General features: G+C 53.5%; 54 protein-coding genes and 1 pseudogene (1 of these 55 running past the window's edge). 25 read left to right on the forward strand and 30 right to left on the reverse strand.

The window, feature by feature from the left end:
- The coding region (locus tag FDW98_RS14690; protein ID WP_170975218.1) for a YadA-like family protein at nt 1–825 on the forward strand (825 nt) is incomplete at its 5' end.
- A 551-nt stretch (nt 826–1,376) separates the two neighbouring features.
- Here the strand turns inward: FDW98_RS14690 and mpl are convergent.
- Nucleotides 1,377–2,747, reverse strand: coding sequence for a UDP-N-acetylmuramate:L-alanyl-gamma-D-glutamyl-meso-diaminopimelate ligase (mpl, locus tag FDW98_RS14695; protein WP_096758529.1), 1,371 nt, complete (start codon nt 2,745–2,747; stop codon nt 1,377–1,379).
- 175 nt (nt 2,748–2,922) lie between these two features.
- Here mpl and fbp point away from each other — a divergent pair, with 175 nt between their 5' ends.
- The gene (gene fbp, locus FDW98_RS14700; protein ID WP_096758530.1) at nt 2,923–3,921 is read left to right on the forward strand and encodes a class 1 fructose-bisphosphatase; all 999 of its coding nucleotides are present in this window, start codon (nt 2,923–2,925) and stop codon (nt 3,919–3,921) included.
- Between the two features lie 38 nt (nt 3,922–3,959).
- Here the strand turns inward: fbp and FDW98_RS14705 are convergent, their stop codons facing one another.
- The 5 genes from FDW98_RS14705 to ytfQ all read right to left on the reverse strand — a co-directional run bounded on the left by FDW98_RS14705 (nt 3,960) and on the right by ytfQ (nt 9,137).
- Nucleotides 3,960–4,472 (reverse strand): DUF2569 domain-containing protein, encoded by a 513-nt coding sequence (locus tag FDW98_RS14705; protein ID WP_096758531.1) that lies wholly within the window; start codon nt 4,470–4,472, stop codon nt 3,960–3,962.
- A gap of 78 nt (nt 4,473–4,550) precedes the next feature.
- Nucleotides 4,551–5,552, reverse strand: coding sequence for a galactofuranose ABC transporter, permease protein YjfF (yjfF, locus tag FDW98_RS14710; protein WP_096758532.1), 1,002 nt, complete (start codon nt 5,550–5,552; stop codon nt 4,551–4,553).
- Nucleotides 5,539–6,561: a galactofuranose ABC transporter, ATP-binding protein YtfT gene (ytfT, locus tag FDW98_RS14715; RefSeq protein WP_135953042.1), complete on the reverse strand. Its 1,023-nt coding sequence runs from the start codon at nt 6,559–6,561 to the stop codon at nt 5,539–5,541. The genes yjfF and ytfT overlap by 14 nt, the downstream gene beginning before the upstream one ends.
- Nucleotides 6,562–6,574: 13 nt before the next feature.
- The gene (ytfR, locus tag FDW98_RS14720; RefSeq protein ID WP_096758534.1) at nt 6,575–8,077 is read right to left on the reverse strand and encodes a galactofuranose ABC transporter, ATP-binding protein YtfR; all 1,503 of its coding nucleotides are present in this window, start codon (nt 8,075–8,077) and stop codon (nt 6,575–6,577) included.
- A gap of 103 nt (nt 8,078–8,180) precedes the next feature.
- Nucleotides 8,181–9,137 carry a galactofuranose ABC transporter substrate-binding protein YtfQ gene (gene ytfQ, locus FDW98_RS14725; RefSeq protein ID WP_096758535.1) on the reverse strand — a complete coding sequence of 319 codons (957 nt, stop codon included), beginning with the start codon at nt 9,135–9,137 and terminating at the stop codon, nt 8,181–8,183.
- Between the two features lie 309 nt (nt 9,138–9,446).
- Between ytfQ and ppa the strand changes: the two genes are divergently transcribed.
- The 3 genes from ppa to FDW98_RS14740 all read left to right on the forward strand — a co-directional run bounded on the left by ppa (nt 9,447) and on the right by FDW98_RS14740 (nt 13,344).
- A complete protein-coding gene (gene ppa / locus FDW98_RS14730) occupies nt 9,447–9,974 on the forward strand; it encodes an inorganic diphosphatase (RefSeq protein WP_005134479.1) in 528 nt (175 codons plus the stop codon).
- Between the two features lie 206 nt (nt 9,975–10,180).
- Nucleotides 10,181–11,251, forward strand: a complete 1,071-nt coding sequence (locus FDW98_RS14735; RefSeq protein WP_096758536.1) for a YncE family protein — start codon at nt 10,181–10,183, stop codon at nt 11,249–11,251.
- Nucleotides 11,252–11,334: 83 nt separating this feature from the next.
- Entirely contained in the window at nt 11,335–13,344 is a 2,010-nt protein-coding gene (locus tag FDW98_RS14740; RefSeq protein ID WP_096758537.1) for a TonB-dependent receptor domain-containing protein, read from the forward strand.
- 165 nt (nt 13,345–13,509) lie between these two features.
- Here the strand turns inward: FDW98_RS14740 and FDW98_RS14745 are convergent, their stop codons facing one another.
- Genes FDW98_RS14745 through tamA form a run of 3 tightly spaced genes read right to left on the reverse strand, consistent with a single transcriptional unit; the run spans nt 13,510 to nt 19,363 of the window.
- Entirely contained in the window at nt 13,510–13,854 is a 345-nt protein-coding gene (locus tag FDW98_RS14745; RefSeq protein ID WP_096758538.1) for a gamma-glutamylcyclotransferase, read from the reverse strand.
- Between the two features lie 2 nt (nt 13,855–13,856).
- A complete protein-coding gene (gene tamB / locus FDW98_RS14750) occupies nt 13,857–17,633 on the reverse strand; it encodes an autotransporter assembly complex protein TamB (protein WP_096758539.1) in 3,777 nt (1,258 codons plus the stop codon).
- Nucleotides 17,630–19,363 carry an autotransporter assembly complex protein TamA gene (gene tamA, locus FDW98_RS14755; RefSeq protein ID WP_096758540.1) on the reverse strand — a complete coding sequence of 578 codons (1,734 nt, stop codon included), beginning with the start codon at nt 19,361–19,363 and terminating at the stop codon, nt 17,630–17,632. The genes tamB and tamA overlap by 4 nt, the downstream gene beginning before the upstream one ends.
- Nucleotides 19,364–19,575: 212 nt before the next feature.
- Between tamA and msrA the strand changes: the two genes are divergently transcribed.
- Nucleotides 19,576–20,214, forward strand: coding sequence for a peptide-methionine (S)-S-oxide reductase MsrA (msrA, locus tag FDW98_RS14760; RefSeq protein WP_096758541.1), 639 nt, complete (start codon nt 19,576–19,578; stop codon nt 20,212–20,214).
- Between the two features lie 47 nt (nt 20,215–20,261).
- Here msrA and FDW98_RS14765 read toward each other — a convergent pair whose 3' ends face one another.
- Entirely contained in the window at nt 20,262–21,314 is a 1,053-nt protein-coding gene (locus tag FDW98_RS14765; protein WP_096758542.1) for a LacI family DNA-binding transcriptional regulator, read from the reverse strand.
- A 189-nt stretch (nt 21,315–21,503) separates the two neighbouring features.
- Here FDW98_RS14765 and FDW98_RS14770 point away from each other — a divergent pair, with 189 nt between their 5' ends.
- From FDW98_RS14770 to FDW98_RS14800, 7 genes are all read left to right on the forward strand, one after another.
- Nucleotides 21,504–22,664, forward strand: coding sequence for a Gfo/Idh/MocA family protein (locus FDW98_RS14770; RefSeq protein WP_096758543.1), 1,161 nt, complete (start codon nt 21,504–21,506; stop codon nt 22,662–22,664).
- A gap of 10 nt (nt 22,665–22,674) precedes the next feature.
- Nucleotides 22,675–23,856 (forward strand): Gfo/Idh/MocA family protein, encoded by a 1,182-nt coding sequence (locus FDW98_RS14775; RefSeq protein WP_096758544.1) that lies wholly within the window; start codon nt 22,675–22,677, stop codon nt 23,854–23,856.
- Nucleotides 23,856–24,923, forward strand: a complete 1,068-nt coding sequence (locus FDW98_RS14780) for a Gfo/Idh/MocA family protein (RefSeq protein ID WP_096758545.1) — start codon at nt 23,856–23,858, stop codon at nt 24,921–24,923. Before FDW98_RS14775 ends, FDW98_RS14780 begins: the two co-directional genes overlap by 1 nt.
- Nucleotides 24,924–24,933: 10 nt before the next feature.
- Nucleotides 24,934–25,956, forward strand: coding sequence for a Gfo/Idh/MocA family protein (locus tag FDW98_RS14785; protein WP_096759477.1), 1,023 nt, complete (start codon nt 24,934–24,936; stop codon nt 25,954–25,956).
- Nucleotides 25,957–26,162: 206 nt separating this feature from the next.
- Nucleotides 26,163–27,707 carry an MFS transporter gene (locus FDW98_RS14790; protein WP_096758546.1) on the forward strand — a complete coding sequence of 515 codons (1,545 nt, stop codon included), beginning with the start codon at nt 26,163–26,165 and terminating at the stop codon, nt 27,705–27,707.
- A gap of 10 nt (nt 27,708–27,717) precedes the next feature.
- Nucleotides 27,718–28,788: a 1,4-beta-xylanase gene (locus FDW98_RS14795; protein ID WP_096758547.1), complete on the forward strand. Its 1,071-nt coding sequence runs from the start codon at nt 27,718–27,720 to the stop codon at nt 28,786–28,788.
- A 166-nt stretch (nt 28,789–28,954) separates the two neighbouring features.
- Entirely contained in the window at nt 28,955–30,292 is a 1,338-nt protein-coding gene (locus tag FDW98_RS14800) for a hemolysin family protein (protein ID WP_096758548.1), read from the forward strand.
- Nucleotides 30,293–30,376: 84 nt separating this feature from the next.
- Here FDW98_RS14800 and FDW98_RS14805 read toward each other — a convergent pair whose 3' ends face one another.
- Entirely contained in the window at nt 30,377–30,583 is a 207-nt protein-coding gene (locus FDW98_RS14805; protein ID WP_003025710.1) for a DUF1107 domain-containing protein, read from the reverse strand.
- A gap of 326 nt (nt 30,584–30,909) precedes the next feature.
- Between FDW98_RS14805 and FDW98_RS14810 the strand changes: the two genes are divergently transcribed.
- On the forward strand, nt 30,910–31,467 hold the full coding sequence (locus FDW98_RS14810) for a YtfJ family protein (RefSeq protein ID WP_096758549.1): 558 nt from the start codon (nt 30,910–30,912) through the stop codon (nt 31,465–31,467).
- Here the strand turns inward: FDW98_RS14810 and cysQ are convergent.
- Nucleotides 31,457–32,197: a 3'(2'),5'-bisphosphate nucleotidase CysQ gene (gene cysQ / locus FDW98_RS14815; RefSeq protein WP_096758550.1), complete on the reverse strand. Its 741-nt coding sequence runs from the start codon at nt 32,195–32,197 to the stop codon at nt 31,457–31,459. The two genes, FDW98_RS14810 and cysQ, sit on opposite strands and share 11 nt — an antisense overlap.
- Nucleotides 32,198–32,386: 189 nt before the next feature.
- Here cysQ and cpdB point away from each other — a divergent pair, with 189 nt between their 5' ends.
- Nucleotides 32,387–34,330 carry a 2',3'-cyclic-nucleotide 2'-phosphodiesterase gene (cpdB, locus tag FDW98_RS14820; protein ID WP_096758551.1) on the forward strand — a complete coding sequence of 648 codons (1,944 nt, stop codon included), beginning with the start codon at nt 32,387–32,389 and terminating at the stop codon, nt 34,328–34,330.
- A 95-nt stretch (nt 34,331–34,425) separates the two neighbouring features.
- Here the strand turns inward: cpdB and FDW98_RS14825 are convergent, their stop codons facing one another.
- Entirely contained in the window at nt 34,426–34,800 is a 375-nt protein-coding gene (locus FDW98_RS14825) for a helix-turn-helix domain-containing protein (RefSeq protein WP_096759478.1), read from the reverse strand.
- Between the two features lie 88 nt (nt 34,801–34,888).
- On the opposite strand from FDW98_RS14825, the gene FDW98_RS14830 reads away from it, so the two are divergent.
- The 3 genes from FDW98_RS14830 (at nt 34,889) to FDW98_RS14840 (ending at nt 37,684) form a co-directional block, all read left to right on the forward strand.
- Nucleotides 34,889–35,737, forward strand: a complete 849-nt coding sequence (locus FDW98_RS14830) for an SDR family oxidoreductase (RefSeq protein WP_096758552.1) — start codon at nt 34,889–34,891, stop codon at nt 35,735–35,737.
- An 81-nt stretch (nt 35,738–35,818) separates the two neighbouring features.
- Entirely contained in the window at nt 35,819–36,643 is an 825-nt protein-coding gene (locus FDW98_RS14835; protein WP_096758553.1) for an AraC family transcriptional regulator, read from the forward strand.
- A 75-nt stretch (nt 36,644–36,718) separates the two neighbouring features.
- Complete coding sequence (locus FDW98_RS14840) at nt 36,719–37,684, forward strand: DMT family transporter (RefSeq protein ID WP_096759479.1); 966 nt, start codon at nt 36,719–36,721, stop codon at nt 37,682–37,684.
- Between the two features lie 64 nt (nt 37,685–37,748).
- On the opposite strand, the pseudogene FDW98_RS14845 reads toward FDW98_RS14840, so the two are convergent.
- Nucleotides 37,749–39,320: pseudogene (locus tag FDW98_RS14845) on the reverse strand (methyl-accepting chemotaxis protein).
- Between the two features lie 245 nt (nt 39,321–39,565).
- Here FDW98_RS14845 and ytfE point away from each other — a divergent pair.
- Nucleotides 39,566–40,228 carry an iron-sulfur cluster repair protein YtfE gene (ytfE, locus tag FDW98_RS14850; RefSeq protein ID WP_096758555.1) on the forward strand — a complete coding sequence of 221 codons (663 nt, stop codon included), beginning with the start codon at nt 39,566–39,568 and terminating at the stop codon, nt 40,226–40,228.
- Nucleotides 40,229–40,291: 63 nt separating this feature from the next.
- Here ytfE and cycA read toward each other — a convergent pair whose 3' ends face one another.
- Both cycA and fklB read right to left on the reverse strand, forming a co-directional pair.
- On the reverse strand, nt 40,292–41,701 hold the full coding sequence (gene cycA / locus FDW98_RS14855) for a D-serine/D-alanine/glycine transporter (RefSeq protein WP_096758556.1): 1,410 nt from the start codon (nt 41,699–41,701) through the stop codon (nt 40,292–40,294).
- A gap of 309 nt (nt 41,702–42,010) precedes the next feature.
- On the reverse strand, nt 42,011–42,631 hold the full coding sequence (gene fklB, locus FDW98_RS14860; protein ID WP_168246986.1) for an FKBP-type peptidyl-prolyl cis-trans isomerase: 621 nt from the start codon (nt 42,629–42,631) through the stop codon (nt 42,011–42,013).
- Between the two features lie 219 nt (nt 42,632–42,850).
- Here fklB and FDW98_RS14865 point away from each other — a divergent pair, with 219 nt between their 5' ends.
- Nucleotides 42,851–43,501 carry an OapA family protein gene (locus FDW98_RS14865; RefSeq protein WP_096758557.1) on the forward strand — a complete coding sequence of 217 codons (651 nt, stop codon included), beginning with the start codon at nt 42,851–42,853 and terminating at the stop codon, nt 43,499–43,501.
- 88 nt (nt 43,502–43,589) lie between these two features.
- Here FDW98_RS14865 and FDW98_RS14870 read toward each other — a convergent pair whose 3' ends face one another.
- The 6 genes from FDW98_RS14870 to FDW98_RS14895 form a co-directional block, all read right to left on the reverse strand.
- Entirely contained in the window at nt 43,590–44,516 is a 927-nt protein-coding gene (locus FDW98_RS14870) for a DMT family transporter (protein WP_096759481.1), read from the reverse strand.
- Between the two features lie 142 nt (nt 44,517–44,658).
- Nucleotides 44,659–45,108 carry a 50S ribosomal protein L9 gene (gene rplI / locus FDW98_RS14875; protein WP_003025676.1) on the reverse strand — a complete coding sequence of 150 codons (450 nt, stop codon included), beginning with the start codon at nt 45,106–45,108 and terminating at the stop codon, nt 44,659–44,661.
- 39 nt (nt 45,109–45,147) lie between these two features.
- Complete coding sequence (gene rpsR, locus FDW98_RS14880) at nt 45,148–45,375, reverse strand: 30S ribosomal protein S18 (protein WP_002210155.1); 228 nt, start codon at nt 45,373–45,375, stop codon at nt 45,148–45,150.
- 4 nt (nt 45,376–45,379) lie between these two features.
- Nucleotides 45,380–45,694: a primosomal replication protein N gene (gene priB, locus FDW98_RS14885; RefSeq protein ID WP_096758558.1), complete on the reverse strand. Its 315-nt coding sequence runs from the start codon at nt 45,692–45,694 to the stop codon at nt 45,380–45,382.
- Between the two features lie 6 nt (nt 45,695–45,700).
- Complete coding sequence (gene rpsF / locus FDW98_RS14890) at nt 45,701–46,096, reverse strand: 30S ribosomal protein S6 (RefSeq protein WP_096758559.1); 396 nt, start codon at nt 46,094–46,096, stop codon at nt 45,701–45,703.
- A 158-nt stretch (nt 46,097–46,254) separates the two neighbouring features.
- Nucleotides 46,255–47,019 carry a TSUP family transporter gene (locus FDW98_RS14895; protein ID WP_096758560.1) on the reverse strand — a complete coding sequence of 255 codons (765 nt, stop codon included), beginning with the start codon at nt 47,017–47,019 and terminating at the stop codon, nt 46,255–46,257.
- A 298-nt stretch (nt 47,020–47,317) separates the two neighbouring features.
- On the opposite strand from FDW98_RS14895, the gene yjfY reads away from it, so the two are divergent.
- Nucleotides 47,318–47,593: a DUF1471 family protein YjfY gene (gene yjfY / locus FDW98_RS14900; RefSeq protein WP_096758561.1), complete on the forward strand. Its 276-nt coding sequence runs from the start codon at nt 47,318–47,320 to the stop codon at nt 47,591–47,593.
- Between the two features lie 136 nt (nt 47,594–47,729).
- On the opposite strand, the gene FDW98_RS14905 is transcribed toward yjfY, so the two are convergent.
- Genes FDW98_RS14905 through ulaA form a run of 6 tightly spaced genes read right to left on the reverse strand, consistent with a single transcriptional unit; the run spans nt 47,730 to nt 52,139 of the window.
- Complete coding sequence (locus FDW98_RS14905; RefSeq protein WP_096758562.1) at nt 47,730–48,416, reverse strand: L-ribulose-5-phosphate 4-epimerase; 687 nt, start codon at nt 48,414–48,416, stop codon at nt 47,730–47,732.
- The gene (ulaE, locus tag FDW98_RS14910; RefSeq protein WP_096758563.1) at nt 48,416–49,270 is read right to left on the reverse strand and encodes an L-ribulose-5-phosphate 3-epimerase UlaE; all 855 of its coding nucleotides are present in this window, start codon (nt 49,268–49,270) and stop codon (nt 48,416–48,418) included. The genes FDW98_RS14905 and ulaE overlap by 1 nt, the downstream gene beginning before the upstream one ends.
- Before the next feature lie 9 nt (nt 49,271–49,279).
- On the reverse strand, nt 49,280–49,930 hold the full coding sequence (gene ulaD, locus FDW98_RS14915) for a 3-keto-L-gulonate-6-phosphate decarboxylase UlaD (RefSeq protein ID WP_096758564.1): 651 nt from the start codon (nt 49,928–49,930) through the stop codon (nt 49,280–49,282).
- A gap of 13 nt (nt 49,931–49,943) precedes the next feature.
- Entirely contained in the window at nt 49,944–50,411 is a 468-nt protein-coding gene (gene ulaC, locus FDW98_RS14920) for a PTS ascorbate transporter subunit IIA (protein WP_096758565.1), read from the reverse strand.
- Nucleotides 50,412–50,420: 9 nt separating this feature from the next.
- A complete protein-coding gene (gene ulaB / locus FDW98_RS14925; RefSeq protein WP_096758566.1) occupies nt 50,421–50,726 on the reverse strand; it encodes a PTS ascorbate transporter subunit IIB in 306 nt (101 codons plus the stop codon).
- Nucleotides 50,727–50,741: 15 nt separating this feature from the next.
- A complete protein-coding gene (ulaA, locus tag FDW98_RS14930; RefSeq protein ID WP_096758567.1) occupies nt 50,742–52,139 on the reverse strand; it encodes a PTS ascorbate transporter subunit IIC in 1,398 nt (465 codons plus the stop codon).
- Nucleotides 52,140–52,505: 366 nt separating this feature from the next.
- Between ulaA and ulaG the strand changes: the two genes are divergently transcribed.
- Nucleotides 52,506–53,570 (forward strand): L-ascorbate 6-phosphate lactonase, encoded by a 1,065-nt coding sequence (ulaG, locus tag FDW98_RS14935; RefSeq protein ID WP_096758568.1) that lies wholly within the window; start codon nt 52,506–52,508, stop codon nt 53,568–53,570.
- A gap of 107 nt (nt 53,571–53,677) precedes the next feature.
- Nucleotides 53,678–54,433: an HTH-type transcriptional regulator UlaR gene (gene ulaR, locus FDW98_RS14940; RefSeq protein WP_096758569.1), complete on the forward strand. Its 756-nt coding sequence runs from the start codon at nt 53,678–53,680 to the stop codon at nt 54,431–54,433.
- Here ulaR and yjfP read toward each other — a convergent pair.
- Nucleotides 54,430–55,179, reverse strand: a complete 750-nt coding sequence (gene yjfP, locus FDW98_RS14945; RefSeq protein WP_096758570.1) for an esterase — start codon at nt 55,177–55,179, stop codon at nt 54,430–54,432. The two genes, ulaR and yjfP, sit on opposite strands and share 4 nt — an antisense overlap.
- Before the next feature lie 182 nt (nt 55,180–55,361).
- Here yjfP and bsmA point away from each other — a divergent pair, with 182 nt between their 5' ends.
- Nucleotides 55,362–55,691, forward strand: a complete 330-nt coding sequence (gene bsmA, locus FDW98_RS14950) for a biofilm peroxide resistance protein BsmA (protein ID WP_096758571.1) — start codon at nt 55,362–55,364, stop codon at nt 55,689–55,691.
- Nucleotides 55,692–55,838: 147 nt separating this feature from the next.
- Nucleotides 55,839–56,114 (forward strand): DUF1471 family protease activator YjfN, encoded by a 276-nt coding sequence (yjfN, locus tag FDW98_RS14955; RefSeq protein ID WP_135912687.1) that lies wholly within the window; start codon nt 55,839–55,841, stop codon nt 56,112–56,114.
- A gap of 85 nt (nt 56,115–56,199) precedes the next feature.
- On the opposite strand, the gene FDW98_RS14960 is transcribed toward yjfN, so the two are convergent.
- Nucleotides 56,200–57,671: the 3' portion of an isovaleryl-CoA dehydrogenase gene (locus FDW98_RS14960; RefSeq protein ID WP_096758573.1), read on the reverse strand. 151 nt of this gene lie beyond the right edge of the window; only the last 1,472 of its 1,623 coding nucleotides appear in the window; its start codon lies off the right edge, out of view — the gene reads right to left on this strand; its stop codon occupies nt 56,200–56,202.

Below are 57,671 nucleotides of genomic sequence, written 5' to 3' on the forward strand. Positions count from 1 at the left end.
ACTACAGACATAGCAGCCAACACCAGCGCCATTGCCGATAACGCCTCGGACATCGCAGACGTTGACACCCGTACCACGGCCAACACCACAGATATCGCTGCTAACACCAGTTCTATTAACGATTTGAGCAATCACGTAGACGATGTTGAAACTGGTTTATCTCAGGATATCGCAAACAGCACTGCTGAGAGTAAATCATATACTGATGTCGCTAAGCAGGACGCTATTGACTCTGCCAACAGCTATACTAACACCACCACAACAACGGCCAAAAACGAAGCGATTGCGACGGCAAATAGTTATACTGATGTCGCTAAGCAGGACGCTATTGACTCCGCCAACAGCTATACTAACACCACCACAACAACGGCCAAAAACGAAGCGATTGCGACGGCAAATAGTTATACTGATGTCGCAAAAGCAGATGCAATCAGCACTTCTTATGCTTACACCGATACAACTTCGGCCAAAAATCGCGCAGATGGTAAAGCGTATGTCGATAATTCGCTCACCCAAGCAAATAATTATACCGATAACAAGTTCTCCCAACTTGATGGTCGAGTAAATGGCCTGGATGACAAAATTGATGATAACGATAAACAAGCAAAAGCAGGTATTGCTGGCGCAATGGCGATGACTGCAATTCCGCAAAAATTTGGCTATGATTTCAACTTCGGTATGGGCGCAGCTACATTTGGTGGTGAACAATCCATGGCTGCCGGTGCATATTATAATGTTGGTAAGAATGCCACTCTTTCTGCGAAGGCCTCTCTTGATACCCAACACAATACTGGTGTTGCGGTTGGTTTGAGTTTTGGTTTCTAATCAATCGTGTTTAACTATTTAGGTTACTAATCCTGGTAGAAATTGACACTTTCCAGCCTGATAATGCCCGATGAAATTCATCGGGCATTTTGTATTCAAAAATCGCTATGGGTTGTAGATTTGCCACATTGAACGGCACTGATGATGAGCTAGGGCTCCCCGAGGGATTAATGTTCCATTCGGATCAGGGATGCCAGTACAGCAGCATGCCATACCAAGAGTTGGCTGAATGATATGGAATCAAGATCAGTATGAGACGCAAAGGAAATTGTTGGGATACCACTGTTGCGAAAAGGCTATTCCGTAGTCTGAAAACAGAATGGTTACCGCGCGAAGGCTACTGAAACAGAAGTGGAGCAGAGAAAGATGTGATGCTGTATCTGAGCGGATATTACAACCGTCTTAGGCCACATAAAAACAACGGAGGGCTAACACCACCGAAATGGAAAAACAAAAACCTCTGACTGTATCTAAATTAAGTAGACCACTTCAAACAAGTCCCCTATCCCCACAGGGCTAGGGGCAACCTGCTCAGCGCAAAACCAGGCGAATTACTCCTGCTGAACTTTCTTCTCCAGGCCGTCCAGCAGTTTTTGATGAATACCGCCAAACCCGCCGTTGCTCATCACCAGAATGTGATCGCCAGGCTGCGCGGTTTTCACCACCATGTCCGCCAGCGCGTCAACATCACCGCTCCAGTGAGCAGGCTGGACGCAGGCTTCCGCGACTTCCGCTACCAGCCACGGAATGTGCGGCGGTTGCAGCAGAAACACTTCATCTGCACGACCTAACGACGGTGCCAGATCGTCTTTGCACAGTCCCATTTTCATGGTGTTAGAACGTGGTTCCAGCACGGCAATAATGCGCGCCGTGCCACCGACTTTTCCGCGCAGCGCGGCGAGCGTTGCCAGAATCGCCGTCGGGTGATGGGCGAAATCGTCATACACCGTCACGCCATGGGCTTCGCCGCGCAGTTCAAGACGTCGACGTGCGTTAATGAATGAACCCAGCGCATTGGCGGCATCCGCAGGCTGAACGCCAACGTGGCGAGCGGCAGCAATGGCCATCAGGCCGTTGTGCATGTTGTGTTCGCCGACCAGACCCCACTTCACTTCACCCACTTTTTCACCGTCTAACAACACTTCCCACTCAGAGGCATCGGTCGTCAGTTTCTTCGCCTGCCAGTGACCTTGCTCGCCAACCAGTTCCTGTTCGCTCCAGCAGCCCATCGCCATCGTCTGTTTCAGATTAATGTCGTTTTCCGGGTAGATGATGCGTCCCTGACCCGGCACGATACGTACCAAATGGTGGAACTGTTTCTGAATGGCTTTCAGATCGTCAAAGATGTCCGCGTGATCGAACTCAAGGTTGTTGAGGATCAGCGTACGCGGGCAGTAATGTACGAATTTGGAACGCTTATCGAAGAATGCGCAGTCGTACTCATCCGCTTCAATAACGAAAAAGTCGCTTTCACCCAGACGCGCAGAAACCTCGAAATTCCCCGGCACACCGCCGATGACAAAGCCCGGCTTATAGCCGCAGACTTCGAGGATCCAGGTCGCCATTCCAGCCGTGGTGGTTTTGCCGTGAGTTCCCGCCACCGCCAGCACCCAGCGATCGCGCAGCACAAAGTCATGCAGCCACTGCGGGCCAGACATGTACGGAATGTTCTTCTCCAACACCGTTTCCACGCACGGATTACCGCGTGTCATGGCATTGCCGATGATCACCAGGTCCGGTTGCGGGTCGAGCTGGCTGGCATCGTAACCCTGAATCAGTGAGATGCCCTGCTTCTCAAGTAAGGTGCTCATCGGCGGATACACATTGGCGTCCGAACCCGTTACTTCATGACCGAGCGAGCGAGCCAGCATCGCCAGACCGCCCATGAAGGTGCCACAAATTCCCAAAATATGAATGCGCATACGTCACTATCCTTTTTTAATCTGGGGGCCATTTTACGCACATGTCAGGCAACTGAGAAACGCATTTCAGGATAATCCGCAGTTTGCTGGCGCGATTCACCTAAGCGCGAGGGCTGAAATATTTGTTAAGATTATGGCGGTCGCTTTACTCCATACAATTTGCAGGGAAAGTGTTATGAAAACGTTAGGTGAATTTATTGTCGAAAAGCAGCACGAGTTCTCTCATGCTACCGGTGAGCTGACTGCTTTGTTATCGGCAATAAAGCTGGGCGCCAAGATCATCCACCGCGATATCAACAAGGCCGGTCTGGTCGATATCCTGGGTGCCAGCGGTGCTGAGAACGTGCAGGGAGAGGTTCAGCAGAAGCTCGATCTGTTCGCGAACGAAAAACTGAAAGCTGCACTGAAAGCACGCGATATTGTGGCGGGCATTGCCTCTGAAGAAGAAGATGAAATCGTCGTCTTTGAAGGCTGTGAACACGCAAAATACGTTGTACTCATGGATCCACTGGATGGTTCATCGAACATCGATGTTAACGTCTCTGTCGGCACGATCTTCTCGATTTATCGTCGTGTCACCCCTGTCGGTACGCCGGTAACGGAAGAGGATTTCCTGCAACCGGGTAACAAGCAGGTGGCGGCGGGCTACGTCGTTTACGGTTCATCCACCATGCTGGTGTATACCACCGGTTGTGGCGTACATGCGTTCACCTACGATCCTTCTCTGGGCGTATTTTGCCTCAGCCAGGAGCGCATGCGTTTCCCGGCCAAAGGCAGCACCTACTCCATTAACGAAGGCAACTACATCAAATTCCCGAATGGCGTGAAGAAGTACATTAAGTTCTGCCAGGAAGAGGATAAAGCCACCCAGCGCCCGTATACCTCGCGCTACATTGGCTCTTTGGTGGCGGATTTCCACCGCAATCTGCTGAAAGGCGGGATCTATCTGTACCCGAGCACCGCCAGCCATCCGGATGGAAAACTGCGCCTGCTGTACGAATGCAACCCAATGGCCCTGCTGGCCGAGCAAGCGGGCGGCAAAGCAAGTGACGGTAAAAACCGTATTCTGGATATCATCCCGGAGAGTCTGCACCAGCGTCGTTCATTCTTCGTCGGTAACGACCATATGGTTGAAGACGTTGAACGTTTAATCCGTGAGTTCCCGGACGCGTAAGACTCAGACGCCGGAGCAATCCGGCGTCATTTACGTGCTTAGTTGACGAAGGTCAGTTTGACTCGTTTTGATACGCGGAAATACGGTATCCAGATAAGGATCTGGGCCGCGCAGGAAACAAACGCTTTTATATCGTCAGTGCTCAGCCCCACGCCATAGAACGTGGCGCCCAGCCAGCTGTCCATCGCGTAGTAAAGCGTGGTGCCTAAAATGAAGGCAGTATAAAACTTGGGTAGCTGACGTTTCTTTTTGAAAAACAAAAATGTCGTGTAAACCAGCAGCATTAAGAGAACGGCCATACAGACGAGTTCAAAAATAACCAGCGCACTCACGTCCGTTTCAGTGTGCAAAACAAACATCGCCACACCGAAAAAGCCAATGACCCCAGAAATGACGGACATCACCAGCGTCACCGCCGGTAAATAAAGCCAGCCGCCAATTCCCGTATATTTTTTATTCTCACAACGCGTGCAGTGGGTATCCGGAGGCAGTACGTTCTCCCCACAGCTGGCGCATGCTGTCGGTAGCCCTTCGCCTTCGATTCCTTTCATGCTTTTGATTCCATTAAGTAAGTGTAGCCTCCTAGTGTATACGCATTACCCGCTATACGCGAAAAACAGCCCACGACATCATTTTGACGCACTCGTGGTATTCACCCGTGTGACCGGCGAACTTTGGCGGTTTTCCCATAGCACCGTCAGGCCGCGCTGTAAGGCGATAAAAACAAACAGCAGAATACCGATGGCGATCTTCGTCCACCAGGAACTTAATGTGCCGTCAAAGTTAATGTAGGTCTGAATCAATCCCTGGATTGCCACGCCAAACAGGGTGCCCAGCACCGTGCCCACGCCGCCGCTCAGCAACGTGCCGCCAATCACCACCGAAGCAATGGCATCCAGCTCAACGCCGACGCCTGCCAGCGCATAACCGGCCTGGGTATAAATGGAGAAGACAATCCCGGCCAGCGTCGCCAGCCCAGTAGAAAGCATATAGATGCGGATTGTCGTGCTGCGGGTCGAGATCCCCATCAGGTTAGCTGACGTCGCGCTACCGCCAATGGCGTACACCTGATTGCCAAAGCGTGTACGGTGCGCAAGGAAGATACCGATCACCACTACGCCCAGCATCAACAGTCCCATGGCGCTCAGACGACCACCGCCGGGGATCTTCCAGGCAAGGCTGGAGAGCGTGTCATAAATCGGGTGGTTGATCGGGATAGACTCTTCGGAGACCAGATAGCTGACGCCACGCAGAAAGAACATTCCCGCCAGCGTAATAATAAACGCCGGTATCTTCAGGGCATCAATCAGTAACCCCATAAAGGCGCCAAATGCGCAGCCCATCGCCAGAACCAACGGGAACGCCAGCAGCGGAGAAATCCCCCAATAACCAATGGCTTTTGCCAGAAATACGCCGGTAAAGGCAATCACCGAACCGACGGAAAGATCGATGCCGCCGGAGAGGATCACGAAGGTCATACCCACGGCGATAATACCTAAAAAGGCGTTGTCGGTCAGGATATTGCAGATCACGCGCGTCGAGGCAAAGGCCGGGAACTGCGTCAGGCAGTAGAGGTAGCCCAGCACAAAGACGCCAAGGGTGATCATCAGCGGTAAGTTACGTTTTATCATGACCACGCACTCCTTTTATCAGGCTGATAAAGCGTTGCGACTGGACGACCAGCACGCACAGCACCACGATGGCTTTAACCACCTGGTTGAGCTCCGGCTGGAAGCCGGACAGTAAAATCCCGGTGTTCATGCCCTGAATAATCAACGCCCCCACCACCGACAGCAGCAGGTTAAATCGCCCGCCCATCAGCGAACCGCCGCCGATCACTACCGCCAGAATGGCATCTAATTCCAGCCATAACCCGGCGTTGTTGGCATCGGCTCCGCGAATATCCGCCGTAACGATAATCCCGGCAATGGCCGCGCACAGACCACTCAGCACATAGGTGAGCATCACGATAACGCGGGTATTCACCCCGGCATTTTTCGCCGCCCGAATGTTGATGCCGACCGCTTCAATAAACATACCCAGCGCCGTTTTACGCGTCAGCAGCCAAAAAGCGACCAGCGTTAGCAGCGCGATGATCACCGGCGTCGGGAACAGCAACAGCGATCCGCTACCGAACCATGACAGATCGGGCGAGTTAAACGTGACGATCTGCCCGGAGGTGATCAACTGCGCTACCCCGCGCCCGGCCACCATCAGAATCAGCGTGGCGACAAACGGTTGGATCTTGAGGATGGCTACCAGAATCCCATTCCACAACCCCGCCAGGATACCGGAGCCTAATGCCGCAAGCAGGACCACCGGGAGGCTGTGCCCGGCAACCGTCATCGCGGCGGTGGTTGCCCCCGCAATGGCCATCACCGCGCCAACGGAAAGATCGATACCGCCGGTGGCAATCACCAGCGTCATGCCAATCGCCAGCAGCGCCACAGGCGCGGCGCGGTTGAGAATATCAATCGGGCTGCCGAACAGACGGCCATCCTGCAAAATCACCTGATAAAAGTGCGGGGCGACCAGGCTGTCAACCAGCAGCACCAGCAGCAGCGCCACCAGTTGCGGCATGCCCTTCGGCCAGCGAAATCGTCGTTTCGCGGTGTTGGATTGAGGGAGAGATTGAGGCATCACAACAGTCTCCTTAGGCCGCAATGGCGTTCATGATTGCCGGTACGGACAGTCCAGCCAGCGGGATCTCGGCCACCTGTTTGCGATCGCGCATGATAATGACCCGATCGGCGTAACCCACCAGTTCTTCCAGTTCAGAAGAGATCACCAGCAGCGCCAGACCGTCGGCGCAGAGTGTCTCGATCAGGCGAATAATCTCGGCGTGCGCCCCAACGTCGATCCCACGCGTGGGTTCATCAAGGATCAAAAACTGCGGTTTGGTCAGCAGCCAGCGCGATAGCAGAACTTTTTGCTGATTACCGCCGGAGAGAAACTCGATCGGCTGTTCGGCGTTGGGGGTGCGGATACCCAACTGGCGGATAAAACGCTCGGCAATGTCATTTTGCTCTTTGCGCGGAATCGGCCGCAGCCAGCCGCGCTGTGCCTGCAGGGCCAGGATGATATTTTCTCGCACCGAGGCGGCAGCAATAATGCCGTCCGTTTTCCTGTCTTCCGGGCAGAAGCCGATCCCCAGACACGAGGCCTGATGCGGCGATCGCAGGGTCTGCGGTTTGCCTTTGATCAGCGCACTGCCGCTGTCGGCAGGTTTAATGCCAAAGATCACTTCTGCGGTTTCTGTACGTCCCGATCCCAGCAACCCCGCCAGGCCGACGATCTCGCCGGGACGGACCTGCAGATCGAACGGTGCGATCGTGCCTTTTTTGCCAAAACCACTGAAGGCCGCCACCGGTTTGTCACTCAGCAACGTGCGGCCCGCACGCTGCAACGCGTGGGTATCCAGTTCCCGACCGAGCATCATCTTCACCAGTTCGATCTGCGGCAGTTCGCGGGTTTCGCGACAGCCGACAAAGCCGCCGTTACGCAGAACGGTGATCCGATCGCTGACTTGATAGACCTGATCGAGAAAATGGGTAACGAAGATCAGGCTGACGCCGCGATCGCGCAGATGCCGCATCAAACCGAATAGCATCTCGACTTCCTGGGTATCCAGGCTGGCGGTGGGTTCGTCGAGGATCAATACTTTCGCCGACAGATCGATAGCCCGGCAAATGGCGACAATCTGCTGCATCGCCACCGAAAAACGGTTTAACGGCTCGCGCACATCAAGGGAAAAACCGTAGGAGGCCATCAGCTCCGTAGCACGCTTTTCCATTTGCTTGCGCTGCAGCAGGCCAAAGCGTCGCGGCTCGCGGCCAATAAACAGGTTATCTGCCACCGACATATTGGGCAGCAGGTTCACTTCCTGATACACGGTGCCAATCCCCAGTTGCTGGGCATGGGCGGTATTCTTGGGTGAGATAGCCTGGCCTTCAAGCCAGATGGTGCCGCGATCGGCGTGGTAAACGCCGGTCAGCGCTTTGATCAGCGTCGATTTACCAGCTCCGTTTTCACCGAGCAACGCCATAATCTCGCCACGCCGCAGGCTGAAATCCACGTTATCCAGCGCTTTGACGCCAGGAAAAAATTTACTTAACCCTTCGGTGCGAAGGATTTCCTGATGTTGGTCGGTGGTCATGGTTCCCCCTGCATTACGCCGGATGGCGCTACGCTTATCCGGCCTACAAAAGCGCTTAATGTAGGCCGGGCAAGCGCAGCGCCCCCGGCATTTTCATGAAGGCTTAGTAGCCCATGTTTTTCTTCTTCTCTAGCTCTTCTTTCGCGGTATCCGGCAGATAGAGGATAGATTTGGTAATGGTCAGCTTCTCAGGCATGGTGCCGTCTTTTTTGAATTTCTCCAGCGCGTCAAAGGCTGGACCGGCCATGTTCGGCGTCAACTCGACGCTGGCGTTGGCTTCCCCGTCAATCATCGCTTTATAGATATCCGGCACGCCGTCGATAGAGCCGGTCAGAATGTCTTTGCCCGGTTTCAGACCCGCTTCTTTGATTGCCTGAATCGCCCCGATCACCATGTCATCGTTGTGGGCGTAAACCATACAGATGTTCTTGCCGTTGTTTTCCGCTTTGATAAAGCTCTCCATGACTTCTTTGCCTTTACTGCGGGTAAAGTCGCCGGACTGAGAGCGGATAATTTTGATGTTTGGTGCCTTGGCAATGGCTTCAGCAAAGCCTTTTTTACGGTCAATCGCCACGCTGGCACCGACGGTTCCTTGTAGCTCCACAACGTTACACGGCTTGCCGTTCACTTCTTTAATCAGCCAGTCGCCGATCAGTTTGCCTTCCAGCACGTTGTCGGCCGTCACGGTGGTCATATAGAGAGATTTGTCTTTGACATCGATGGAACGATCGAGCAAAAAGACCGGGATCTCGGCATCTTTCGCTTCTTTTAATACCGGCTCCCAACCCGTTGCTACCACTGGCGCAATGAAAATAGCATCCACGCCCTGCGCCACGAATGAACGTACCGCTTTAATCTGGTTTTCCTGTTTTTGCTGGCCGTCGGCAATTTTCAGCGTAATGCCGCGCTTCTCGGCCTCGCTTTTCGCTACGTTGGTTTCTGCTGCACGCCAGCCGGATTCAGACCCGACCTGCGAAAATCCTACGGTTAAAGGGGCGGCCATCGCCATAGATGACATGGCTGCTGAAACTGCTGTGACTAAAAGTAAGCGCTTCCACATAAGTGCGTCCTCGTAGGGTGATTATTGTTGATTAATAAACCGTCGCGAAAAAACTATAGACAATCGAGCATGTAACGGATTGCGTTACATCACACTTCAAAAAAGTAAATAAAACGTTAATCACAAGTTTGTAATCGTTTTCATTACCCTATGAAAAATGCAGCTGAAGTTATGGATTTTCCTGTCATCAAGACAGGGGGAAAAAGCGAAAATCCGAGGTGGCAAATCGAAAACAAGCGGAGACATTCAGCGCGAGTTGGCTATAATACCCGCCACTTGTTTGCCATAGCATATTTAAAGGAAACAGACATGAGCTTACTCAACGTCCCTGCCGGTAAAGATCTACCGGAAGATATCTACGTTGTTATCGAGATCCCTGCGAACGCAGATCCGATCAAATACGAAGTTGACAAAGAGAGCGGCGCCCTGTTCGTTGACCGCTTCATGTCCACTGCGATGTTCTATCCGTGCAACTACGGTTACATCAACCACACCCTGTCTCTGGATGGCGACCCGGTCGACGTTCTGGTCCCAACACCGTACCCGCTGGAGCCAGGTTCCGTAATCCGCTGCCGTCCGGTTGGCGTACTGAAAATGACCGACGAATCCGGTGAAGATGCGAAACTGGTTGCGGTACCGCACACCAAGCTGAGCAAAGAATACGATCACATCAAAGATGTGAACGACCTGCCGGACCTGCTGAAAGCGCAGATCACTCACTTCTTCGAGCATTACAAAGATCTCGAAGCAGGCAAATGGGTGAAAGTTGACGGTTGGGACAACGCTGAAGCCGCTAAAGCTGAAATCGTTGCATCCTTCGAGCGTGCGAAGAAATAAGTTCGCCTGAGCTCAAAACCCTGAACGCCAGCGTCTGGTTAGTAAGGGTTTTTTACTTCTCATTTTCCCTCTCTTCGTTTTTCCTTTCTCCGCTGTTTTCTTTTTGACCTACCAGATTGGGTAGTCACATTTTGCTCATCTTATTTGCGAATGAGACTAGATCTCATTATCATTCGCAACACGTAAATAAATGTGAATAAACGTCAATGAACCTCCACACTGTGAAGTCCCTGAAACACTATTCCGCCGTGGCCCTCGCCACAACATTGTTTTTTACCAGCCTGCCCAGCGTGGCAGAGACGCTGTCTGAGAAAGATTTCCTGACCCGCGACGTCGGTAACGGGGTGTATGAGTTGGCGGTTGATGGCCAGCAGAAGGCGCTTTTTGCCGCCTCTTCACCGTCGTTTGATAAAGACAAAACCCGCGGGGTTATCTACAAACTCGATCTGGAGAAACTCACCACCACCGAAGTCATCGAAACCAGCCGCCGGGCGTTTGCTACCGCGCTGGATGAAGAAAATCAGGTGCTGTATGTCGGTAATACGCTGGAAGGTTCGGTGACGATTATCGATACCCGCAGCGGTAAAGAACGGGCGATACTGCAACTGAGCGATACCAGCAACCCGAAGGAAATCATCCATACGCGTGAAATGGTGCTGGATAAGCAACATCACCGCCTGTACGTTTCCGGCGTGGCTGAAAAAGGCGTTGTCTGGGTGGTGGATACGCAAAAGCGTGAAAAAATAGCCACCCTTGAAAATATGGGCGAATACCCGACCGGCATGGCGATTGATGCTACAAACGATCGTCTGTACGTGGTGAACGGCAGAAACGAGCTGATTACGCTGGATACCACCCGCCACAAAATAATTAACCGTTTTTCCGTTGAACCCGCTAAAAAGCATTTCTTCCTGAATATCGCCCTTGATAGCAAAAATAATCGCGCGTTCCTGACCGATCCTGATTTAGCCGATGTTCTGGTTGTCGATATTCATACCGGAAAAGTCATTGCCCCAATCAAAGTCATTAATTCACTGGCTGTTCTCTATAACGAGACGCGTCAGGAAGTTTATATTACACACCGCAATGCCAAGCAGGTCAGCATTGTCGACAGCAACACCTTTCAGGTAAAACACAGCATTGAAACCAATGCGTTACCTAACAGTCTGGCGCTTTCACCGGACGCTAACACCTTGTATGTCAGCGTAAAACAGCCGGAAAAAATGATTGGCGTCAAGCCCGACTACGTGCTGAAAATCGATTTATCTCAATACTAATAATCAAAAACTATTTTGCACCTTGTCGCCATGTTGCGCGGCAAGGTGGCGCTTTTATTTTTTACTTTCAGGTGTCTTATATTATGAAAACGCGTCAACTTATTACGCTGACAGGGATCGTTGCATTCTCAGGCGGGGTTATTTTTCCCGCGCAGGCCGAAGAATTAACGGAAACCTCACGCAATAGCGAAGATGAAATGGTGATTACGGCGTCCGGTTTCTCGCAGCAAAAGCGTGAAGCCCCGGCGACTATTTCAGTTATCGACCGTAAAACGCTGGATATTCAGCCGGACCGCAACGTGGGGGAAGCCATTAAAAATATTCCCGGCGTCTCGGTGTCAAACAGCAGCGGCATGAATGCTGGCAGCATTATGATCCGCGGCATGGACCCGTCCTATACCGCCTTCATGGTGAACAGCGTCAAACAAAATACCGGCCAGTCACGCCCCTATGGGCACGACATAGGCACCGAAGCCAACTTCTTACCGCCAATGGAAGCCATTGAGCGCATCGAGGTTATTCGTGGGCCGATGTCATCATTGTACGGTTCCGATGCCATCGGCGGCGTGGTTAACGTCATCACCAAAAAGCCGTATGGGGCGAAAGACTGGACGACGGCAATTGCCGCAAATACCTGGCTTCAGGAACACCAGTATCTCGGCAATACCAGTCAAATGAATCTGTTCACCATGGGGCCAATTATTCCCGATGTTCTCGGCTTAAGCGTGGCTGCCGACTGGCTCGACCGTCGCGACGACGATCGGAATAATTACTTCGGCAAACATAACCGCAAATCCGTGGATATGACGCTGGGTCTGGCCGCCAGCGAAAATAACCTCTTCGATCTCAACGTTGTCACCGGCGAGCAGGAAAAAAACCGCACCCAGAAACGTGGTGCGCCGTGGTCATGGTTATATGATCGTAACGCCGCCACCCTGACCCATACCGGCTGGTACGCCGACGATACGATCGCGACAACTAACTACATTAACTACGAAAAAGGCCGCTCAAAATACGTTTATGACGGGCAGTCACCGCAGTATGTGCAGATGGAAAACTACGTCGCCAATTCACAAACCACCTTCACGCTCGACACCCATAAGCTGACCGTTGGGGCGAACTTCACCCGCGAAGAGTTAAACGACCGGTTTGATGTCGCCAACAAAACGCTGCCAGGCTCGGAGCCTGTTACCAAAATCAGCCGCAACGGTTGGGCGTTGTTCGTGGAAGACGGCTGGAGCATCAACGATTTCATCCTGACGACCTCCGCGCGTATGGATCAGGACGATAACTTTGGTACGCACATTACGCCGAAAATGTACGGCAACTGGGCATTCAACGATGCCTGGGCGCTGAAAGGCGGCGTCTCCGCCGGGTATAAAAAGCCGGAACTGCGAGCCACCTCCAGTAACTTCGTCACCCCGTACGGTTCAACCGTGCCCTATCCCTTCCTGACGGTCGGCAATGACGACTTAAAACCGGAGAAAAGCGTTAACTCTGAGCTGGGTCTGTACTGGACGGGCGATGTGCTGTCGCTCGATGGCACCGTGTTCTATACGCAATTCAAAGACAAGATTGCGGAACAAACCATTTGTGAAACCACGGCGACCAACCAGTGCTCAGTCAATGGCTACAACGCCGACTCGGTGAGTAAATACTTTAACGTCAGCGAAGCCGATGTGTACGGCGTCGAGCTCAACGCCGACTGGCAAATTAGCACCAACGTCAAAGCCAATGCCAACTACACCTACAACCATAGCGAGCAGAAAAGCGGCGTCAACAAAGGCTACGCGCTGAACGATTACCCACGCCATATGGCGAACTTGTCGCTGAACTGGGCGGCGACGCAAAGCCTCGACGTGTGGAGTACGGTGAACTACCGCAGCAGCAACCGCAACAGCGGTAATAACAACAAGTACGATGATTACACGATGGTGGATGTGGGCGTACGCTACCAGTTGAATAAGCACACACAGCTGATGGCGGGGGTCTACAACGTGCTGGATGAGGATCCGAAACTCACGACCGCATGGAGTGAGTCCGCTCAGGTGGAAGGACGCCGCTATAACCTTGGCGCGCGCGTGGAGTTCTAAGCCTTAAAAAAACAACGCCACCCGAGGGTGGCGTGTTATACCTGTCGTCTTTCAAACTGCCTCTGCGTTGGCTTTCCTCGCTTACCCCAGTCACGTACTGATGTACGCTCCTGGGGATTCTCTGCGTCGCCGCCTTGATGCAACTCTAAATCCATCAGGTATATGTTAGTACTTGTCGCGGTCTAACCAGTTACCGCTTTCTATCAGCGTTAACCCATCTACCGGACGTTGATATACATACATCCATGCACTTCCGTAAGGCGTCTGAATTAACTGGCGTGCGTACTCTCCGCCGCGCGAGCGCAGCGCATCAAGCTCTGCCAGCGTGGCGTTATCAATACGATAAACTTCCCCGTGTACCGTTCCGTTTCCCGGAACCGCGCCTGGATAGTGGCCCAGACTGTACAACTGGTAGTTATCGATGCTGAAATTACCCAGCAACTGGGCGTTGGTCATCCAGTGGCTGTTACCTTGCTTGGTACGTAAACTACCATAAACAAATATTCGCATTGCTAAAACTCGAACTGATAGAGCAAATCAAGTGCCTGATCAACGCCAGACACAGCTTCCAGATATAGCTTAGGCATCAGACGATAACGTAGCGTGAGTGTCGCTAAAGAGTCAAATATACCCACACCATATTTCACCTGCAGACCTGGCAGTACATATCCGCTGACAACCACCTGAGATGAATCGCCCACCCCTTGCGTGTCCAGCGCCAGATTGCTTACGCCAAACGTCTCCCCGATTTTACCCACAATCTGACCACTTTGTGCAACCCCTAAGCCAATAAGCATAGACGTCATTGCCGCACTATCGCTCTGTTCGCTGTCCAATCCTTGCCCGCGCAGCAGGTAAGAGAGCGCCATTTGCTGCGACATCGCCGGGTCGGAGAAGATTTCCGCTTTCGGTTCATCTGCCGTACCCGTTACGCGAACACCGGCGATCACGTCGTCTTCGGTGGCATCCGGGTTACGAATAGCCTCGATATTGAGCAACGGCTGATCCGGTGGACCGGAGAACAACAGCTCACCTTTACGTACAATCAAATCCTGACCATACGCATGGAAGCGGCCGCTTGGGATATTAATCTGCCCGTTGAGGCCCAGCCCCTGCTTATCCTGTGCCACTTTGAGATCGCCCGTCAAACGTGCTTTCAGACCAAAGGCATCGATACGCACGTTGTTGCCGACGTGGATGTTCAGGTTGCTGTTGATCGGGATCCCGGCGCTCTGCGGTTTCTCCGGCTGTAGATTGTCATTGAGCATCACCATATCACTGGAAACACCGACCGCGCTTTCCGGCAGGTCGTGCACCACAATACGCGCCCACGGCACATCGACATTGCCGTTCAGGGTAAACAGGTTCGGCGTGGCTTCAAATTCCACATCCGGCGAGACATCCAGGCGCACCATTGGCGGCACGGTGATACGCACCCGGCTGCCTTTGGCCGCAATGCGCGCTCGCCAGTTGTCTAGCTGACTCCAGTCGGCGTCACCGCTCAGGTTTATCTCTCCCTGCTGCGTGCGCACCACGCCCGCAATTGTCGAACGGGTCCCGGAGAAGTTAACGGCCAACTGGCTGGGTTGCATGTCGAACGGCATAAAGTTGCCGTCAACGTCCAGGCCGCTCAGCTGCAACTGGCCGAGCAATTGTGGACTTTGCAGGTCACCCCCGAGGCGCAGGTTGGCGTTTAGCATCCCGGCGGCTTTTTCGCCGCGCGAGAAGATAGGGTTCACCATCGCCAGATTGAAATTGCGGATATTGACGTTCCCGCCCAGATTGCGTCGTCCTTGCGGGTCACTTATCTGCACCTGACCGTCAAACTGGCCGTTATTGGTCAGGCGGATCAGCCAGCCCAGTTCGGCACGGTTGTTGTGCAGGTCGGCGGTGAGATTCAGCGTGTCAAACGCCACCGGCAGCGGGGCATCGTTGACGCTTTGTGTCACCTTCACATTACGTCCATTCAGCGTCACCTGCCCCTGCGGCAGTCCCTCTTTGGTGGTGTCCCAGCTCACATCGGCCTTGCCTGTGAACACGCCGCTGGCCTGGGTGGCATCCGGCATAAACGGTTTCAGCATCGCCAGATCGAAACGGTTAAGGTTCACCACTGCGCGACCTTCCGCTCCGGCATCTATCGTCTGCGGTACGCACAGTTCCGCATTCGGGTTGTTCCAGCAGTGCGGCCCGATGCTGATTTTCTGTTCCTGATTGCGGTAATCCAGCGCAATGGCGCGGTTCAGCGACCACGGACCAACCGGGGTCTGGAAGCGGGTATTGCTTAATTCCCCTTTCCAGCGCTGCTCTTTGCGATCAAAACTCCCGGCCAGATCAAGCTGTCCCGAGACCGGCTCGCCCTGAATACGTAGCTGCAGCTCATGCTGCTTTTCGCTTCCTTTGGCGTTCAGCGTAACCAGATTGATGTTCACATCAGGTTGCACAATCCGCTCAACGCGCACGTTGAGGTTACCGGCAATCTGCTCCGCTGATTTCACATCGCCTTCAACACGCACCTGAGCCACGGACAGTTCCTGCCAGCGCAGGCCACGGGCGGTGATATCCGCCAGCAGTTCCGGCGCCTCTACCGTACCACGCACCTTAACCTGCCCCTTCGCTGTGCCGCCCAGCCCCGGCAGCGCGTTATCCAGACTTGGGGCATCAATTGTCGCGTCGAGATTGAGATCTTTGACGCCCAGCTCACCTTTCACCTCAGCGCTGTTGCGCCCCAGTTCCAGATGCAGGCCGGGGATGGTCCACTGCAGGTAGCTGTTACCCTTCAGTGAGCCGTTCACATTGACCTTGTTCTGCTTCACGTTTCCGCTCAGCTTCAGCTCTGGCACCTCCATCTGCCAGCTTCCGCCGTACAGGCTACCGCGGGTTTTGATCACACCATTCAGTTTCGAGGGCCAGTCCGGCACCTCTTTCGCCGTATTGATGCCGTCCAACGTCAGCTCCCCGCGCCAGCTAATGGCTTGCTGCCAGTCCACCAGCGCTTTCAGTTCGGTTTTACCTTCCAGCGCGGCAACGCTAAGTTTGTCGAGATTGATCTGCTGCTCATTGCCTTTGGCATCCAGCGTGATGGTCGCCGGAGGAATATCCTGGCCTTTCACGGCGGCGTGCATCGAGAGCGTATAGTCGGTCATCTTGCCGGTCAGTTTGAGCTTGATGTCATCGGCCTGGAACTGCTTGTCGCCGGTAAATGGCCAGTAAACCTGCTTACTCACCACCTCCAGATTGAGCGGTAATCCCGCTTCCGCCAGACGCGTCTGTGCACGCAGATCCATGTCCACCGGACCAGACAGATTGACACCCACTTCCAGCTGGTCACGCAGCGCGCCGCCAACCTTCAGCTTCACCTTCTCGCCTTTTAACGGTTCGATGTTCAGCGTGCTGTTGAGGGTAATATCAACCGGCCATTTGTCGGTCAGTTGCGCCGTACCGCTGGCCTTCACTGCCCCCTGGCTGGAGTCGATATCCAGCGCGTCGAGCTTCATGTTGCCGTCAATGCTGCTCACCTTCAGCAGCATGTTATATACCGTTAAATCCGTATCACCGGTGACGCGCAGCTGCTCACCGCGAAATTCTTCGATATTAAGATTCAGCGGCAGATGAACGTCGGTCATTTCCGGCAAAACAGGTTTTGAGAACAGATCTTTCAGCGTTTCGCCCAGCGGTTTTTCATCCGGCTGCGGGTTTTGGATCTTCGGTTCCACCACCTCTTCCTGCGCCACGTCCGCCACTTTTGGCAGGGCGATTAACAGCCCCTGCAATAACGTAGGTTTCAGGGTCAGCGTTTTTTCCTGCCAGTTCAGTCCGGAGGTAAAATCCAGCACCGACACCGTGGTGTCATCGATTTTGATATTGATGTTGTTAAGCGCCACGCGGGAAAGCGTGATCGGGTAAGGCGTGGAGAGGTTTAGCGGGCCACTGTCTTCTTCCTCAACCGGCGCAGAAGGCGGCATCTTTTTGCTGTCGATCGCCACGTTGATGTCTTTCAGCGACAGATCGTTGACGCACAGGCTGCTGTCCCACAGGCAGTTAAGACCAACGGCCAGATGTACTTCACCGGCCTTCACCGCCACACCAGGTTGGTCGTAGCGAATATTTTTAAGCGACAGATCCCGCCAGCCGCCGGTGACCTGGCCAATCTCCAGCCCTGGAACCCAACGATTAGCAGCCTTGAAGACCAAATGCAGGCCCGAGGTCGTGCCGACGAGGAACGCCACGGAGCCCAACAACAGCAGGATAACAATCAATACGCCGAGGCTTATCTTCTTCCATAAACTCATAATTCAGGCCCCAGACCGATGTAAAACTGTAAACCATGTTCATCTTTGTCGCCGATCGGTGCAGCTAAATCGAGCTTGATCGGCCCGACCGGTGACTGCCAACGAACGCCAACCCCGGCACCGGTTTTGAAATCGCTGCGGCGGATATCGCTCACCGCTTCACCGCTATCCACAAACATCGCCCCCCACCATTTTCCGGTTACGTTGTACTGGTATTCCAGCGATCCGGTCGCCAGCCTGGAGGCCCCTTTCAGCTTGCCGTCACTCCCTTCAGGCGAAATAGATTTGTATTTATAGCCGCGAATACTGCGATCGCCCCCGGCGAAGAAACGCAGGTCCGGCGGGACTTTGTCGAAATCGCCGGTTTCAATCCAGCCGAGGTTGCCACGCATCACAAAGCGATGGCTGTCGTACAGCGTACGGATCCAGACGTTTTGCGCCTGAAAGACGGAGAAGTCGACGTCAGAGCCCCAGGCGGTATTGGAGTAATCAATGGAATAGCGCTGGGAATCGCCCCAGACAGGCATCAGGCCGCCGCGCGAGCGCGTCCGGCTGATCATCACGCCCGGATACAGCAGCATCGTGGTGTTGGTGACGTTACCCTGTGTAAAGTGGTCGAGGCTCCAGCGCAGGTTGATCGCACGCTGCCAGCCGCTGGAGAGGTCCCAGTAGCGGGAGACGGCAAGCGTGGTTGAGTCCTGCTCGGTGTCGTTCAAATCGGTACGTTTAAAGCCCCCCTGCACCAGGTAATACTGCTCCAGCGGGTTCTTTAACAGCGGCATTTTATAGCTGAAATCCAGGACCTGCTCCGGCGCAGAGATACTGGCACTGGTGGTCAGGCTATGGCCGTAGGAGTTCATCCACGGCTTTTTCCACGTGGTTTTTAACCGTGGCCCGACGTCGGTTGAATAGCCCACCCCGGTTTCAATGGTGTTTTCCGTGCGTGGTGAGACCACGCCTTTCAGCGGTAACACTTTGGTTTCGCGGGCTTTGTCGAACTCTGGTGCCACCACGACAGAATTAAACCAGCCGGTTGCTGAGAGACGGCGGTTCAGCTCCGCCAGGTCTTTGGATTCGTACTCTTTGCCCTCTTTGAACGGCACCAGGTTTTGCAGGTACTCATCGCGAATTTGCGAACCTTCAAAGGTGACATGACCAAAGCGATAGCGCTCACCGCTGTTGTAATCGATATCCCAGAACGCCTGGCGACGATCGAGCGCAATCCCCAGCTGGCTTTTATTAAATTCACTGTCAAAGTAGCCTTTGCGCAGCGCTACGCTGGTTAATGACTTTTTGAAGCTGTCATAGTCTCCTTGATTGAGCACCGTGCCGATTGCCGGACGCGTTTTCAGCAGATCCAGGTAATCGCTATCGGTGCGCGCCCCGCCGCGTAAAACAACGTCGGTGCCACCAATAAGTACCGGCTCTCCGGGCGTCACTTTAGCGATTAATACCTGACGTCCCTTCGCCGGCGGCGGACGCAGTTCAAAATCAATGGTCGGCTCAAAATAGCCCAGTGCTTTTAACCCTTCGCGAATAGCGTCATCAACGCGCGCACGAAAACGTCGGTCCGGTGTGACTTCATCACTTTGAATCGTGGACAACTGTGCACGGACGTTTTTCTCCAGCGGTCCCGATAATCCTTCGACCTGTAAGCGAACATTTGCGGCGACGGCCGGGCCGCTTAAGCACAGCAACCCCACCCAACACAACTGACGGATATGTGGCACATTTTCTCCTGAATATCCTTTTTTCCCACCCCTGGAAAAAAATACTCTGCCGTTCCTCGGCTTAACAAAAAATCAACAATAAGAGTTGAAAAACAGACGGCAACCCAAATATTTCTTATGTTTAACTCTAGACGTATTCACGCCAGTTATTGTGGGCAAAGACGCGTCTTGTTACAACCTTAACCCAAATGACTGATTTCGGGAGAACGGCCATGAGTTTATTTGATAAAAAGCATCTTGTTTCTCAAGCAGATGCTCTACCTGGACGCAACACCCCGATGCCCGTGGCAACGCTGCATGCGGTGAACCAACATTCGATGACCCACGTACCCGAAGGGATGGAAATCGCCCTGTTCGCGATGGGCTGTTTCTGGGGCGTGGAGCGTTTGTTCTGGTCTTTACCCGGCGTTTACAGCACGGCTGCCGGGTATACCGGCGGCTACACGCCTAACCCAACCTATCGGGAAGTCTGTTCTGGCGAAACGGGCCATGCCGAAGCGGTGCGTATCGTTTATGACCCGCATGTTATCAGCTACGAGCAACTGCTGCAGGTGTTCTGGGAGAATCACGACCCGGCGCAGGGCATGCGTCAGGGCAATGACCAGGGCACGCAGTACCGTTCGGCCATTTATCCGCTCACGCCGGAGCAAAAGAGTGCAGCAGATGCCAGCCTCGCGCGTTTTCAGGCGGGGATGACCGCTGCGGGCGATGACCGCCACATCACGACAGAGATTAATACCGCCACGCCGTTCTATTATGCCGAGGACGATCACCAACAATATCTGCATAAAAACCCTTATGGATATTGTGGTATTGGCGGCATTGGCGTGTGCCTGCCGCCGCAGAACTAATCTGCTGCTGCCCGATGGCGATACGCTTATCGGGCCAGTCGGGTCAACTATTGTTCCCGCGCCAGCGCGGCATGGCGCGTGGCATTGGCGACGGTTCCCCTTTCCGTCACTTTGCCCTTGAGCAGCAGATTAAACACCGGCGCAGCCGGGCGATTGAGGCGGTTTTGCAGCAAATGCACAGCTTCTACGCCTAATGCCCGACAGGGAATGGTAATGCTGGTGACCGCAGAAACCACATGGCCATCCAGTTCTTTGACATCCGTGGTCATCAGCGAGATATCATCGGGAATGCGCCCCCCCAACGCTTCCAGCACGCGGCGAACGCCGCTGGACATTGACGCCCCGGCACAGAAAATCACTTCCGGCCATTCGCTCTGCGGCAGTTCACGTAGCCGGTCGCTAATTGCCTGTATCGCCTCTGGTTCAGAAAATCCTTCCGTCACCAACAGATCGCGCCGGGCATCAAACGGCACCTGATACTGCCGATAGATCTCCTTTATGCCTTCCAGGCGCCAGTACAGGGTTTCACGTCGTAGGCTGGTGACGTGGAGAATGCGCCGATGCCCCTGCTCAAAAAGATACTGCACCGCCTGGTTGCCAATCGATCGGTGATCGGGCGAGACCGCGTCCAATACCCCTTCTTTATCCTGTGAGTTGATCAGCACGCAGGGTTTTCCCAGCGACTGCGCCAGCTTATGCACGGTGGGGTCATCAATGCCGATGAGAATAATGGCGTTGATATTCTTGTTGTTGGCCTTTTCCAGAAAGAGCTTGATGTCGGCTCGCTGCTCATCTAACCCGCAGTAGCTCAGATAGACATCATGCGGCGCAATAGCTTCAGCAATACCGCGCGTCACTTCGAGGTAAAACACATCGCCCTGCGCAATGAATGTGCGCTGTGGAGCGAAGACCGCAATCCCGTTGATCAGCAGCCGCCCGCAGGCCAGCGTATCAAGCACCCCTAGCTGGCGCGCGCATTTCACGATGGCTTCCCGAGCTTTATCGCTGGTACAGGACTTCCCGCTCAGTACCCTCGACACGGTACTCACGGAGAACCCGGTTAAGGCAGCGATTTCATCCATTTTTAGCTTGCCTGACATTCTGTGACCTCGCTCGCAATCTATTTTTGCAAGTTTTTGCAAACCTAGTTCATTGACTCTAAAACACTTTTTCAATATCTGTGCGAACTTCTTCCTCATCCTGCAACCGCTCTCACAAAATCACATTGTCGATATTCCAGGCGTTTCTTATGGTCCGCTTATCCCTTATTTCTGATGAAAAGGCCTGACATGAAAAAATTACGCTTTGGCATTATTGGCGTGGGAAATATTGGCACCGTCCACGCCCGCTATCTGCTGGCTGGGACCGTAAAGGACGCCTGCCTGACGGCGGTCTGTGATAATAACGCCGACAAGCATGCCGCTATTCGCCAGTTAGTAGGCGATGCGGTTGCACTGTTTATCAGCGCTGAGGAGATGCTGAACAGTGGGCTTGTCGACGCGGTTATCGTCGCTACGCCGCACTATGCGCATCCGGGTTTATCGATGATGGCGATGCGTCTTGGCATTCATACGTTGTGCGAAAAACCGGCCGGGGTCTGTACCGCGCAGGTCCACGAGATGAACACCTGCGCCCGCGAATGCGATGTGGTGTTCGGCATGATGTACAACCAGCGCCCGAACCCGCTGTATCAGAAGGTGAAAGATCTGATCGACAGCGGCGAGCTAGGCGAATTGCGCCGCTCCAACTGGATAATCACCAACTGGTATCGCTCACAGAGTTACTACAACTCCGGCGGCTGGCGCGCGACATGGAAAGGCGAAGGCGGCGGCGTACTGCTCAATCAGGACCCGCACCAGCTTGATTTATGGCAATGGCTGGTCGGTATGCCCATACGCTTGCGCGCGTTTTGCCAGTTTGGCAAACACCGCCAGATTGAAGTAGAAGATGAGGTCACCGCCTACGCGGAATACGCCAACGGTGCAACCGGCGTGTTCATCACCACCGTCGCCGAAACCCCCGGCACCAACCGCCTCGAGATCGTCGGCGATCGCGGAAAAGTGGTGGTGGAAGAAGGCCGCCTGCGCTTCTGGCGACTGCGTGAATCCGAAACCGACTTCAACGCCCGCTGGCAAAACGGCTTTGGCGAGCCGGAGTGCTGGGAAGTGACTATCCCTACCGCACCAGAATGCAGTGAGCATCATGTCATCACCGCCAATTTCACCGCCGCGGTCCTGCACGGCGAACCGCTCATCGCCCCTGGTCTGGAAGGCATTCGCGGCCTGACGCTGTCCAACGCCATGCACCTCTCTACCTGGACCGATGACTGGGTTGAGTTACCGATTGACGAGCAGCGCTATGCCCGGTTGTTGCAGGCGCGTATCGACTCATCGGTCGAGAAAACCACCGCCAGCCGCACGCTGGACGCCTCCGCAAGCTGGCAGCGTTAAGGGGATGACCATGCTGAATATTGCCATTGTCGGCACCGGAAATATCTCCCATAACCACATTCAAAGCTATTTACAGTTTGCGGATCGCTGCCGGATCGTCGCGCTGGTCGACATCTGGCCGGAAAAAGCCGAAGAGAAGAAAACGCGCTACGGCCTAAGCGAAGCACGGGTCTACAACAGCCATCAGGCCATGCTGGACGCGGGTATTAATGTGGACGTTGTCGACGTCTGTACTCCGCCGTACGTCCACGCCGACATCAGCATTGATGCTCTGCACGCGGGCAAACACGTGCTGTGCGAAAAACCGATGGCCGCCTCGCTCGCAGAGTGTGATGCGATGATTGCCGCGCAGAAAGCCAGCGGAAAAATGTTATCGGTTATCGCACAAAACCGCTTTACCGATGCCTTCTGGCGCTTAAAAGCCGCCGTTGATTCCGGCCTTGCGGGCAAAATTTGCCACGCACAGGTGGACTCGTTCTGGTGGCGCGGGCATTGCTATTACGATCTGTGGTGGCGCGGCACCTGGCAGAAAGAAGGCGGCGGCTGCACGCTGAATCATGCGGTACACCACATCGATGCCATTCAGTGGATGCTCGGCTTCCCGAGCGAAGTGGTAGCGATGATGAGCAATGTCGCCCATGACAACGCGGAAGTGGAAGATCTCAGTGCGGCCATTTTCAAATATTCAGACGGGGCGCTGGCTCAGCTCACCGCATCCGTTGTGCATCATGGTGAAGATCAGAAAATCGTTATTCAGGGCGAAAAGGCGCGGATCTCCGCCCCGTGGAAGGTGTATGCCAGCCAGTCGGCGGATAACGGCTTTCCACAAGCGGACAATAATCGCGAACTGGAAGAGCAACTGGACGCGCTGTTTCATGCCACGCCTGCGCTTCAATGGACGCTGCATAGCGGACAAATCGACAACCTGCTCAGCGCCATCGAACAACAGACGTCCCCACTGGTCGACGGGGAACAGGGTAAACGTTCGCTGGAGCTGATTACCGCTATCTACAAATCCGCCATTACCCGCACGGTGGTAACGCTGCCCATCCCCAGCCACGACGATTTTTATCGTACCGGCGGCCTGATGGCAAAAGCCCCGCATTTTTATGAGAAATCCGCCTCCGTGAGCAATTTCACGGAAGTCGGTGCTATCCCTCTGGGTAAAGACTTAGATTCAGGAGCAGAGTAATGAACAAGACAGATGGAATGAACTACGCCCCGACCGGCAAACCACAGCCGGTGGTAAAACCTGGTGAGTTTGTGATTGCCGCTGCCACGCTCGACCACGGTCATATCTACGGGATGTGCAACGGGCTGATCGAAGCCGGAGCCACCCTGAAGTGGGTGTACGACCCGGACCCGGCGAAAGTGGAGAAATTCCTGCAACAGTACCCGCAGGCGCAGGTGGCTGACTCACTGGAGACCATTCTCAACGACCGCGATGTCAGGCTGGTCGCCGGGGCGGCGATCCCCTCTGAACGCTGCCCGATGGGACTAAAGGTGATGGCGGCGGGTAAAGACTATTTCACCGACAAAGCACCGCTGACCACTCTCGAACAGCTGGAAGACGCCAAAGCCATGGTGGCCAGGACCGGGCGCAAGTACGCGGTTTACTACAGCGAGCGCCTGCACGTTGAAAGCGCAGTTTTTGCGGGCGATCTGGTCAAGCGGGGGGCAATAGGCCGGGTGATCCAGACCCTGGGCACCGGCCCGCATCGTGAAGGCAGCGGACGTCCTGACTGGTTCTACGATCGACGCTATTTCGGCGGCATTCTGTGTGATATCGGCAGTCATCAGATTGAGCAGTTCCTGTTTTACACCGACAACCTCGAGGCGCGTGTGGTCGCAAGCCAGGTGCGCAACGTTAATCATCCGCAGTATCCACAGTTTGAAGACTTTGGCGATGCGATGCTGGCGGGCGAGAACGGCGCAACGGGCTATTTCCGCTGCGACTGGTTCACGCCGGACGGCCTCAGCACCTGGGGGGACGGACGCCTGACGCTGCTGGGCACCGGGGGCTATATCGAGATCCGCAAGTATGTCGATATTACCCAAGGTGAACAGGATGTGGTGTATCTGGTTAATAAAGAGGGGGAATTCCGCCATCCGGTCGCCGGTAAGGTAGGGTTCCCGTTCTTCGGCGAGTTTATTCTCGACTGCCTGAACCGTACCGAAAACGCCATGACCCAGGCCCATGCGTTTAAAGCCGCCGAGCTGTGCGTGAAGGCGCAAATGCTCGCCAATGCGCATGCATAATGGGGGCAGCATGAAAACGTTAAATGCCGCCATTATTGGTGCCGGTGCCATCCACCGTAGTCACGTCAACGCCCTACGGCTCTTGCCGGGGGTGACGCTACGCGCGCTGGTCGACACCGACAGCGTCAACGGGCTACAGCAGGCGATGGCCTATAACTGCCGCTTTTACCCCAATTACCGGGAAATGCTGCTGGATAACGACATTGACGTCGTGCATATCTGTACGCCGCATTTTGAGCATAAAAATATGATTCTCGCCGCCCTTGCTGCCGGGAAACATGTGTTTTGCGAAAAACCGGTAGGCATGAATGGAGGGGAAGTTGCCGACATCGCTGACGCCGCAGCCTCGGCGCCGGGACTGCTGGGCGTGTGTTACCAAAACCGACTGAATCCCACCAGCCTACGCATACGCGATGAACTGGCGAAAAATACGCTTGGCAAAATGCTCAGCATGAAAGCCGTGCTGACCTGGTCACGCTCCGGGGCGTACTACAGCGACAGTCCGTGGCGCGGGCGTTTTGCTCGCGAAGGCGGCAGTTTACTGATTAATCAGGCTATTCATACTCTCGATCTGATGCAGTGGTTCGCCGGGGGCGTCACACGCTTAAAAGGCGTGGTGGATAGCAGCGAACTGGCAGCGGTGACGGAAGCAGAAGACAGCGCGATGGCAACGCTGCATTTTGCCAACGGTGCACGTGGCCTGTTTTACGCCAGCAACTGCAATACGCTCGATTCGCCGCTGCTGCTGGAGATCCACTGTGAAAACGCCATGCTTCAGCTAACTGACAACGCGCTATGGCGCGTCACAAAGGACCAGCGCCTGAAGCTGGATAGCGATGGTTCACCAGACGGCAGCGCCAAAAGCTACTGGGGTCTTGGTCACCAACTGGCCATTCGCCAGTTCTATCATGCTATTACCCATCGCGGTCAGACAGAATATATCGATATCCATCAAGCCCAAAAATCGCTGTTGATGGTGGACGCTATTTATCGTTCATCTCTGACGCGACAATGGATAAATATTAATAATTAAAATTCATTAAGCATTCCATAAGTAAATAAATAAGCCGGGTAATACCGGCATACAGATACCCTATACACAAAATCATTCAAGATGTTTTAAGGCGGCAAGTCTGGTAACGCCCAGGCGCTTACATAAATAAGTGACTGGGGTGAGCAGGCGTAGCCAACAAAGAGGCTGCTTGAAGGATGACGTGTATATACACTGGAAAAATAATTATGGTTAAACCAACTGAACGCAGAGTCGGTTATGGCGTGGCAATTGGCTACGGCATCACTGATTTATTTGGCGGCGGGGCTTTCGCTATTATCGGCACCTGGCTGTTATTTTTTTACACTACCTATTGCGGTTTAAGCGTCCTGGAGGCAGGTTCCATATTTGCTATTGCCCGCGTGATTGATGCTTTACTCAGCCCGATTATGGGCTACGTCACCGATAATTTTGGCAATACCTGGCTTGGGCGGAAATTTGGCCGTCGCCGCTTCTTTTTATTACTCAGTTCGCCGCTCATGTTTCTCTATGCCCTGCTGTGGCTGACCGATATGGGTTACTGGTATTACCTGGGAACCTATTTGTCGATTGAATTGCTGTCGGCCATGGTACTGGTACCGTGGGAAACCCTGGCAGCAGAGATGACTAACCGTTACGAAGAGCGCAGCCGCCTTTCCGGCGTGCGCATGATCTGCTCGCAGCTCGGCGGCTTTCTGGCCGTCTCGGTTCCCGGCATTCTGATGCAGTTTACGGGCAAAGATAATCCGTTTACCTACACCCTGACCGGGATTATCTTTTCCGTCGTTTTCTGTATCGCCGTGTTTATTACCTGGCGCTGCACATGGGAGGCCAAAGATGTGCAAGAGGAGACATTTAAAACGGACCTTCAGCGCAGCAGCGGATTGTTCAATCATCTGAAGTACCTGGTACTCGACCTCTTCTCCTCGTTCAAAATTCGCGCCTTTCGTTTGCATATTATTATTTATATTTTCTCTTTCACCGCGATGGATGTATTCGGTTCAGTATTTACCTTTTACGTTATCTATTGTTTGAATCAGGATGCCGCATCGGTTTCCGGCTGGTTAAGCATTGCCGCGTTTGCGTCGGTGTTTGGCACCTATGGTTTTATGCTATTACTGAATAAACTCAATATTACGCCGTCCGCGGCGCTGCGACTCTCTTATAGTTGTATATTTGCGGTACTGGCATTTTTATTTATTATCTATTACACCCAAACTCAGGTCTCCAACGTGTTGTTCTCCGCCGTCTTTATTCTGCTCGGCATAGCGCGCTCGGGTCTCTATTATATTCCGTGGAATATTTACAGTTTTATCCCCGATATCGACGAGATGGTGACCCAACAGCGGCGCGAAGGCATTTTTGCGGGCGTAATGGTACTCACCCGCAAGAGTACCGTGGCTATCGCTATCCTGCTGATCGGCATGGTGCTGGAGGAGTCGGGTTTTGTGAAAGGCAGCGGCGCCCAGCCTGCAATGGCGCTGCACGCCATTATCGGCTTGATGATCTTTGCTACCACCGCGCTGCTGGCCGTCAGTTTCTACACCACCTACAAATTCAAGCTCACGCGTGAGACGCATAAATTGCTGCTCAAAGAGATAGCCCGCCGCAAGCTGGGAGGCAACTATCGCGACTGCGATGAGGAAACTCGGGTGGTGATAAAGCAGCTCACCGGCTACGAGTACGATGAAGTCTGGGGTGGCACTGCAACACAGCGGGCCACGGGGCGCGTCAGTCTTTCAGAAGCAGAATAAGGAGCGCATCATGTATAAACCCTGGAGCAAAACGCAGGCACAGCGCTGGTATCAGCAGCAACCTTGGGGCTGTGGTTTTAATTACTTACCACGTACTGCGGTCAACTGGCTCGACATGTGGCAAGCAGAGAGTTTCGATATCCACACCATCGAACAGGAACTTCGCTGGGCCAGCCAGTACGGCTATAACCAGTTGCGAACGAACTTACCGTTTACCGTCTGGCAGCATGACCGCGATGGCCTGATTGGCCGTATCGACACCTTTCTAAGCATTGCACACGCCCACGGTATCAAGGTGATGTTGACGCTGCTCGACGACTGCGCCTTTTCCGGCGATGAACCGTTTATCGGCCTGCAAAAAGCCCCGGTTCCCGGCGTGCATAATAGCCAGGCGGCGGGCAGTCCGGGACGGGCCTGCGTAATGGACAGAACCTGCTGGCCGCACATTGAAGCCTACGTCCGCGATATCATTCGATACTATCGTCATGACTCGCGCATCTGCGTCTGGGATCTCTACAATGAGCCCGGCAATGGCGGAATTTTCTGTAGCACAGGTGAATTTGCCCGTTACGACGACCGGCTGGAAATTTACGCCTTGACCCTGCTAACCCACCTGTTTAGCTGGGCGCGACAGGAGTCGCCGTCTCAGCCCCTAACCGTCGCCGCCTGGCATATTGACGATCGCGCAGCATGCGGGAACGCCTTTACCCATCCGATAGATGTTGCCGCACTGCGACTTTCAGATGTCATTAGCTACCATGCGTATGTTGATACCCCAGGCCAACTGTCTCTTTTGTCACAGCTTGCTGAGTTTGGCAGACCGGTTTTCTGTACCGAATGGCTGGCCCGCCACGTTGGTAGCCGAATAGAAGAACAGCTGCCGCTGTTTAACGCGCAGCGCGTTTCCAGCTATCACTGGGGGCTGGTGCAGGGCAAAACGCAAACCTGGCTACCGTGGCCGGATATCGCGCTCAACGACAAGACCGCACAGCTATGGTTTCATGATGTCCTGAAGCCAGACGGTTCACCCTATTGCGAACAAGAGATGCAGACCGTACGCCGGATTAACGCCGTTGGATAAGCCGCAATAATCCCCCTCTGGCGACTTTACAGTACCTTACGCTATACTAGCTTCTGAATTTACCGGCTCACTTCCACGAGCCGGTCTTTAGTTTGAATTCAATATAGATTCATACGGATTTATCCATTTCCCTTCCGAGGATCTGGCCTTAACGGCTGGATAAGATATGTTAAACAGTATTTTAGTCATTCTCTGCCTGATCGCCGTGAGTGCGTTTTTCTCGATATCCGAGATCTCGCTTGCCGCATCACGCAAAATTAAACTTAAGCTGCTTGCCGATGAAGGCAACATTAATGCGCAACGCGTAATGAAGATGCAGGAAAACCCCGGCATGTTCTTCACGGTGGTGCAAATTGGCCTTAACGCCGTCGCCATTCTTGGCGGTATCGTGGGTGATGCGGCATTTTCCCCGGTCTTTTACGGCCTTTTCTCAAAGTACTTTGCTCCAGAACTGTCCGAACAACTGAGCTTTATTTTGTCGTTCTCGCTGGTAACGGGTCTGTTCATCCTGTTCGCGGATTTAACCCCGAAACGCATCGGTATGATTGCGCCAGAAACTGTGGCTTTGCGCATCATCAACCCGATGCGCTTCTGTTTAATGGTGTTCCGTCCGCTGGTGTGGTTCTTCAATGGGCTGGCAAACAGTATTTTCCGGCTGTTCAAGATCCCAATGGTGCGTAAAGATGACATCACCTCCGATGATATCTATGCCGTATTTGAAGCCGGTGCGCTGGCGGGTGTCTTGCGTAAGCAGGAGCATGAGCTGATCGAAAACGTGTTCGAACTGGAATCACGTACCGTACCGTCGTCCATGACCTCACGTGAGAACGTCATCTGGTTCGATCTGCACGAAGATGAGCAGAGCCTGAAGAACAAAGTGGCGGAACATCCACATTCCAAGTTTCTGGTGTGTAACGAAGATATCGATCACATCATCGGCTACGTGGACTCCAAAGATCTGCTGAACCGTGTGCTGGCCAACCAAAGCATGGCGCTGAACAGCGGCGTGCAGATCCGCAATACGCTGATCGTCCCGGATACCCTGACGCTGTCTGAGGCGCTGGAAAGCTTCAAAGCCGCAGGCGAAGACTTTGCCGTTATCATGAACGAGTACGCGCTGGTGGTGGGCATTATCACACTGAACGACGTGATGACCACGCTGATGGGTGACTTAGTCGGTCAGGGTCTGGAAGAACAGATTGTGGCGCGTGACGAGAACTCCTGGCTTATTGACGGCGGTACGCCCATTGATGACGTGATGCGCGTACTGGATATCGACGAGTTTCCGCAGTCCGGCAACTATGAAACCATCGGTGGTTTTATGATGTTTATGCTGCGTAAAATCCCGAAACGTACCGACTCAGTGAAGTACTCAGGCTATAAATTCGAAGTGGTGGACATCGATAACTACAAGATCGATCAGCTGCTGGTGACGCGTCTGGACAGCAAACCCACCGTTCTGGTGCCAAAGCTGCCGGATGCGAAAGAAGACGGCGCGGCATAAGTTTGCCGACCTGAAAACATCAACGGCTCCTGTTACAGGAGCCGTTTTTTTATAGACTACATAAACTACCGCATAGCACTTTGATCAAGCCATCTCAGTTTGCAGACGCAAGACCTGACGGTTAACTTCGGACATAACAGAAAAATGCAGTTTGTCCTTCACTTTTGGGATAAGAATCTTACCCTTATCAAATTCAAAAGCGCCTACATCCTTTATATATAACCGTCCACGAAACAGGATCTTCACGTACTTCGCCACCTGCAGCGGGTTGTACCGTTGGAAAATTTTCATTGTTGTCTCCTGCTGAGCATTACGCCTTTGCGGTACCACAATCGGTCCGACAATCCTCAGGCGCAAATTTTAATGCCATATGACTATAGACTATCTCTACGTTGTTTCCAGCGTGTATAAGTTTATTTACCTTCAGGTTACAATTATTCAGAATTATCTTTTCAACGTTTCGCTGTCCTCAGTATAAGCCTTCATTTTTCACAGGATTTGTGCGCTCGTCCGCAAACTGGCATCGCGCTTGCGGGAAAAAGCATCATTCGCACATATGATTAAATTCCACACCCAAGTGGTCGGATCACCTGCAAAATAAGAAAGAAGGAAACACCATGACCTTACAAAAACTGCTGGCGCTGTCGTGCCTGTTGCTGCCGATGATGGCCTCTGCCCATAAATTTGAAACCAATCAGCGCGTGCCGCCGGTCGGGATCGCCGATCGCGGCGAACTGATTCTTGATAACGATAAGTTTAGCTACAAAAGCTGGAATAGCGCGCAGTTGCCGGGGAAAGTTCGCATTGTGCAACACATCGCCGGACGCACCTCGGCAAAAGAGAAAAACGCCACATTGATTGAGGCCATCAAAGCGGCGAATCTGCCACACGATAAGTATCAGACCACCACCATCGTTAACACAGATGATGCGATCCCTGGCTCCGGCATGTTTGTACGCAGCAGCCTTGAGAGCAATAAGAAGCTCTACCCGTGGTCACAGTTTATTGTCGACAGCAACGGCATCGCGCGTAAAACCTGGCAACTGGACGAAGAGAGCTCAGCCATCGCGGTCCTCGACAAAGACGGTCGCGTTCAGTGGGCCAAAGACGGGGCGTTAACGCAGGAAGAGGTGCAGCAGGTCATCGCCCTGCTGCACAAATTGCTCAGTAAATAGAGACCCGGAAGCCGGGGTTAAGGAACGATTCACGCGGGGTGTAATCCAACGGTTTACCCTGCCAGTCGTGAACGTGCGCTCCGGCTGCCGCGGCAACGGCGTGGCCTGCTGCGGTGTCCCAGACGTTGGTCGGCCCAAAACGCGGGTACAGCTGCGCCTGCCCTTCTGCCACCAGGCAGAACTTCAGCGATGAGCCAATCGACGTGGTCTGGTGCTCACCGAGCTGTTGCAGATACTCTTTTAGCTCGTTGTCGGCATGTGAACGGCTTATCACCACCAGCGGTGGACGCGCGTCGCGCACCTGGATTTGTTTGCGCACGCCGCACTCTTCTTTCCAGGCTTTACCTTCGGCTGCGCTGTACATCATCTTCATTACCGGGGCATATACCACGCCCAGTACCGGTTTTCCTTTCTCGATCAGCGCGATATTAACGGTAAATTCACCGTTACGTTTGATGAACTCCTTGGTACCATCCAACGGATCAACCAGCCAGTAACGCTGCCAGTGCTGGCGGATATCCCAGCCCGGCGGGTCCTCTTCTGACAACACCGGAATATCCGGCGTCAGCGCCTGTAATCCTGCAAGGATCACCGTGTGTGCGGCAATATCCGCCGCCGTGACCGGAGAATCATCCTGCTTGCTGGTGATTTCTATCGGTTTGATTCCATCGTAGACCTGCATAATGGCATCGCCCGCGTTCCGTGCAAGCTGGCATACATGTTCTAGCATTCTCCACCTCATTTATAGCAGCGGTGTTAACTCGTTGTTTTACTTATACCCGATCGTCAGAGGATCCGCCAACTGTGATAGCGCCTGCGGTTTTAAACGCTCTATTCATGGCATGATTCACACTTCTGTAAGCAATAAGCTGTATATACATTTTCTTTTGTGGCCTGGTTCTAAAAAGGATGCCCTCTGATGATTAAGTTTAGTGCAACGCTTCTGGCCACGCTGATAGCGGCCAGCGTGAATGCCTCAACCGTCGATCTGCGCATAATGGAAACCACTGATTTGCATAGCAATATTATGGATTTCGATTATTACAAAGATACGCCAACGGAAAAATTCGGCCTGGTACGTACGGCAAGTCTGATTAATGCCGCCAGAAATGAAGTCAAAAACAGCGTACTGGTCGATAACGGCGATCTGATTCAGGGCAGCCCGCTCGGGGATTACATGGCGGCGAAAGGGCTGAAAGCCGGCGAAACACACCCGGTTTATAAGGCGCTGAATACGCTGGATTACGCGGTCGGCAACCTCGGCAACCATGAATTTAACTACGGTCTGGACTATCTGCATAAGGCGCTAGCAGGCGCGAAGTTCCCTTACGTTAACGCCAATATCATCGACGTTAAAACCAAAAAACCGCTTTTTACCCCCTATTTGATTAAAGACACCGAGGTGGTCGACAAAGAGGGTCACAAGCAGACGCTGAAAATTGGCTACATCGGTTTTGTGCCACCGCAAATCATGACCTGGGATAAAGCCAATCTCAGCGGCAAAGTGACAGTGAATGACATCACCGAAACCGCACGTCAATACGTACCGGAAATGCGGGCCAAGGGCGCGGATGTGGTCGTCGTCGTGGCTCACTCGGGCCTTTCTGCCGACCCGTATCAGGCTATGGCGGAGAACTCGGTTTATTACCTCAGCGAAGTACCGGGTGTTGATGCCATCATGTTTGGTCATGCTCACGCCGTGTTCCCGGGGAAAGACTTTGCCAACATCAAAGGCGCAGATATCGCTAAAGGTACCCTGAACGGCGTTCCGGCAGTAATGCCAGGCATGTGGGGCGATCATCTGGGCGTGGTGGATTTGGTGCTGAATAACGACAGCGGGAAATGGCAGGTCACCCAGGCGAAAGCTGAAGCCCGCCCGATTTATGATGCGGCGGCAAAAAAATCCCTGGCCGCTGAAGACACGAAAATCGTTGAGATCCTGAAAGCCGACCATGACGCCACGCGCGAATTCGTCAGCAAACCAATCGGTAAATCGGCCGATAACATGTACAGCTATCTGGCACTGGTACAGGACGATCCAACCGTGCAGGTGGTGAACAACGCGCAAAAAGCTTACGTTGAACGCTTTATTCAGGGCGATCCGGATCTGGCGAAACTGCCAGTACTTTCCGCCGCCGCACCGTTTAAAGTGGGCGGCCGTAAGAACGATCCGGCCAGCTTTGTTGAGGTGGAAAAAGGCCAGCTCACCTTCCGCAACGCCGCCGATCTGTACCTCTATCCCAACACGCTGGTAGTGGTAAAAGCCAGCGGTAAAGAGGTGAAAGAGTGGCTGGAATGTTCCGCAGGACAGTTTAATCAGATTGATATTCACAGCAGCAAACCGCAGTCGCTGATCAACTGGGATGGCTTTCGGACCTATAACTTCGACGTGATCGACGGCGTAGACTATCAGATTGATGTGTCACAACCCGCCCGCTACGACGGCGAATGCCAGGCGATCAACCCGCAGGCAGAGCGTATTAAGCATCTGACCTTTAACGGTAAACCTATCGACCCGGACGCTACCTTCCTGGTAGCAACCAATAACTATCGCGCCTACGGCGGTAAGTTTGCCGGTACCGGCGACAACCATATCGCCTTTGCCTCACCGGATGAAAACCGCTCGGTGCTGGCCGCGTGGATAGGGGCCGAGACGAAGCGTGCCGGTGAAATTCACCCGGCGGCGGATAATAACTGGCGTCTGGCACCGATCCACAGTGAGACGAAGCTGGATATTCGTTTTGAAACCTCGCCGTCCGATAAAGCCGCCGCGTTTATCAAAGAAAAAGGACAGTATCCGCTGCAAAAAGTCGCCACCGACGATATCGGTTTTGCGATTTATCAGCTGGATTTGAGTAAGTAATTTTAGTGCCGGATGCGACGCAATAGCGTCTTATCCGGCCTACGCATGAAGCCGACTTGTAGGCCGGATAAGCGCAGCGCCATCCGGCACATCGTTCACCCCGGGATCCGCTGCGCCAAAACCTGCGGTAAATTCATTTCTATCCAGTCCGCCAGTGCGGCGACTTTATCACTCACCTGCTCACCCAACGGCGTCAGACTGTATTCCACGTGCGGCGGTACCACCGGATACGATACCCGGTTGATAAACCCGTCCTGCTCCAGCGCCTGTAAGGATTGCGCCAGCATCTTTTCACTGACACCGCCCATCTTACGGCGCAGATCGCTAAAACGGTGCGTGCCGTCGCGCAGCGCCACCAGAATCAATACCCCCCAACGGCTGGTGACGTGTTTTAACACCTCGCGGGAAGGACACTGCTCAGCAAATAAGTTGCCGTCGCGCAGTTGCTGAGAAAGCGTCGAAGCTGTCATTTTCATACTTACCTTTTTGTGCGTACTTACTAAAAGTAAGTTTAGGTGTTAGCGTGAGTCAACACAAGACAAAAACCTGGAGTTCCTCATGATTGCGATTACCGGCGCCACTGGCCAACTGGGCCAACACGTTATTGAAAACCTGCTGAAAACCGTTCCCGCCAGCCAGATTGTGGCGATTGTGCGTAACCCAGCGAAAGCCGCTGCCCTCAGCCAGCAGGGTATTACCGTCCGCCAGGCGGATTATACCGACGAAGCCGCCTTTACCACCGCGTTGCAAGGCATCGACAAACTGCTGCTGATCTCCTCAAGCGAAGTCGGACAGCGTACCCCACAGCACCGCAACGTGATCAATGCGGCGAAATCTGCACGTGTGAAATTCATCGCCTACACCAGCCTACTGCATGCCGATACCTCCCCGCTGGGGCTGGCAGATGAACACGTGGCAACCGAGAAGATGTTGGCAGAATCCGGCCTCGATTACGCGCTGCTACGTAACGGCTGGTACAGCGAAAACTATCTCGCCAGCGCCCCCGCCGCCCTCGAGCACGGCGTGTTTATTGGTGCCGCCGGAGACGGCAAAATCGCCGCCGCCACCCGCGCGGACTATGCTGCCGCCGCCGCGCGCGTCATCAGTGAAGAAGGCCATGCCGGAAAAATCTACGAGCTGGCGGGCGATGAAGGCTGGACGCTGAGCCAGTTGGCCGCCGAACTGGCTCAACAGAGCGGCAAAAAAGTGGTGTATCAGAACCTTAGCGAGGCCGATTTTGCCGCCGCGCTGAAAGGGTTTGGCCTGCCTGCCGGACTGGCAGAAATGTTGGCCGACTCTGATATCGGTGCCTCAAAAGGCGGGCTGTTTGACGACAGCCATACGCTGAGCACACTGATTAAACGCCCGACCACATCGCTGGCGGAGGGCGTCAGCGGCATCGTATAACTGTTAAAATTTGGTTAATTACGGTGGCATCCCCGCGCATCCTCTCTGATAATGATAAGACGATGTGTGGGGAGAGATAACGTGCAGGGTGTACCTGAGCAGTTTATTGATGAGAAAGACAGCGCCCGTTTTCGCCATCTGGCGCAGATACCGGGCGTTGAGCTGTATCATGCGCATATCTCGCGTTACGCGTTTGAGCCTCATACCCACGAAGCGTTTGGCATTGGCGCGATCGAAGCCGGCGCCGAGCGTTTTCGCTATCGTGGCACCCAGTACGTGGCACCGGCCCATTCCGTCGTGACCATGAATCCCGATGAGCTGCACACCGGCGAGGCTGAAACCGCCGACGGCTGGCGCTACCGGATGATTTATCTCGACCCCTCTCTTCTGCAAGAGGTCACCGGGATCCGCCACTGGTGGTTCCATGATGTGACGCGCCACGATCCCCACCGTTCACGCCAGATCTGTTCGCTGATCCACGGGATGTGGAACACCGAGGATCCGCTGGCACAAAAAGGATTGCTGCTCGATCTGATCGACACCTTCCAGCCACTGGCTCGTCATGCGCCGGTGTCGCGGGAAGGCGCGCATCGCTTTGATCGTGTGCGCGAATATCTGCATGATAACTACATGCACCCGGTTACGCTCGACGAACTGGCTCGCGTGGCTGCGCTCAGCCCCTGGCATTTTCAGCGCCAGTTCAAACTGCACTTTCACGTCACCCCGCATCAGATGCTCATGGCTGTTCGCCTGTGGCGCGCCAAAGATTTTCTCACGCGCGGTATGCCCGCCGCCGACGTTGCTGCGGCAACCGGCCTGACCGACCAGTCGCACCTCACCCGCGCGTTTACCCATCGCTACGGTATTACGCCTGTGCGTTATCAGAAGCAGGTTTATTCGCGCTAATGCGCAATCTCATACAATACAGCGGCGTTTTCCCTGCCTACACTCGGCGCAATGTTCAATGATGTGGATGTCAAAATGATTAGCGGTGTGTTGTACGCCCTGCTGGCGGGGTTGATGTGGGGGCTAATTTTTGTCGGGCCGTTGATCGTGCCGGAATACCCGGCGGTATTACAGTCGATGGGACGCTACCTGGCGCTGGGGCTGATTGCCCTGCCGCTGGCCTGGCTGGGTCGCGGACGTCTGCGTCAGCTATCGCGCAAGGACTGGAGAACCGCGCTGGCTCTGACGATGATGGGCAACCTGATTTATTATGTTTGTCTGGCCAGCGCCATTCAGCGCACCGGTGCGCCGGTCTCGACGATGATCATCGGCACGTTACCGGTAGTGATCCCGGTTTTCGCCAATCTGCTCTATAGCCAGCGTGATGGTAAATTATCCTGGTGGTGTTTGGCCCCGGCGCTGGTGCTGATCGGCATTGGCCTGCTGTGCGTGAATATTTCTGAGTTGAATCAGGGGTTACCTGATTTTAGCGGCTGGCGCTACGGGTCGGGTATCGCTCTGGCACTGGTTTCCGTGGTGTGCTGGGCATGGTATGCGCTGCGTAATGCCCGCTGGCTGCGTGAAAACCCCGATAAGCATCCGATGATGTGGGCCACCGCCCAGGCACTGGTGACGCTGCCCGTTTCTCTGCTCGGTTACATTGCGGCCTGCCTGTGGCTGAACGGGCAAACGCCGGACTTCTCCCTGCCCTTCGGCCCGCGTCCAGGCGTATTTATCGGCCTGATGGTCGCCATTGCGGTGCTATGTTCGTGGGTGGGGGCATTGTGCTGGAACATCGCCAGCCAAAAGCTGCCAACGGTGATCCTCGGGCCGTTGATTGTATTCGAGACGCTGGCGGGACTGCTGTATACCTTTATCTTGCGCCATGAAATGCCGTCGGCGCTGACGATTAGCGGCATCGCGTTATTGGTTATCGGTGTGGTGGTGGCCGTCAGAGCCAAGCCGGAGAAACCGAGCGTCGTCGTGGTTCCACAATCATAATGTGCCGAATGGCGCTGCACTTATCCGGCCTACGCGATAATTCCTTGTAGGCCGGATAAGGCGTTTACGCCGCCATCCGGCGCGACACTTTAAACACCGCAACGGTCTGATTCAGGCGTGCCGCCTGTTCTTCGAGCGCAGCCGCCGCTGACGCGGATTCTTCCACCAGCGAGGCGTTTTGCTGCGTCACGCGATCCATCTCGGCAACGGCCTGACCAACCTGATCGATTCCCCGACTCTGCTCATCAGAGGCCGAAGCAATCTCACCCATGATATCGGTCACGCGGGTGACGGCGCTGACGATCTCCGCCATTGTTTCACCCGCTTCATGCACCAGTGCAGTACCGGCGTTGACCCGATGACCAGAATCATCAATCAGGGCCTTAATCTCTTTCGCCGCCTGCGCGCTGCGCTGCGCCAGAGTGCGCACTTCTCCTGCTACTACCGCAAAACCACGCCCCTGTTCACCGGCCCGTGCGGCTTCTACCGCCGCGTTCAGCGCCAGAATATTGGTCTGGAAGGCAATACCGTCAATAACAGTGGTAATTTGCGCGATTTTGCTGGAACTGGTGGCAATTTCATCCATGGTACGCACCACGCCATCAACCACCGTGCCGCCTTTTTGCGCCGTCTGCGAGGCATTTTTTGCAAGGCTAGTCGCCTGTCGTGCATTATCCGCATTCTGTCTCACGGTAGCGGTGAGCTGTTCCATGCTGGCTGCCGTTTCCTCCAGCGATGCGGCCTGCTGTTCGGTACGCGAGGAGAGATCGTTACTGCCCGCGGCGATTTCACCCGCCCCGGTGTAAATGGTATCGGCCCCGTCACGCACCACGCTAACCGTGTTCGCCAGCGACTGCTGCATATCGCGGACGTTACGTGCCAGCAGCGCCATTTCATTGCTGCCGTCAGCACTGATGCTGTGGGTCAGGTCACCTGCGGCAATATGCCGAATATGTTCCATCACCTCACGCAGTGGCTTCAACAGCACGCGCTGCATGGCTATCCAGCTAACGACAATCACCGTGACCACAATCAGCATGACGGCAGACAGCAACCAGATAATTTTCTGGTAGTCATTCTCGTTATCCTGCACGCCCGCATTGGCCAGCGCGGATTGTGCCGCACGCCATTCCTGATAAACACCCTGCATTGCCGTCTGCTTTTGTTCAGCATTCTGTTTGAACATCTCTTCCAGTTTGCCTTCCGCCAGCAGCGCGTTCATTTTGGCAAGCGTGGTCGAATAAATGCCGTACTGCTCTTCCAGTCGATCAGCCAGATGTTCATCCAGACCCGGCGTTTCCGGCAACGCATAGTATTTATCGTAATGCTCTTTCGCTTCTGCCAGCAGGCGATTTGCCGTGCTTACCAGCTCTGTTAGCTGCCCGCCGTTCACCTCGCTGACCATCGTGCCCTGCAGACGCAGCATGCCCCGGTTGAGCGTGACGCGCGCCTGGTTCAGGCTAATTCACGCATCGGTAAACTCGGCCACGTTCTGGCTGGAAAGCTGAGACACGTTAAAATTTTGCTTATCGTTGTTGAGTGCGCCAATAAAGACGCCTGCGGAGATGAGCTGCATCGCGCCCAGGGAAAGTAACACGGTGATAAGTAAGGTTATCACTTTGATTCGTTTGAACATCTGTTGCCTTTTTATTATGCAGGTATTGTCTGAGGTCTAACTATCGGCAGCCGCGCCCGCTTATTTAATCTTCTGACGCGGCTTTTTTCGCCGTTTTGCGCCTTTTCAATAAGATTCAGCAGGTTAACGGAATAAGAAATTTTCGTGACAGCCATCACAAATCCCGCCACCCCGAAAGGGGTATATCCTTCGCTATAAGTTGCATTTAAAATACATCTTATATTATTGAGAATGAGGTAACGGCTATGTCTTATCGCGATCAACCTTTAGGTGAACTGGCGCTCTCTATTCCTCGCGCTTCGGCACTGTTTCGTAAGTACGATATGGATTACTGCTGCGGCGGTAAGCAAACGCTGGCACGCACTGCCGCACGTAAAGAGCTGGATGTCGAGGCTATCGAAGCCGAACTGGCAAAACTGGCTGAGCAGCCGTTGGAAAAAGACTGGCGCAGCGTGGCACTGGCAGAAATTATCGACCATATCGTCCTTCGTTATCATGACCGCCACCGCGAACAGCTGCCGGAACTGATCCTGCAGGCCACCAAAGTTGAACGCGTGCACGCAGACAAGCCAAACGTACCACGCGGTCTGGCGAAAAACCTGACCATGCTGCATGACGAGCTGTCCAGCCACATGATGAAAGAAGAGCAGATCCTGTTCCCGATGATCAAACAGGGAATGGGTAGCCAGGCGATGGGGCCAATCAGCGTAATGGAAAGCGAGCATGACGACGCCGGTGAGCTGGTCGAAGTGATCAAGCACATCACCCAAAACGTGACGCCGCCGCTGGAAGCCTGCACCACCTGGAAAGCCATGTATAACGGCATTAACGAACTGATCGACGACCTGATGGAACACATCAGTCTGGAAAACAATGTGTTGTTCCCGCGTGCCCTCGCTGGTGAATAAAAAGGGCGCCTGAGAGCGCCCTGATTGATGAAGCATTAGAGCCGCGTCGCGGCTCTTTTTTTATTAACGTACACCTGCCATACGTTTCTTACCGATAAACAACCAGCCCAGCCCCAGCGCAATGAACCACAGCGGCGTGACGATCAGCGCCTGACGGGTATCTTCTTCCAGCGTCAGCAGTACCAGCACGAACACGAAGAACGCCATGCACACCCAGCACATCACCTTGCCCCACGGCATTTTGTAAATCGACTTCTCATGCAGCTGCGGACGCTGTTTGCGGTACACCAGGTACGAGCAAAGAATGATGGTCCAGACAAACATGAACAGAATCGCCGATACGGTGGTGATCATGGTGAACGCACCGATCACGCTCGGATTAACGTACAGCATCACCACACCGCCCAGCAGGCAGATACAGGAGAAGGTTAAGCCTTTCGCCGGAACAGCACGTTTGGACAGCTTGGCGAACGCTTTCGGTGCCACGCCTTCCTGCGCCAGACCGAACAACATACGGCTAGTCGAGAACACACCGCTGTTCGCAGAAGACGCCGCAGACGTCAGAACCACAAAGTTAATCAGGCTCGCCGCCGCCGGTAAGCCGACCAGCACGAACAGTTCGACAAACGGGCTCTTGGTTGGAACCACCGAGCCCCACGGGGTGACGGACATAATCACAATCAGCGCGAACACGTAGAACATGATGATACGGATTGGAATCGAGTTAATCGCACGCGGCAGGGATTTCTCCGGATCTTTGGTTTCCGCCGCTGTCGTCCCGACCAATTCAATACCCACGAACGCAAACACCGCAATCTGGAAGCCCGCAAAGAAGCCGCTCAGGCCTTTCGGGAACCAGCCACCGTCATTCCACAGGTGGGTAAACGATGCCTGAACGCCAGTAGGTGACTGGAAGTGCGTCAGCACCATCACCAGACCAACCACGATCAGGCCGACGATGGCGACAATTTTGATCATCGCAAACCAGAATTCCATCTCACCAAACATTTTCACCGTGGCGAGGTTGAGGACCAGCAGCAGAATGATTACCGCCAGCGATGCCACCCAATCGGATAGCCCAGGGAACCAGAATTGCGCATACGCGGTAATGGCAACGACGTCCGCCATCCCGGTCACGACCCAGCAAAACCAGTAGGTCCAGCCGGTAAAATACCCAGCCCACGGCCCGAGCAGGTCGGAGGCGAAATCACTAAAAGATTTGTATTCGAGATTCGAGAGCAGCAATTCTCCCATTGCACGCATCACGAAAAACAGCATAAAACCGATGATCATATAAACAAAGATGATCGACGGCCCGGCGAGGCTGATGGTTTTCCCGGAGCCCATAAACAGGCCGGTACCGATAGCGCCACCAATGGCAATAAGTTGAATATGTCGGTTTGTGAGATTGCGCCGCAGCGACTGTTCAGACGAAGCCTCTTCGTCGGCAACGACTTTTACCTGATCTACCATGTTTTTTTCTTCCTGTACCTGTCTGTGTTGTTCAGGCTCTACGGCCTTTGGTGTGTCTATGATACGACGATCCCGTTATCAGGACTCATCGATATTAGGTAAGAATTGGCGGGATGAATACTAAGATTTAGATATAATGTTAATTTTATGTTTAAAGTGAGTGTCATATCACTCTGATAGCGCGAATCAGCTCACAAAAATACGCGCAAGCGCGCTATTTGCAAGATAAAATATCGACATCGGTATAACTATAGCTTTTCACGCTATTTTTCTGCTCCCCCCAAGGCTGAGGGGAACAGAAGTCACTGCTTACAGGATTTCAAGCAGCTCAACGTCGAATACCAGCGTGCTGAACGGAGGAATGGACGCACCCGCGCCACGCTCGCCGTAGGCCAGTTCCTGAGGGATAGTCAGCTCCCATTTGGAACCCACCGGCATCAGGGTCAGCGCTTCAATCCAGCCAGGGATAACGCCGTTAACCGGGAATTCAGCCGGTTCACCACGGGCAACGGAGCTGTCGAACACGGTACCGTCGATCAGTTTACCGGTGTAGTGTACGCGTACACGGTCGGTACGTGCCGGGATAGCCCCTTCGCCCTGCGTCAGAACGCGGAACTGCAGACCGGATTCAGTGCTGTTTACACCGTCTTTCTCACGGTTTTCTTCCAGATATTTGACGCCATCAGCAGCCATAGACTGGAAACGCTCACGACGGACCGCATCAGCACGTTCATGGATTTCACGCAGCGCACGGTGCACAACGTCAACCGGCACAGCTGGATGTTTGCCTTCCAGCGCATCAGCGATACCCGCAACCAGCGCTTCAGGCAACAGCCCTTCCAGACCGGATTCGCTCAGCTGCTGTCCTACCTGCAAACCAATGCCGTAGCTTGCTTGCGCTTCGATAGTGTCAAAAGTCGGGGTGGCCATCATATTTCCTTTCATCGGAGGTAAAGTAGCGGGCAGCATAGCAGCCATGCCGCATCCGGTAAAACTTTGTCTCGGGAACAGATGACAAATCGCGAGGAAACATAAACAATAGGAATATCCCGCGTTGACGTCACGAAAGCGGGCATGAAGGCAAATATCATAGAATCAGGCATCTATACTCTATGATTCAGGAACGAGACGCGGAGCAGGAGGAAAGCCATGCCCGGGCGCTTTGAATTAAAACCAACCCTGGCGAAAATCTGGCATGCACCGGACAATTTTCGCATTATGGACCCGCTACCGCCTATGCATCGCCGCGGCATTATTGCTGCCGCTATCGTGCTGGTGATAGGTTTCCTGCTCCCTTCCAACGATACCAGCGATACTCCTGCGGTCACACGTGATGCCCAGTTGGATCTCCAGTCGCAATCGCAGCCACCCACTGAAGCTCAGCTGCAGGCGCAGCTGGTCGCCCCGCAAAACGATCCGGGTCAGATGGCACCGGTCGCACCGGAACCCATCCAGGAAGGCGATCCCGATGCGCAGCCGCAAGCCCAGCAGTCCCAGCCTCAGACGCAGCCTTTTCAGCCCGATAGCGGGATTGACCAACAATGGCGTACCTACCGTGTAGACTCCGGAAAAACGCTCGCCCAGGTGTTCCGTGACCATAATCTTCCACCGACCGATGTGTATGCCATGGCGCAGGTTGAAGGTACCGGAAAACCGCTGAGCAACCTGAAAGACGGTCAGATGATACAAATCAGGCAGAATGCCAATGGCGTGGTCACGGGGTTAACCATCGATACCGGCAACGGCCAGCAGGTGCTGTTTACCCGCCAGCCTAACGGCAGCTTTATTCGCGCACGTTAAATGTACTGATTGCCGGGTGGCGGCTTCGCCTTACCCGGCCTACGGCTCCCGCGATTGTAGGCCTGATAAGCGGTAGTGCCATCAGGCGTTACCGCTTCACCTTATTCACCCACCAAATCCCCGAACAGACCAGCACCAGCGCCACTGCGTATTTCCATTCGAGAATGTTCTCACCAAGAAAAATCGACGACAGCACCGCACCAGAGACCGGGATCAGGAAGTTAAACGGCGCGATCATTCCCACGCGGTTGTATTTGAGCAGAATACTCCACAGTGCGAACGCCACTGAGGAGAGCAGCGTCAGGTAGCCCAGAATCGCCACCGATGCAGAGCCGTGGACGGTAAGTGTTCCGCCAAAAGCGTAGCCACCGATAACCAGAGCCAGACCGCCCATCCCCAGCTGATACCCCGTCATTACCGTCGGGTCAACCGTCTGCGAAATACGTTTTCCGTACAGCGTAGCGGCAGAGAGAATAAAGGCCGCCAATACCACTGAACCGTCTCCTAACAGGGTAAAGCTAAAATCCATCAGCCCACTGTTAAAATTCACCACCATCACGCCAGCAAAGCCCAGAATGCAGCCCAACGCTTTGTTGTAGCTCAGCTTGTCGTTCTGATAGATAAAGTGGGCCAGCAGCACGCTAAAGAACGTTCCGGTGGCGTTCATGATTGAGCCTTTCACACCCGTGGTGAAGGCCAGACCAATATAGAAGAAGATGTATTGCAGCGAGGTTTGCGTCAGCCCCAGCAGCGTAAGCTGACCAAATTGACGCGGACTTAACCTGCCAATGGGTTTGCGCTGCGCCATCGCCAGCAGTAGCAGCAATAACCCCGCAAACAAAAATCGGTATCCGGCAAAAACAATCTTTGACGGAATATCATCGGTGGCAATCTGGAAAATCTCATATCCGCTTTTAATCGCCGGATAGGCGCTCCCCCACAGCAGGCAGCAAAATGCCGCGCTCAGGTAGACCACGTTTTTACGCGCGAACAGAGGTTGGTGCGTTGTGTCCATGCCATCACCACTTTGAAATTGTGTTTTATTTTTATGATTATCGCGAAAAGGATAAAGAATAGCCAGAGCGAAAAACAGGAGGGCAGAAAAGCAAAACGCCGGCACAAGGCCGGCGCTTTTACGCGGTTTTTAGAATAAAAACTTATTCTGCAACTACGTTTACAGTCAGCTTAGCAAACACTTCGCTGTGAACCTGGAAGCTCACTTCGTGCTCGCCAGTGGTACGCAGAACGCCGTTCGGCAGACGAACTTCACTCTTAGCCACTTCAACGCCAGCTGCAGTTACAGCGTCAGCGATGTCGCGAGTACCGATGGAACCGAACAGTTTACCTTCGTCGCCTGCTTTAGACGCGATGGTTACGGTTTCCAGTGCATTGATTTTCTCAGCGCGAGCTTCAGCAGCAGACAGAACGTCAGCCAGTTTGGCTTCCAGTTCAGCGCGACGTGCTTCGAAGAATTCAACGTTTTTCTTGGTAGCAGGAACAGCTTTACCCTGTGGTACCAGGAAGTTACGAGCGTAGCCCGCTTTAACGTTAACCTGATCACCCAGGCTACCCAGGTTTGCTACTTTATCAAGCAGAATAACTTGCATTACCTTATCCTCTTAAAGTCGTTAATAGACAGCGGCCGATTACTGATGACGATCGGTATACGGCAGCAGGGACAGGTAGCGAGCGCGCTTGATGCAGCGAGCCAGCTGACGCTGGTATTTTGCACGAGTACCGGTGATACGGCTCGGGACAATTTTACCGCTTTCGGTAATGTAGTTTTTCAACGTTGCGATGTCTTTGTAATCAATCTCAACAACGCCTTCCGCGGTGAAACGGCAGAACTTGCGACGACGGAAATAACGTGCCATATGGCTAGTCTCCAGAATCTATCAATTCAATCTGCTCGGCATGCAGAACCATTTTGCTCAGGCCGTTCTTTGCCTTGTGGCAAGAAATGAACCCCTGAACAGTTACTGCGCTACCGACCGTTATACTGTGAGTAATGGCCTGGTTTTCGTGTCCGCTAATAATAACGGGCATTTGGCACCACGCCTGCCGGTGGAAACCGGCTTCCTCCTGCACAGAACGATGCTCAAGCACGAACTGGCAATGAGGAATTCCTGATGGGCTGACCTTGCGAAGCGGCGTCCTGCACACTGTGCCAGATAACACCAGACGGTTGGTCATCAGAAATTACTCTTCAGAATCCCCAGCTTCAGCATCATCTGCGGTTTCGTTAGCGAAATCATCGCGACGTTCACGACGCTCGTCTTTCGCTTTAACCATCGGAGATGCTTCGGTAACAGCGTGCTTAGTACGCATTACCATGCTACGGATAACGGCATCGTTGAAGCGGAAGTTTGTTTCCAGCTCATCGATAACTTCCTGCGGCGCTTCAACGTTCAGCAGAACGTAGTGAGCTTTGTGCAGTTTGTTGATCGGGTAAGCCAGCTGACGGCGGCCCCAGTCTTCCAGACGGTGGATCGTGCCTTCTGCTGCAGTGATTGCACCAGTGTAGCGTTCGATCATACCCGGAACCTGTTCGCTCTGGTCAGGATGGACCATAAAAACGATTTCGTAATGACGCATCGAATTGCTCCTTACGGATTATTCAGCCTCCTGTCTGGGTCAGCCGAGGCCCATGGAGGCAAGGAACGTGTTAAAGGTCGGCTGAAAAATGACGCGTCATAATACTGGCGGTAGCAGGTAAACTCAAGGTGATTGTATGAATATTTATCAAACCGTCATTAATACATATCCACCAGCATTTTGACACTGATGCAAATCGAGACAATCACAATCATCGGTCGGATGACTTTCTTCCCACGCGTCAGCACCACCGAGGCTCCAAGACGCGCACCGAGAGATTGCCCAACGAACATCACCAGTCCCAGCGACCAGATCATTTTACCGCCGAAAATGAAGAACAGAATCGAGGCGATGTTCGACGCCAGGTTAATAAAGTTGGAGTGAATTTGCGCCTTATCGATGCCGTATCCCCATAACGTGATATAGCAGAGCGTATACAAGGAACCGGCCCCTGCGCCGAGAAAACCGTCATAAAAACCTACGCACCCACCGCCGATAAGTGAAAAGAGAAACAGCGATACCTGCTGCTTTCTTTTTGGTTCGCTCAGGTTAGGGGCAAAAATAAAGTAGATGGCGACGGTAATTATCAGCACCGGCAGCAGCTTTTTTAGCAGGTCCGGCTCAATGAACTGAATCAGTGTGGTACCCAGCGCGGAACCGATAAAGGCAGATAAGAACACATACTTGTGTTCCTGCACGTTGATATGCCCCCGGCGCAAAAAGTAAATCCCAGAGGTGAGTGAACTACCCAGAGCCTGAATTTTATTGGTCGCCAGCGCATTGGCCGGCGGTAAACCGGAGATCAACAATGCGCCAATTGAAAGAAACCCACCGCCCCCTGAAACCACATTAATAAAACCCGCCACCAGCGCAACCATAAACATAATCACGAAGTAGCTGAAATCCATGAATGAAGTATCCATAAGTTTTTGCCTTATAATCATGAAGTTATATTCTTTTTCAGCTCACTATAAACGGCGTACCCTTCCGGTTAAATTGACCATTTGGTAAGAGCTTATGCCGGGGAAACAGGAATTTTTTAACCGTAGCGGAAGGCATCAGTTGATTGTTAATTAAAGAAAAGACGGCTATGCGGTAATTTTTTGAACAACTGCATCAGAAATGGTCGCTATCGACTCTGTCGGTTGTGGTTAAAATTAAATCAGAAGTTATCCACTCACAGGAGAGCGCTAACCAGAGACCGCGATCGAGGAGGTACCTATGCGAACCCGTGTGTTGACCCTTTTGGCCGTGCTATTGCTCAGTGCAAATGCAATGGCAGCCATTGAAATTACCCACCGTCAGGCCAGGAATATGGATGATGTGCAGAGCTTAGGCGTGATTTACATAAACCATAACTTCGCCACTGAAAGTGAAGCAAATCAGGCCCTGAATGAAGAAACAGATGCGCAAGGCGCCACCTACTACCACGTGATCCTCACCAGGGAACCCGGAAGTAACGGAAATATGCACGCCAGCGCGGATATTTATCGCTAGCTACCCAGAAATAACCAACGAGAACATTGCCACAGTTTGACTTGCCCCCTTGATTGGGGGCTTTTTTTTGCAGTAAAACGCCGCCGAAGCCAGACCGATAACATCCCCTTAAAGATTTAGCTCCGGGGCATTTTTCTTACTTCTGCCCGTAATAGGCGTTCGGACCGTGCTTACGCATGAAGTGTTTATTCATCAGGTAATCGTCGATGGGGTTAAGCCCGGGGTTAATGCCGCGCGCAATCCACGCCATCTTTGCCACCTCCTCCATCACCACCGCATTATGCACCGCATCCTCGGCATCTTTGCCCCAGGCAAACGGGCCATGCTGATAGACCACAATGCCCGGCGTATGTAACGGCTCAACGTCGGCTAGCGTTTCTATGATCACCTTTCCTGTGTTCAGCTCATATTCGCCCTGCACTTCTTCTGCCGTTAATGCCCTGGTGCAGGGAATATCGCCAAAAAAGTAATCCGCATGGGTGGTTCCCAGCGCCGGGATCGCCTGCCCCGCCTGCGCCCATGCTGTGGCGTGGGTAGAGTGGGTATGCACTACGCCGCCAAGCGATGGATAACGCTGATACAGCGCCAGATGAGTCGCGGTATCAGAGGAAGGGCGATAGCCACCCTCCACCACGTTCCCTGACATATCCACCACCACCATATCGTCTACTGTCATATGCGTATAGGCGACACCGCTGGGCTTGATTACCACCTGCCCGCGTTCACGGTCGATAGCGCTGACGTTGCCCCAGGTAAAGGTCACGAGGCCATAGCGCGGCAGATCCATATTGGCTTCGAACACCTGCTGTTTGAGTTTTTGCATTACGCCGCCTCCACCAGACCTACGTTTGCCATACGCGCTTTCACCCAATCACGCGCTTTCGCTACTTCAGTCGCAGGGTCATCTGACGTTTCACTCCACATCTCAATCAGGTATGGCCCGCAATAGCCGCTTTGCTTGAGTGTTTCGAAACAGCGTTCAAAATCGACAACGCCTTCACCAAACGGTACGTTCTTGAATACGCCAGGTTTAGTGTCTTTCACATGTACGGCGACGATGTGTCCGATTCCGGCCTGTAGCTCCATCTGCACGTCGTTATCCCACGCCGACAGGTTGCCGATGTCTGGGTAGAGCTGGAACCACGGGTTATTCAGATAGTGCGCATAGCCCAGCGCCTTGCTGATCGAGTTCATCAATGGGTAATCCATGATTTCCATCGCCAGCGTCACCTGTGCGCGGCTCGCCATCTCAACGCTCTCTTTCAGCCCGTCGCGAAAACGCCGACGCGTCTCGTTGTTGGCTTCTTGATAGTAAACGTCATAGCCCGCCAGTTGGATGACTCGAATGCCGACGTCCTGGGCGAAGTGGATCGCTTTACGCATGATCTCCAGCCCCTGCGCACGTACCACGTCATCTTCACTGCCGAGCGGGAAGCGACGATGGGCGCTCAGGCACATCGACGGTACCCGCACACCGGTTTCGGCAACGGCGTTAACCAGCGCCAGACGCTGCTCACGGCTCCAGTCGAGACGAGCCAGGCGAGCGTCGGTTTCATCTACTGACATCTCAACGAAGTCAAAACCCAGCGTTTTCGCAAGCTGTAGCCGCTCCATCCAGCACTCTCCGGCGGGGAGTGCTTTCTCGTAGATGCCGAGCGGAATTTGTTTCGACAGCATAATTGCTCCTTAGCCCCACAGCTGGGCAATAGAGCGTTTAAACTGACGCGCGGCTTCAACCGGGGAAGCGGCATCGCGAATGCTGCGACCCGCGATAAAGACGTGAATCGGGATGCCTTTGAACAGCGGCAGATCTTCCAGCGCCAGGCCACCGGTCACCGTGACCTTAAAGCCCATATCAGACAGACGTTTGATCGCGCTGATATCCGCGTCACCCCACGCCACACCAGCGGCCTGCGCATCACGGCTGCGGTGATACACCACCTGTTGAATGCCCGCTTCACGCCACTCCTGCGCTTGCTCCCAGGTCCAGTAGCCGGTCAGTTCAATCTGCACGTCGCCATTGAACTCTTTCGCCACGTCCAGCGCACCTTTGGTGGTATTGATATCTGCACAGCAGATAACTGTCACCCAATCCGCGTTGGCTTCAAAACACATGCGGGAGAGAATTTTTCCCGCGTCGGCGATTTTGGCGTCTGCCAGCACGATTTTATGCGGATACAGCGCTTTCAGGTCGCGAACCGCACGCACGCCTTCGGCAACGCAAAGAATGGTACCCACTTCAATAATGTCTACTTCATCGGCAATCAAGCGTGTCGTTTCATACGCGGAAGACATGGATTGGTTATCCAGCGCAACCTGCAACATAGGTAATGACATTTTGGTGTTCCTTTTAAACAGCCGCCGCGGTGGCGTTATCAATTAAATCCAGCACTTCCTGCGCGGTGCGGCAGGCACGTAAACGGTCGAAGTTAGCTTCATCGTCAAACAGGTTAACGATCTGCATGATGCCCACTTCTTGATGGGTGTTGGCGTCAACCGCCGCCATCGTTATCAGGATATCGACAGGGTCGTTATCTTCATGGTTGAAGACCAGCGGCGTTTTCAGGGTCACCAGCGCAAAACCGGTTTTCTTCACACCTTCTTCTGGGCGCCCGTGCGGCATCGCCAGACCCGGCGCTATCACAAAATAGGGACCATGTTGGGCAACGCCATCCAGAATGGCCTGGTAGTAGCGCGGCTCAACCACATCAGCCTTAACCAGCAGATCAACGCCCAGCTTGACCGCCTCCTGCCAGGTGCTGGCCTCGGCCTGTAACAGGATCGCGTTATTGTCCGCCAATGAATCTCGTAATTTCATATGGCGTCCTTACTTCACATCTTGTGGGAAATGCGCGTTGATCACTTCCAGCAGCTTTGGACCAAAGTCAGCGGGCGACAGCATGTTACGTACACCCACCACGTATTTATTGCCGGTAACGGTAATCTCACCGGCGATGTGGGTGGAGGCGATGATGATATCCGCGCCGCTCAATTCGCTTTTGTATTCCCCCACCGCGCAGCTGTTCACCGTGTGGTCGATATTTGACTGGGTTAAAAACTGGTCCACTTTCATTTTCATAATCATGGAGCTGCCTTGCCCATTACCACATACAGCCAGAATACGTACGGTCATAATCGGAACTCCTTATTAAGCAGACTGTTCTGCCAGTTGTTTTTCTGCGTCTTCCTCAGCGCGCAATGAGCGTCCTGCGAAAAACATATAAGCCAGTGCAATCACAATAATGACGGCCATAAATATCAGCCCTATGGAGGCGAAGCCCTGCATCATCGGCGGTGCCAGAATTGACCAGTCCGCCATGCCCATCCAGGCGCTCATACCGGTGAGTTTCACCGCCCAAACGCAGCCGAAGATTTCAATCATTCCCATCACCAGGCAAATCTTGAGCGCAGCACGCCAGCCGCCAAAGTGATTAGCAAACACGCCGATAGTGGCGTTAGAGAAGAACATCGGGATAAAGCCCGGAATGATCAGAATGGAGGAACCTACGCCGACAAGGATGCCGACGGCGATCAGCTGACCGATAGTGCCCCACATAAAGCCCCAGACCACAGCATTCGGCGCGAAGCTATAAATGGCCGCACAGTCGATGGCCAGTACCGCCCCAGGGATCAGGCGTTGGGAGATACCGTTAAAGGCCTCAGAGAGTTCGGCGACAAACATGCGCACGCCCTGAGTAATAATGAAAATAGCCACCGCAAACGAGAAGCCGGTTTGCAGGATATAGACCGTCCAGTGGGTTTTCCCCGCCATCGCCTGCACCACATCGATACCGAAAGAGAGCAGGATCGCACCGAAGAAAATGGTCATCACAATCGCTGTCGAGACGATATTGTCGTGGAAGATATTCAGCCAGCCTGGCAGCTTGAGGTCTTCAACGCTTTCCTCTTTTTTGCCCAGATACGGTGCGATTTTATAAGCAATCCACGACGCAAACTGCTGCTGGTGCCCGATAGAGAAGCCGCAGCCATCAGTCACTTCCTGCGTCGGCTTGTACATCATGTTTGAAGTGATGCCCCAGTAAAGCGACACCAGCACCGCAGTGCAGATAATGGTGGTCCACATGGAATAGCCGAAGATATAGAACGAGACCGCAATCAATCCCGCCTGCTGAAACATGATGTGCCCGGTCAGCATGATGGTGCGAATCCCGGTAATCCGTCGTAGCAACACGTAACAGATATTCAGCGCCAGCGCTAACAGCACCGCATAGCCCACCCAGCTATAAGCATCGCCCATACGTTCGATGGTTGCCATCATTGAGGCGTAGGTATCGGAAATCGCCCCGTTGATGCCATAAACCTCAGACATCTTCGCCACTACCGGTTTGAACGTGCTGGTGAGAATGCCGGACCCGGCCTGCAGCAGCATAAAGCCGATGATCGTTTTGATAGTGCCCTTGATGATAACGCTGACACTTTTACGCAGCAGGATGTAACCGAGGCAGGTCACAATACCCAACAGCAGCGGGGCGTTGGTCATGACCTGATTAAAGAACACGGTAAAGATGTTGTAGAGGATCTCCATAACGATCTCCAGTAGACGAAGTTGCTGAACATTCATTACAGATGCCCAGGATATTGTGCCCTCACTTTAGTTTTCAAAAGTAATCACATCAAGATTGAATTTGATTAAATGTGATGCAGTACGCAAATTATTCACTTACGAATGAAATGGTTTTTCCCACATTCAATCAAATGAAAATAAAATCAATAAAAACAATTAAATATGATTATTAATTAATGAAGATGCACTTTATCTTATTGCAATATTTATCGAGAACGTCTCTTTTCGTTGAAAAAACACGCATTGCCATTTTGATAAAATGGTGTCAGGATTAATCAAAACAAGTCACAATTTGATTCAACTTGAACAAACATGAAGGTAAATGCGATGAGTAAAGTAAAAAGTATCACGCGTGAATCATGGATCCTGAGCACATTCCCGGAGTGGGGCAGCTGGCTAAACGAAGAGATCGAACAAGAACAGGTTGCACCAGGTACCTTTGCGATGTGGTGGCTGGGCTGTACCGGAATTTGGCTGAAATCGGAAGGCGGGACTAACGTCTGCGTTGATTTTTGGTGCGGAACAGGCAAGCAGAGCCACGGTAATCCACTGATGAAAACGGGCCATCAGATGCAGCGTATGGCAGGCGTGAAGAAACTCCAGCCAAACCTGCGCACCACGCCGTTTGTTCTCGATCCTTTCGCCATTCGCCAGATCGATGCCGTTCTCGCCACGCACGATCATAACGACCATATCGACGTGAACGTTGCTGCCGCCGTCATGCAGAACTGTGCCGACGATGTGCCGTTTATCGGACCACAAACCTGTGTGGATCTGTGGGTGGGTTGGGGCGTGCCAAAAGAACGCTGCATCGTGGTGAAGCCAGGCGACGTCGTTAAAGTAAAAGATATTGAAATTCATGCGCTCGACGCGTTTGATCGTACGGCATTGATCACCTTGCCTGCGGATCAAAAAGCGGCAGGTATCCTGCCTGACGGCATGGATGCACGTGCGGTTAACTACCTGTTCAAAACGCCGGGCGGTACGCTATATCACAGCGGTGATTCTCACTACTCCAACTATTATGCAAAGCACGGCAACGAGCATCACATCGACGTCGCACTGGGCTCCTACGGTGAGAACCCGCGCGGTATCACCGACAAAATGACCAGTTCCGATATGCTGCGTATGGCAGAAGCGCTGAACACCCAGGTGGTTATCCCCTTCCACCATGATATCTGGTCAAACTTCCAGGCCGATCCACAGGAGATCCGTGTTCTTTGGGAGATGAAAAAAGACCGGCTGAAGTATGGCTTCAAACCGTTTATCTGGCAGGTTGGCGGCAAATTCACCTGGCCGCTGGACAAAGATAATTTTGAGTATCACTACCCGCGCGGCTTTGAAGACTGCTTTACCATTGAACCGGATTTACCGTTTAAATCCTTCCTGTGATTGCAGTTAAAATGCCGGGTCTTCCCGGCATTTTTACCCATTTATCTTAGTATTTTCAGGCTATTTCAAATATCATCTTTTCAAATCAATTTGTATCGGAATAGCTCATGACTGAAGCACAAAGACATCAAATATTGCTGGATATGCTGGCGCAATTGGGCTTTGTTACCGTTGAGAACGTGATTGAACGTTTGGGAATCTCACCCGCCACAGCGCGCCGGGATATCAATAAACTCGACGAAAGCGGCAAGCTCAAGAAAGTCCGTAACGGTGCAGAAGCCATTACCCAGCAGCGCCCGCGCTGGACCCCAATGAATCTGCATCAGGCGCAAAACCACGACGAAAAAGTGCGGATTGCCAAAGCCGCTTCCCAGTTAGTGAACGCGGGTGAAAGTGTCGTGATCAACTGTGGATCAACGGCGTTCCTGCTTGGCCGCGAAATGTGTGGCAAACCGGTGCAAATCATCACCAACTACCTGCCGCTGGCGAATTTTCTGATCGACCAGGAGCATGAAAGCGTGATCATCATGGGGGGACAGTACAACAAAAGTCAGTCCATCACGCTGAGCCCACAAGGCAGCGAAAATAGCCTTTATGCCGGACACTGGATGTTTACCAGCGGTAAAGGACTGACCGCTGACGGACTGTATAAAACCGATATGCTCACCGCGATGGCTGAACAAAAGATGCTTAACGTGGTCGGCAAACTGGTGGTGCTGGTTGATAGCAGCAAGGTCGGTGAGCGCGCGGGCATGCTGTTCAGCCGTGCCGATCAAATCGACATGCTGATTACCGGCAAAAATGCGAACCCTGAGATCCTGCAACAGCTGGAAGCACAGGGCGTGACTATTCTGCGCGTTTAGAGGTGTTGGCGGAAAAACGCGACTGTCGCCGCCAGCGCTTCTGGCGTGATGCGATGCCGTACGCCTGCTTCCCACAGGCAGGTCAGCGAGTTGTCCAGACCAGCCTGGATTAGCGCCTGTTGTAAGCGGAAGGTTTCCACTGCCGGCACCACGTCGTCATCCTGGCCATGCCACAACAGCAGCGGTCTGTCGGCAAGGCGCTCCAGTTGATGCGTTACCTCCCAGTCAGCCAGTGGCGCGACAATCGCATCAAATTCCGCCTGCTGCTCCGTCGTCTGTACCAATACTGGCGGAAAAAGCGTATGGGCAAGTCGGGTAAAATAGCCCGATCCCATCAGGCAGGCTGCACATTTCACCTCGGGATGGCGCGCCATAATGCCCAGCGTTGTCATGCCCCCCATAGATGCCCCTGCCACGGCAAGACGTTCATCCAACAGCCAATTTTCAGCCACCAGCGCCGCACGTAACGCCTTAAATTCCTGCATGTTTTGCTGCAATATCTGCCAGAAGCGGTGCATTCTTTCCTGCGCATTACCGTGGAAGCGCGTGCCATGATCGGGCGCATCGGGCATGATGACCCGAAACCCGGCCTGTGCCAGTGCAACGGCAAAATAGCTGTAGACCAGACTGGAAGAGGTAAACCCGTGATAGACGATAACGCAGGGGAGTGAAAGGTCGTGTTTATTCGTGGGAAATGCGTGCAGGACAGGGATCCCCGCCAACTGTCGTGTTTCAATTTCTATCATATGTCGCCTCTTTTTTTCTGGTATGCCATGGCGAAATACTTAACGCAAGTGAATGTGTGCGGCAATGATTCATAATGTTGAGAACTGGGTTACGCTTTCGCAACATTTTCATTCGAAAATCGCGTGAGAGATAACAATTCGGGAACATTCCCCCTAAAGGGAAATTAATAAGGCACTACACTATGGCTATCAGGAAACGAGATAGAGTTATGCGTCGGTTTGCCTCTTTGATGCTGGTGATGTTGTTAAGCGCCTGTAGCGTGCTGCAGGGCACGCCACAACCGGCACCGCCCGTCGCCGATCACCCACAAGAAATCCGCCGTGACCAGAGTAATGGGTTACAGCGATTGGGGGTTGTGAGCGCGTTGGTAAGAGGTTCTCCAGATGATGCGCTGGCAGAGATCCGCGCCAAAGCCGCTGCGGCTAAAGCTGATTATTACGTTGTCTTATTAGTCGATGAGACCATCGTAACAGGCCAATGGTATTCACAAGCCATTTTGTATCGTAAATAACATTGGGTTGAAATTTAGTCAGTTTTACATTGCTTTGCGCCCCTATGCGTTTTCCTGTGCACAATAAACCAACAGCAGGGAGCTGGAGGTTTATTCTCGCGATGGAATGCCCTGCCACGTGTAGGGGTACGAATAATGGAGCTGACGATGAAACAATCACTAGCCTTATCCTCACTGCTGCTTTCTGCTGGAATGGTGGATACCACGGCACAGTCTGCCGAGTTCGCCAGCGCTGACTGCGTAACGGGTCTCAACGAAATTGGCCAGATATCTGTCAGTAACATTGCGGGAAATCCGCAGGATGTGGAGCGTGTTGTGGCGTTAAAAGCGGATGAGCAAGGTGCCTCATGGTACCGGATTATTCAGATGTACGAAGAACAGCAGCCCGATAACTGGCGCGTACAGGCCATACTTTATGCATAACAGATTGCCGGATGGCGTAAACTTATCCTGGCTACAACGAACGTAGGCAGGATAAGACGCGCCAGCGTCGCCATCAGGCATATTATTACCGTAATCCCCCCGTTGCCCGCAGTAGCAAATCATTCTGTACCTGTTCAGACAACTTCATCCCGCCGCGCGTATCCAGCATCATCTGACACCAGGCCTGCGCCACGGGCGGAGACGCATAACGCAACATCTGCGTCCCGCAGCCGAGCAGGAACAGCTGCTGGGTAATTTCCCGTCCCAGCGCTTCACTGGGTTTGTGTAAATGCGGCTGTAGCTTACGCACCATTCGATCGTAATGCCTGTCTTGCCCTTTGACCTCAGCAAAGGCCTCGCTGAGCATGTCGACCATACCAGGTTTTTTCGCCAACACCCGCAGCACATCAAGGCACATGATGTTGCCAGACCCTTCCCAGATGCTGTTGACCGGCATTTCACGGTATAAACGCGGCAGCTCACTCTCTTCGCAATAGCCTGCACCGCCGAGCACCTCCATGGCCTCTGCAACAAATGGCATACCGCCTTTGCAGATGGAAAACTTGGCTGCCGGGGTGAACAACCGGGCCCACAACGCTTCTTTCGCATCCGTTCGACGATCCCAGGCCCGCGCCAGGCGAAACAGTAGCGCGGTTTGACCTTCCAGTTGAAGCGCCATGCGGCTTAATACCTGTCTCATCATCGGTTGCTCAATCAACGGCTTGCTAAATACCTGGCGTTGATGCGCATGATAAATGGCGACAGAAAAAGCGCGTCGCATCATACTGTGGCTCCCCAGCGCACAGTCAAAACGCGTCATGCCGCCCATTTTCAGAATATGGCGAATACCTTCACCTTCTTCTCCCAGCAGCCAGCCCATCGCGTCCTGAAATTCAACCTCACAGCTGGCATTAGAGCGATTGCCTAGCTTATCTTTCAGGCGCTCAAGACGGATGGAGTTACGCTGGCCATCAGGTAAAAATCGCGGCACAAAAAAGCAGGATAAGCCGCCCCTGGCCTGCGCCAGCACCAGATGGGCGTCACTTTGCGGTACCGAGAAGAACCATTTATGCCCCACCAGCCGATACGCGCCATCCGCCAGCCGTTCTGCCTGAGTGGTATTGCTCAGCACATCCGAGCCACCCTGCTTTTCCGTCATCCCCATACCAATCAGCAGGCCGCGTTTTTGCCCGCCGGGCAGAAGATGAGAATCGTAGCGATCGCTACGCAGCGGCGTCAGCCAGTCATGAAATTGCGAAGGTAGCATCTGGAGTAACAACGGCGTAGCGGCAAAGGTCATGGTCACCGGGCATAAGGTTCCCGCTTCCACTTGTGCATGCAGCATAAAACGTGCAGCTCGGGCAACAAACGTTCCCTGCCGCGCATCCTCCTCCCAGGCAAGATTATGCACGCGGTTGGCGCACAATCCCTGCATCAGTAAATGCCAGGCGGGATGAAAGCGCACATCATCCAACCGCTGCCCCTGCGGATCGTATCGCAGCAATTCAGGCGGATACGCGTTAGCCAACCTACCCAGTTCAAGCGATTCTGCGGTGC

It is taken from the genome of Citrobacter sp. wls711 (genome assembly GCF_005281055.1).
GTDB lineage: Bacteria > Pseudomonadota > Gammaproteobacteria > Enterobacterales > Enterobacteriaceae > Citrobacter > Citrobacter gillenii.

Coding starts and splice junctions, on each gene's coding strand:
- mpl (WP_096758529.1), bottom strand. CDS start 2,747: ATGCGCATTCATATTTTGGGAATTTGTGGCACCTTCATGGGCGGTCTG.
- fbp (WP_096758530.1), top strand. CDS start 2,923: ATGAAAACGTTAGGTGAATTTATTGTCGAAAAGCAGCACGAGTTCTCT.
- FDW98_RS14705 (WP_096758531.1), bottom strand. CDS start 4,472: ATGAAAGGAATCGAAGGCGAAGGGCTACCGACAGCATGCGCCAGCTGT.
- yjfF (WP_096758532.1), bottom strand. CDS start 5,552: ATGATAAAACGTAACTTACCGCTGATGATCACCCTTGGCGTCTTTGTG.
- ytfT (WP_135953042.1), bottom strand. CDS start 6,561: ATGCCTCAATCTCTCCCTCAATCCAACACCGCGAAACGACGATTTCGC.
- ytfR (WP_096758534.1), bottom strand. CDS start 8,077: ATGACCACCGACCAACATCAGGAAATCCTTCGCACCGAAGGGTTAAGT.
- ytfQ (WP_096758535.1), bottom strand. CDS start 9,137: ATGTGGAAGCGCTTACTTTTAGTCACAGCAGTTTCAGCAGCCATGTCA.
- ppa (WP_005134479.1), top strand. CDS start 9,447: ATGAGCTTACTCAACGTCCCTGCCGGTAAAGATCTACCGGAAGATATC.
- FDW98_RS14735 (WP_096758536.1), top strand. CDS start 10,181: ATGAACCTCCACACTGTGAAGTCCCTGAAACACTATTCCGCCGTGGCC.
- FDW98_RS14740 (WP_096758537.1), top strand. CDS start 11,335: ATGAAAACGCGTCAACTTATTACGCTGACAGGGATCGTTGCATTCTCA.
- FDW98_RS14745 (WP_096758538.1), bottom strand. CDS start 13,854: ATGCGAATATTTGTTTATGGTAGTTTACGTACCAAGCAAGGTAACAGC.
- tamB (WP_096758539.1), bottom strand. CDS start 17,633: ATGAGTTTATGGAAGAAGATAAGCCTCGGCGTATTGATTGTTATCCTG.
- msrA (WP_096758541.1), top strand. CDS start 19,576: ATGAGTTTATTTGATAAAAAGCATCTTGTTTCTCAAGCAGATGCTCTA.
- FDW98_RS14765 (WP_096758542.1), bottom strand. CDS start 21,314: ATGTCAGGCAAGCTAAAAATGGATGAAATCGCTGCCTTAACCGGGTTC.
- FDW98_RS14770 (WP_096758543.1), top strand. CDS start 21,504: ATGAAAAAATTACGCTTTGGCATTATTGGCGTGGGAAATATTGGCACC.
- FDW98_RS14775 (WP_096758544.1), top strand. CDS start 22,675: ATGCTGAATATTGCCATTGTCGGCACCGGAAATATCTCCCATAACCAC.
- FDW98_RS14780 (WP_096758545.1), top strand. CDS start 23,856: ATGAACAAGACAGATGGAATGAACTACGCCCCGACCGGCAAACCACAG.
- FDW98_RS14785 (WP_096759477.1), top strand. CDS start 24,934: ATGAAAACGTTAAATGCCGCCATTATTGGTGCCGGTGCCATCCACCGT.
- FDW98_RS14790 (WP_096758546.1), top strand. CDS start 26,163: ATGGTTAAACCAACTGAACGCAGAGTCGGTTATGGCGTGGCAATTGGC.
- FDW98_RS14795 (WP_096758547.1), top strand. CDS start 27,718: ATGTATAAACCCTGGAGCAAAACGCAGGCACAGCGCTGGTATCAGCAG.
- FDW98_RS14800 (WP_096758548.1), top strand. CDS start 28,955: ATGTTAAACAGTATTTTAGTCATTCTCTGCCTGATCGCCGTGAGTGCG.
- FDW98_RS14805 (WP_003025710.1), bottom strand. CDS start 30,583: ATGAAAATTTTCCAACGGTACAACCCGCTGCAGGTGGCGAAGTACGTG.
- FDW98_RS14810 (WP_096758549.1), top strand. CDS start 30,910: ATGACCTTACAAAAACTGCTGGCGCTGTCGTGCCTGTTGCTGCCGATG.
- cysQ (WP_096758550.1), bottom strand. CDS start 32,197: ATGCTAGAACATGTATGCCAGCTTGCACGGAACGCGGGCGATGCCATT.
- cpdB (WP_096758551.1), top strand. CDS start 32,387: ATGATTAAGTTTAGTGCAACGCTTCTGGCCACGCTGATAGCGGCCAGC.
- FDW98_RS14825 (WP_096759478.1), bottom strand. CDS start 34,800: ATGACAGCTTCGACGCTTTCTCAGCAACTGCGCGACGGCAACTTATTT.
- FDW98_RS14830 (WP_096758552.1), top strand. CDS start 34,889: ATGATTGCGATTACCGGCGCCACTGGCCAACTGGGCCAACACGTTATT.
- FDW98_RS14840 (WP_096759479.1), top strand. CDS start 36,719: ATGATTAGCGGTGTGTTGTACGCCCTGCTGGCGGGGTTGATGTGGGGG.
- ytfE (WP_096758555.1), top strand. CDS start 39,566: ATGTCTTATCGCGATCAACCTTTAGGTGAACTGGCGCTCTCTATTCCT.
- cycA (WP_096758556.1), bottom strand. CDS start 41,701: ATGGTAGATCAGGTAAAAGTCGTTGCCGACGAAGAGGCTTCGTCTGAA.
- fklB (WP_168246986.1), bottom strand. CDS start 42,631: ATGGCCACCCCGACTTTTGACACTATCGAAGCGCAAGCAAGCTACGGC.
- FDW98_RS14865 (WP_096758557.1), top strand. CDS start 42,851: ATGCCCGGGCGCTTTGAATTAAAACCAACCCTGGCGAAAATCTGGCAT.
- FDW98_RS14870 (WP_096759481.1), bottom strand. CDS start 44,516: ATGGACACAACGCACCAACCTCTGTTCGCGCGTAAAAACGTGGTCTAC.
- rplI (WP_003025676.1), bottom strand. CDS start 45,108: ATGCAAGTTATTCTGCTTGATAAAGTAGCAAACCTGGGTAGCCTGGGT.
- rpsR (WP_002210155.1), bottom strand. CDS start 45,375: ATGGCACGTTATTTCCGTCGTCGCAAGTTCTGCCGTTTCACCGCGGAA.
- priB (WP_096758558.1), bottom strand. CDS start 45,694: ATGACCAACCGTCTGGTGTTATCTGGCACAGTGTGCAGGACGCCGCTT.
- rpsF (WP_096758559.1), bottom strand. CDS start 46,096: ATGCGTCATTACGAAATCGTTTTTATGGTCCATCCTGACCAGAGCGAA.
- FDW98_RS14895 (WP_096758560.1), bottom strand. CDS start 47,019: ATGGATACTTCATTCATGGATTTCAGCTACTTCGTGATTATGTTTATG.
- yjfY (WP_096758561.1), top strand. CDS start 47,318: ATGCGAACCCGTGTGTTGACCCTTTTGGCCGTGCTATTGCTCAGTGCA.
- FDW98_RS14905 (WP_096758562.1), bottom strand. CDS start 48,416: ATGCAAAAACTCAAACAGCAGGTGTTCGAAGCCAATATGGATCTGCCG.
- ulaE (WP_096758563.1), bottom strand. CDS start 49,270: ATGCTGTCGAAACAAATTCCGCTCGGCATCTACGAGAAAGCACTCCCC.
- ulaD (WP_096758564.1), bottom strand. CDS start 49,930: ATGTCATTACCTATGTTGCAGGTTGCGCTGGATAACCAATCCATGTCT.
- ulaC (WP_096758565.1), bottom strand. CDS start 50,411: ATGAAATTACGAGATTCATTGGCGGACAATAACGCGATCCTGTTACAG.
- ulaB (WP_096758566.1), bottom strand. CDS start 50,726: ATGACCGTACGTATTCTGGCTGTATGTGGTAATGGGCAAGGCAGCTCC.
- ulaA (WP_096758567.1), bottom strand. CDS start 52,139: ATGGAGATCCTCTACAACATCTTTACCGTGTTCTTTAATCAGGTCATG.
- ulaG (WP_096758568.1), top strand. CDS start 52,506: ATGAGTAAAGTAAAAAGTATCACGCGTGAATCATGGATCCTGAGCACA.
- ulaR (WP_096758569.1), top strand. CDS start 53,678: ATGACTGAAGCACAAAGACATCAAATATTGCTGGATATGCTGGCGCAA.
- yjfP (WP_096758570.1), bottom strand. CDS start 55,179: ATGATAGAAATTGAAACACGACAGTTGGCGGGGATCCCTGTCCTGCAC.
- bsmA (WP_096758571.1), top strand. CDS start 55,362: ATGGCTATCAGGAAACGAGATAGAGTTATGCGTCGGTTTGCCTCTTTG.
- yjfN (WP_135912687.1), top strand. CDS start 55,839: ATGAAACAATCACTAGCCTTATCCTCACTGCTGCTTTCTGCTGGAATG.